This window comes from Asticcacaulis machinosus (assembly GCF_028550435.1).
GTDB lineage: Bacteria > Pseudomonadota > Alphaproteobacteria > Caulobacterales > Caulobacteraceae > Asticcacaulis > Asticcacaulis machinosus.
Map to the genome: position 1 here is coordinate 575,611 of NZ_JAQQKV010000002.1, position 57,671 is coordinate 633,281.

A 57,671-nucleotide genomic window follows, 5' to 3' on the forward strand; every position below is an offset into this window, starting at 1 on the left:
CGTGGGCGCCATCGGTGTAATCGGCCCGGCACGGTTGAATTACGCGCGGATCATCCCACTTGTTGACTACACCGCCAAAATTTTAGGCCGCCTGCTGGACTAAAGGTGGATGGCTTAATTTGTTTAACGCGCATTTGATTCCGAAAACCGCTTACACTTTTCGGAATGCGCTCTGTGATTGATCAAGGGACAGATATGACTGACGAGCATTTGGAAGAGGGCGGCGCGGATCTGGAGCAGGACGCCACCGAAATCCTGCTGGCCGAACTTGAGGCGCTCAAAGCTGAGAACGCGGCCCTGAAGGAACAGGCTCTGCGCTATGCCGCCGAGGTTGAGAACGTCAAGCGCCGCACTGAGCGGGAAATGAACGACGCCCGCGCCTTCGCCATTCAGCGTTTCTCACGCGATCTGCTCGGCGTGGCCGATATCCTGACACGGGCCCTGCAATCGGCGCCCAAGGCTATTGAAGACGCGGCGTTCAAGAACTTCGTGCTCGGCATCGACATGACCGAAAAAGAACTGGCGCAGGCGTTTGAGAAAAATGGCGTCAAGAAGGTCAATCCGCTCAGGGGCGATAAGTTTGATCCGAACCTGCACCAGGCCGTGATGGAAGTTCCCGCCGATGACGTAGCCGGCGGCACCGTCGTCAATGTCATGCAGACCGGCTATGAACTGTTTGGGCGTATCATTCGCCCGGCCATGGTGGCAACCGCAGCTAAAACGGCTACCAATTCAGCCGCAGCCTCTGCCGCCACCAGCGCCTATGCCCATGAGACTGACACCGGCGAAGACCCGGCGGTCGACACAAAAGCGTAAAGGTTTGGGGCTTAATGCTTTAAAATTTCGCAATTTAAGGGTGGGCTTTGCGGCTCACCCTTTTATTTTGTGAAAGGCCGCCTGCATCATTCCGGTGTCTGAGCGTCCTTGACAACCGGCGTCAGGGAAACTGCCTTTTTAACCCTCATCATGACTTTCAGGATCAAATAGCCCAGCCCATAGAGCACCACCATCTGAAGCTGAACCTCAAGCTGGGTGATGGCCGGAATAACCATGTCCCCGCCAAAGGTCAGCGGCCACAGGGCATCGATCAGAATCGCCAGCCCCAGACATATCAAAGCTTTAACGGCATAGTGTGCGGGTTTAGACTGGAAAAGGCCAATAAGTCCCGCCACCATGACCATAGGCACAATATTGAGCGACATGAGGGCGGCCCACACCCCGTCCATGATCAGCCAGAGATATTCCACCATCTGCGGCATTGCCAACGCTCCGTACCAAGCGGCGACTCAAATATAACATCGTTTTCAGAGTGTCGCGTTTGAACGCCGCCGTAAAGACCGTAAACGTGGCGAATGCGTAACAGGGTGAGGAATTCTTAGCGCCCGGTCGAACCAAACCCGCCCGCACCGCGCGCCGTATCATCCAGCACCTCAACCACGTCCCAGCCGATGCGGGCGTGCTGAGCCACGATCATCTGGGCGATGCGGTCGCCGCGGTTGATCACGAAATCTTCCGAACCGAGATTGACCAGAATAACGCCGACTTCACCGCGATAATCGCTGTCGACCGTCCCCGGAGAATTAAGGCAGGTAATGCCGAACTTGAGCGCCAAGCCCGAACGCGGGCGCACCTGAACCTCATAGCCCAGCGGCACCGACATCTTAAGCCCGGTCGGGATCAGCGCCCGCTGCAGGGGTTTCAGAGTTACGGGTTCGCCTTCCGGCACGGCAGCGCGCAGGTCGAGACCCGCCGAACCGTCGGTTTCATAGGCGGGCACCGGCAAACCGGCGGAATGGGGAAGCTGTACGATCTGGGCGGTGATGGTCATTAATATCTCAAGTCAGTCGGTTAATTACATAGTGGGTGATGTCCTGCGCCACCTCGGCCTTGGTCAGGCGCTTGACTGCCGTAGGGCCGTGGGCGTCGATCAGCATCATATTGGTAGTGTCCTGATCAAAAACCTTATCGTCACCGACCTCATTGGCAAAGATGGCGTCCGCCCCCTTGGTGCGCAGCTTGGTCTTGCCATAGACCTCAAGGTTCTGCGTCTCTGCGGCAAACCCGATCACCAGGGTTGGACGCATCGTCGTATGCAGCCCGATCGAAGCCAGAATGTCAGGGTTCTTGATCAGGGTGACGGTCAGTTCGTCGCTGTTTGCCGACTTTTTTTGCTTATCTGTCGCCACGGCTTGCGCGCGCCAATCAGAGACGGCGGCGACCCCGATAAACGCATCGGCAGGCAAATGGGCATGGGCGGCATCAAACATCTCTAACGCGGTGCGGACATCAATGCGCTCAACACCTTCGGGCGTGGGCAGGGACACCGGCCCGGAAATGAGGGTGACTTTCGCGCCTTCGACCGCCAAGGCTTCGGCAATGGCAAAGCCCTGCTTACCCGAAGACCGGTTAGTGATGCCGCGCACGGGATCGAGCGGCTCAAAGGTCGGGCCTGCCGTCATCAGAACATGCTTGCCATTCAGCGCGCCAGTACGCGGGTTAAGCTGCGCCATTATGGCCTTGAAGATCACCTCCGGCTCAGCCATCCGCCCCAGACCAAATTCGCCGCAAGCCATGTCGCCCTCTTCGGGGCCAACCATCAGAACGCCATCGCTGCTGAGGGTCACAAGATTACGTTGGGTGGCGGCATGGTGCCACATGCGCACATTCATGGCCGGCGCCATCAGCACACGCTTATCGGTGGCAAGCATTAGGGTCGAGGCCAGATCATCGGCCAGACCGCCCGCCAGTTTAGCCATCATATTGGCGGTCGCAGGTGCCGCGACGACCAGATCAGCCGAGCGTGACAAGGCGATATGCCCCATCTCGGCTTCGTCATTGAGGTCAAACAGGTCGGTATAGACCTTATCATTGCTCAGCGCGCCCGCGCTCAGAGGCGTGACAAATTCTTTGGCGGCCTCAGTCAGCACGACGCGCACGCCCACACCGGCTGTCCGCAGCAACCGGATCAGGCTCAAGGATTTATAGGCCGCAATCCCGCCGCCGATAATCAGCAGAACGCGCTTTTGAGCCGGTGCGGCCATGCCGTAATTCCCTTTGTTTCTGTGAGAAGTTCATGCCATATCTGGCCCCCTACATGGCCTGACGGGGGAGGAAAAGCAAGGTGCGTGGATTTAAAGCATCTTGGTTTATTGGGGTTTTATCGCTGTTTATCGCCGCTTGTGATGCCGGGCCGTCAGCGGTACTGCCGGATGGTCAGGGCACCTCGCCGTCCGAGCAGATCGCCCCGCCATCCAAACCACCCGTCTGGGCCGAGCCGGAGGCGGCACCGCAAGCCCCGCCGCCACCCGATACCGCCCCACGTCCCACTCCCGCCTTTGACAGTCCGGCGCTTAAGGTCAAGGTGCCAAAACCGGCCGGTGAGATCACGAAGACCCGCTATGCCGACTGGCCACTCTGGTCGACCAACCGCAAATATTCGGCCTATGAAAACGCCACCTATCACTTCGAAAAGCACGGTCCGACTTTTGGCATCAAAACCTATGAGGACTATGTCGTCTTTGTGCATGGCTTTGTGCACACGCCGCCCAAGGGCACCCAGACGATCACCCGCAATAATGGCGACACGCTGTTCTATGATCCGGAGCAAAACATCTTTGCCGTTATGACCAAAAAGGGTGCACCGCGCACCCTGTTTCAGCCCTATGAAGGGGCCGCCTACTGGCAGAAACAGAAAGAGATCGAAGCCGGACGACGTACCTTGCGCGAGGACTAAACGCATTACAAAAAGTAGGCTGTGGTAACGATTTAAGATTTGAATGGATTGAATTTCTCCTCCCTACGCTTGCGTGGGGAGGTGGCAGCCCGATAGGACTGACGGAGGGGTACAACCGCCCGTAAAGATACCCCTCCGCCTCGTAAACTCGGCACCTCCCCACGATGTGGGGAGGAGAAATGTCGTGAAATTAAATTGTCACCATAGATTAAAAATCTAAGCGGCGATCGTGGCCACGATATCGTCGACCACCGATCTGACCAGCTTTTCATCATCCCCTTCGGCCATCACGCGGATGAGCGGCTCGGTTCCGCTTGGGCGCACCAGAACACGACCGGCCCCTTTGAGGGCCTCTTCACCGGCGGCAATGGCTTTTTTGACCGCGTCTTTTTCCATCGGGTTGTCACCGGAAAAACGGACATTTTTCAGCAATTGCGGCACCGTATCGAACTGCTTGCCCAGTTCACTCATCGGCTTACCGGATTCGACCAGCACCGCCAGAATTTGCAGGGCTGCCATCAGGCCATCACCGGTCGTGGCGTAGTCGCTCATGATGATGTGGCCGGACTGTTCGCCGCCCAGATTAAAGCCGCCTTCACGCATCCGCTCCATGACATAGCGGTCACCGACCTTGGTGCGCTCTAAGCTCTGGCCATTTGACTGCATCAGGCGCTCTAAGCCGAGGTTCGACATGACGGTCGCCACCAGACCGCCGCCGCGCAGCAGACCCTTTTTCGCCCAGGCGGCGGCAATGATGGCCATGATCTGATCGCCGTCAATGACCTGGCCCTTTTCATCGCAGATCACCAGCCGATCAGCATCACCATCGAGCGCAATCCCGATATCGGCACGGTAGGTCTTAACGGCCTCCGCCATAGTCTGCGGATAGGTTGAGCCGCACTTGTTGTTGATGTTCAGACCATCCGGCGACACCCCGATCGGAAACACCTCGGCGCCCAGTTCATAGAGCGCGAGCGGGGCCACCTTATAGGCCGCGCCATTGGCACAATCGATGACGATGCGCATCCCCTTGAGGCGCAAATGACGTGGAAACGACGCCTTGGTGATTTCAACATAGCGCGACTGGGCATCATCTACGCGCACCACCCGCCCAAGCTGATGGGGTTCGGCGACACCATCAAGGATATTGCCATCCATGCGCGCTTCGATGGCCAGTTCGACCTCATCCGACAGTTTGTAACCATCGGGCCCGAACAGCTTGATGCCATTATCGGCAAAGGCATTGTGGGATGCTGAAATCATTACCCCCAGATCGGCGCGCATCGAGCGGGTCATCATGGCCACCCCCGGCGTCGGCAGCGGCCCGAACAGGCGCACATCCATGCCGACCGAGGTAAAACCTGCCACCAGCGCGGGTTCGATCATATAGCCCGACAGGCGCGTGTCTTTACCGATAACCACCAGATGGCGGCGATCATCGGATGACATGAACATCTTGCCCGCCGCCATGCCGACGCGGTAAGCGACTTCGGCGGTCATAGGGAAGGTGTTGGCGCGGCCACGGATGCCATCGGTGCCGAAATATTTGCGGGTCTTGTTCAGGCTGGTCATGTGCGTGGCCAATTCTTCGTTTTTGGATTTGATCGGGTTAAAACCGTAGAGCGTGAGAGCCGAGCGATAGTCGTTGATCTTAGCGGTCGCCAACGACACAAACGCCGCTTCCATCTTATCGACCGTTTCAGGGCGCGGGGACTTGGTCTGACCGTTCAGGGCGCGAAAGATGCTCGATTGCGCCACACCGGCGGCATCGGCCACATCTTTGATCGAGATGCCGGACGCGCCTAAAGCACTTAGCAATCTTTCCCATTTAGGTTCGCTCATCTAAGGCTCCGACACGAATATGCACGCAATTTACAGCGCACCCCAAATGATTGCAACAAAATCCAAATATTTTGCAAATTATTCATTGCGTCATATATATTTAATCGCACAAAAATATAAGCGTTAAATAAAAAATGCTTTTTATTCAACTCAATACCGCCAAACCTAGAAACTTTCTGTCACAGGGATTTATGGCGAAGCTTATTTTTATGTGCTAATTAAAAATCGCAAATTCGCGCTACAGGCATGAAAACTTAACCCGGAGGCTCTCATATGTGCGGCATTATCGGCATTATTGGCAAATCTGAGGCCGCCCCGCGCCTGCTGGAATCCCTGCGTCGGCTGGAATATCGCGGCTATGACTCGGCAGGTATTGCTGTGGTCACCCCAAACGGAACCCAGCGCCGCCGCGCCGAAGGCAAGATCCGCAATCTTGAGACCGTGATTACCGATGAGCCCATCACCGGCACCGTCGGCATCGGCCATACCCGCTGGGCCACCCACGGCGCGCCCAGTGTGCGCAATGCCCACCCCCATACCTCCGGCGCCGTGACGCTCGTCCACAACGGCATTATCGAAAACTTTGCTGAGCTTAAGGCCGAACTGATCGCCGCAGGCCATGAATTTACGTCTGATACAGATACCGAAGTCATTGCCCACCTGCTCGATGCCACACTGAAAACGGGTGCCTCTATCAAGGACGCTTTCAAGGACGTGCTCGATCGTCTGCACGGGGCCTATGCGCTGGCGATCCTTATTGAGGGTGAAAATGAGCTGATGCTGGGTGCGCGGCGCGGCTCGCCTTTGGTCATCGGCTGGGGCGAAGGTGAGATGTTTTTAGGCTCTGACGCTCTGGCGGTCGGGCCGTTTACCAACCGCGTCTCATACTTAGAAGAAGGCGACTGGGTCATCGTCACCCGCACCGACGCCGACGTCTATGACCATAAGGGTTTCCGCGTTAACCGCCCCGCCACCACGGTGCCCACCTCCGCCGCATTGGTCGAAAAAGGCGCGTTCCGGCATTTCATGGAAAAGGAAGTCCACGAACAGCCCGAAAGCTGCCAGCGCACCCTGTCGGCCTATCTCGACCCGGTCGCCAAATCCGTGCGCGCCGATATCAAGGCCAGCATCGACTTCAAAGACATCACCCGCCTGCAGATCATTGCCTGCGGCACGGCCTATTATGCCGGATGTATTGCGAAATACGCTTTTGAAAAGATCGCGGGCCTGCCCGTCGATGTCGAGGTGGCGTCTGAGTTCCGCTACCGCACGCCGGCCATGACCGCAGGCTCTCTGGCCATGGCCGTCTCACAATCGGGGGAGACGGCGGACACTTTGGCCGCCCTGCGCTGGTGTGCCGGTGAAGGCTTGAAAACGGCGGCACTGGTCAATGTCCATACATCCACGATGGCCCGCGAAGCCGATATACTGTGGCCGACCCATGCGGGCCCCGAAATCGGCGTCGCCTCAACCAAGGCGTTTACCGCGCAGCTATCGGCCCTGCTGTCGCTGGTGGTCTGCGCCGCCGTTCAGCGCGGTAAGATCGATGCGGCTCAGGAAGCCCACTATGTGCAGTTGCTGCTGGAAACCCCCGGCCTGATTTCGCAGGCTCTGGTGATGGATTCTGAACTCTCCAAAGTTGCCGCCATCGACCTGTCGAAATCGTCCGACGTCATCTATCTGGGGCGGGGCGCCATGTTCCCGCTGGCGCTGGAAGGCGCGCTTAAGCTTAAGGAAATCTCCTACATCCATGCCGAAGGCTATGCCGCCGGTGAACTGAAACACGGCCCGATCGCCCTGATTGATGAAAAAACGCCGGTCGTGGTCATCGCCCCCGATGACGAACTGTTTGAAAAGACCGCCTCCAACGTGCAGGAAGTCGCCGCTCGCGGTGGCCGCGTCATCATGATCACCTGCGTGCCTGAGAAAGTCCCTGCCCTGTCGGGCGATGCGGCTAAGTCTTTGAAAATCATCAAGGGCCCCGCCTGCGATCCGTTCATCGCACCGATCATCTATTCGGTGCCGATCCAGCTTCTGGCCTATCACACCGCTGTCCACAAAGGCACGGATGTTGACCAACCGCGCAATCTGGCTAAGTCGGTGACGGTAGAGTAGGTTTCGCAACAAACTTTATTATCACGTGATAAAATTTCCTAAAAAGTACCCAATATCGGGATGACAATTCGCCCTGATCGGGTATATGTGCTGGCCACATTAGCCCCCGCGTTCCCCGTCTGGATAGCTCTGTCATGCGTGACTTTTACCGTATTCGCCGCCTGCCCCCCTATGTCTTCGAAGAAGTCAATAAGGTGAAGGCGCGTCTGCGCGCGGCGGGCACCGACGTGATCGACTTCGGCATGGGCAATCCGGACATGGATACCGCCCCGCACATTGTCGATAAGTTGGTCGAGACGGTCAAAAAGCCCAAGACTCACGGCTATTCAGTCTCAAAAGGCGTGCAGGGCCTGCGCAAGGCTATGGCGGGGTATTATGACCGCCGTTATGGGGTAAAGCTCAACCCTGACACCGAAGTGGTGGCCACGCTCGGCTCAAAGGAAGGCTTTGCCAACCTGGCTATGGCGATTACGGCGCCCGGCGATACGGTCATCTGCCCAAATCCGGCCTATCCGATCCATGCCTTTGGCTTCCTGATGGCAGGTGGCGTGATCCGTCACGTTCCGGCCCTGTCGCCGGAACAATATCTGTCGGGCATTGAGCGCGCCGTGAAGCATTCGGTGCCGACGCCATCGGTGCTGATCGTCTCCTATCCGTCCAACCCGACGGCGCAGTGGGTCGATCTTGATTTCTACAAGGAAATCATCCGCATTGCCGAAAAGCACGACCTGATTGTGCTGTCGGACATCGCCTATTCGGAAATCTATTTCGACAACAACCCGCCGCCGTCGATCCTTCAGGTCGAAGGCGCCATCAAGCGCTCGGTCGAGATCAACTCCCTGTCCAAGACCTATGCTATGGCCGGTTGGCGCGTCGGTATGGTCGTCGGCAATTCGGAAATCTGCGCGGCACTGGCCCGCGTGAAGTCCTATCTCGACTACGGCGGCTTCACACCGATGCAGGTGGCCGCCGCCGCGGCGCTCAATGGCCCGCAGGATAATGTCGAAGAAATTCGCAATATCTATAAGTCGCGCCGCGACGTGCTGATCGACTCGATGAAGCGCGCCGGCTGGGACATTCCACCGCCGCCCGCATCGATGTTTGCCTGGGCTGAAATCCCTGACAAGTTCAAGCATCTGGGCTCGATCGAGTTCGCCAAGCTGCTGATCGAAGAAGCCCATGTCGCGGTCGCTCCCGGTCTGGGCTTTGGGGAATATGGCGAAGGCTTTGTGCGCATCGGTCTGGTCGAAAACGAGCACCGGATTCGCCAAGCGGCGCGCAATATCAAGAAGTTGCTCCTGCCCGAAACCAAATCCTCCGCGCGCGATAAAGCAGACGTGTCCTGACAATATCCCCATCTGCGGGAATTTAAAAACGGCCGTGACCCAATATGCGACAGTTTCGCGACTTAATGGTCACAGCCGCACCCGTTTACCTTATTTTATTGGGGTTAACGGGCGAAAAGGCTGGCTCGGCCTTTGACTCCGGGTCTATATTAGGGTTCTATTAACGCATTGTGCATCGCACAAAACCGCTTCGATTATTTATGTCCAATATCGCATATTTATATCGGGTACGGCTTTAATTGTGCCGGTTAAGGAGAACACAATGGTCAGCCTTCAGTACGACTTGAGTTCAGAATCTGAGAGTGACGCTTTCTTCGGTGCGTTTTTCAAGTTTGTTGAAGCCGCCGCCGTGCAGGATGCCGATTCCATTTCGATTCATTCCGATCCGGCTGGCGACCATCAGGTCAAGGTCATTACCTTTGAAGACGCGGGTCTGGCTGATCAGTTCGAGACCTATTGGTCGCAACGCCGCCGCTGGCTTGGGCTTTAATCGCTCGTATTGAGAGCCGGTCTTTAAATATTTACCGGTCTTTGCCATAAAGGCTTATGCTTAATATCCGCAGTATTCCGCTAAAATACCGCCTGCCCCTTATTCATGGCGGCATTCTGGGACTGGCGCGCCTAAAATCCGGTGCATGGCGCAAAGCCTCCGACAGCGATACGCCCATTTCGGGCCCGCTACTGGTTTCAGGGTTCCTCACCGAATCCTCCGGCATTGCCCGCGGTGGACACCTCTCGCTGAAAGGTTTTCAGGTTGCCGGATACACGCCGGTTGTCCATGATCTGCGCCCCGGTTTCCGGCATTTCATCGACGGCAAGGCCCGCCTGCCGGAGATCGCCGACGGCGGAGTATGGTATATTCATGCCAATTCGCCGGAAGTCATGGTCGCCTTGCTGGCCCATTCGCCGGATCAGTGGGCCAGCCGCTACCGCATCGCTTACTGGGCGTGGGAAACACCCAAAGCGCCGGATTACTGGGTGTGGACAGCGGATTATCTGCATGAAATCTGGGTGCCGAGCGTCTTTGTGCGTGACGGTGTGGCGCGCGCTTTTGAGGCCGCCAACCGTCCGGATCTGACGCCGCGCCTGCGGGTCATGCCGCACCCGATGTTCGATGTTAATCAGGCGCGCCCTGATCGCACCCGTTTTGGGTTAAGCCATGACCGTGTTGAGTTTCTGTGCCTGTTTGACGCCAAATCTTCCTCGGCCCGCAAGAACCCGTGGGCAGTACTCGATGCGTGGCTCAAGGCCTTTCCAGTGTCCAGTGACAACGCCCGCCTGACCTTGAAAGTTCAAGACTTAAGCCGCGACCCCGATATTGCCGCCCGTCTTGACACCTATATGTCAGGCCGTGACGATATCCGCTTTTTCACCGAGCGCCTGAGCGATACCGATATCAATAATTTCATGGCCTCATTCGATGCCCTGATATCCCTGCATCGGGCCGAAGGGTTTGGGCTGACCTTGGCCGAGGCCATGACCTTAGGCGTCAGCGTCATCGCCACCGGCTGGTCCGGCAATGTCGATTTCATGGATGACAATTCGGCCTATATGATCCCGTCGCAACTGATCGACATCAAAGACCCGACCGGCACCTATGAGCCGTTCCGACCGTTCTGGATCGCGCGCGACCGTGAACAGATCTGGGCCGACCCGGACGTTTCCGCCGCCGCCGAGGCCATACTGAGCGTCACCAATGACCCTGAATTACGGACACGCAAAGCGGCGGCCGCCAAGGCCCGTATCACAGCCGTCAATGATGCCTGGACGGCCAAAGCCTTGGGCAGCCTGCCCTTTAATGACTGGTTAAGCCGTAAATCCTAACACGTCCTGCATGTCGTAGGCCCCGGCAGGCTTACCGACTGCCCACAAAGCGGCTTCAATAGCACCACGGGCGAACAGGGTACGGTCACGCGCAGAGTGCGACAGGGTGATGATCTCGTCTTCGGATGCGAACAGCACGCTGTGTTCCCCGATGATACCGCCGCCACGGATGACGCTGAAACCAATCGTGCCGTCTACGCGCTGACCGGTCAGGCCGTCGCGGGCGGCAACCTTGGCTTCGCCCAGATCGACCTCACGGCCAATGGCTGCCGCCTGCCCCAGCATCAGGGCGGTGCCGGACGGCGCATCGACCTTACGCTTATGGTGGGCCTCAAGGACTTCGATGTCCCAGTCTTCGGCGGGCAGCTTGGCCGCCGCCTGTTTGACCAGCCCCATCAGCATGTTGACGCCGAGCGAGAAATTACCGGCGCGCACAATGGTCACCCGATCGGTCAGGGTTTTCAGCGACTGCTCTTCGGCGGGCATCCAGCCGGTCGAACCGATGATGTGGGCCAAAGCTTTGCCGCGTTTTTCACCTTCATCGGCACAAGCATGGGCAATATCAATGCTGGCATAGGGGGTGGTGAAATCGATGACCACATCCGCACCCGACAGATCAATGACATCGCCCTTATCAAAGGCCAGCGCGACCTCAAACCCGCGCTCATTCAGCACCTTAAGCACGGCCTGCCCCATGCGCCCGCGCGCACCGGCCACAGCAAAACGAAGGGATTGGGTCATGGGAGCACCTCCAGAATTAAAGAACCTCCCCTGTTGCAGGGGAGGGTGGCAGCCCAAATTTATTTGGGATGACGGGTGGGGTAACTATACAGGTGGCAGGAAACTGTACAGGCAGTAATTTACCCCCTCTTTCATTTGATGTCATGACATCAAATGAAAGCTCCCCCTCCAAGAGGGGGAGTTCTTAAGTCTTATTGAGCCGCCGCACCCGTGATGTCTTCCCAGAAACGCTTAGCCTTTTTCATAAAGCCCTGACTTTGGGCATTTTGCTCTTCTTCGGCCAAGGTCGCAAACTCGCGCATCAGCTCCTTCTGGCGGGCATTAAGACGGGTCGGGGTCTCAACAAACAGTTCCACCAGCAGATCGCCTTTTTGACGGCCATTGAGGGCGGGCATACCCTTGCCCTTGATCTTGACCTTATGGCCGGTCTGCGCGCCTTCGGGGATAGCGACCTCAAGCTTGCACTGGCCATCGCAACCGGCCCCGCCCATCAGGCACGGTACTTCGATATTGCCGCCCAGAACCGCCGTCGCCATCGCCACCGGGATGGAACAATGCAGATCAAGGCCATCGCGTTCAAACAGGTCGTGCTCGGCCACGCTCAGGAAGATATAGAGATCGCCCTTGGGCCCACCGCGCGTCCCCGCCTGACCTTCGCCGGTAAGGCGGATACGCGCGCCATCATCAACACCGGCCGGGATGCGAACATTGAGCTTACGGTCGGCACGCACCTGACCATGACCGCGGCAGTTGGTGCAAGGGTCCTTAATGACCTGCCCCTGACCGTTACAGGTCGGGCAGGTGCGTTCCACCGCAAAGAAACCATTGGTCGAGCGCACACGGCCCTGACCACCGCAGGTATGACAGGTCTGGGGCTTTGAGCCGGCCTTGGCACCCGTACCATCGCAGACTTCACAGGTCAGCGTCGTCGGCACATTAATTTCAACATCCGCGCCAGTATAGGCTTGTTCTAATGAAATTTCGTAGTCAAAGCGTACATCGGAACCGCGCTGTGGCCCTTGGGGACGACGCCCGCCGCCACCAAAAATATCGCCGAACATTTCCGAGAAAATGTCTTCGACATTGTCAAAGCCAGCGCCTGCGCGTCCACCACCGAACCCGCCGTTTTGGCCATTTACCCCGGCATGGCCATAACGATCATAGGCCGCGCGCTTATTAGCATCCGATAGCACCGAATAGGCTTCGTTGACTTCCTTGAAGCGGCCCTCGGCATCGCCATCACCCTGATTGCGGTCAGGATGGTGCTCCATAGCCTTTTTACGAAAGGCCGATTTCAGCGCCGCTTCGTCCGCATCGCGCGCAACGCCCAGAACTTCGTAATAATCACGCGCCATGTGAGGACGTGTCCTTTGATTTCATCTTAAAAACATCTCTGCAAAAGTCGTACCCAACCGCAGACTCACAGAGAGCTTAAATCCGCACTACTCATAAAAAAGGGGAGTCTTCGGATTCCAAAGACTCCCCCTGTTTAGGTAAACGCCGGCTTAGGCGCTTTTCTTGTCGTCGCCGTCGACTTCTTCAAAGTCGGCATCGACCACACCATCATCATCCTTAGCGGCATCTTCGGCGTCTTCGCCAGAGCCTTGCGCGGCATACATGGCTTCACCCAGCTTCATGGATGCCGTCAGAAGCGCCTGATGCTTGGCCTTGATGTCTTCGACATCTTCACCGTCCTTGGCTGCCTTCAGGTCAGACAGGGCGGTTTCGATCGCCGCCTTGTCGTCGGCACCGATCTTGGTGCCGAAGTCCTTGACAGCCTTTTCGGTCGAATGGATCAGGGCATCGGCCTGATTACGGGCTTCGATCAGGGCCTTACGCTTTTCATCCTCAGCCTTGTTGGCTTCGGCATCCTTGACCATTTGTTCGATATCGGCATCCGACAGACCGCCATTGGCCTGAATACGGATCGAGTGCTCTTTGTTGGTCGCCTTGTCCTTGGCGTGAACCTGCACGATGCCGTTGGCGTCGATGTCAAAGGTCACTTCGATCTGCGGCACGCCGCGCGGTGCGGGCGGGATACCAACGAGGTCGAACTGGCCCAGCAGCTTGTTATCAGCCGCCATCGGGCGCTCGCCCTGGAAGCAGCGGATCGTCACAGCCGACTGATTGTCATCAGCGGTCGAGAAGGTCTGAGACTTCTTGGTAGGGATGGTGGTGTTGCGCTCGATCAGCGGGGTGAACACGCCACCCAAGGTCTCAATACCGAGCGTCAGCGGGGTCACATCGAGCAGCAGCACGTCCTTGACGTCGCCCTGCAGAACGCCAGCCTGAATAGCGGCACCTAGGGCCACGACTTCGTCCGGGTTCACACCCTTGTGCGGCTCACGACCGAACAGGTTTTTCACGGCCTCAGCCACTTTCGGCATACGGGTCATACCGCCGACAAGGACAACTTCGTCGATGTCAGACGCCTTAAGACCCGCATCCTTCATGGCTTGCTGGCACGGCGCGATGGTCTTCTGGATCAGATCTTCGACCAGGGATTCCAGCTTGGCGCGGGTCAGCTTGAGGTTCAGGTGCAGCGGGCCTGAGGCATTCATCGAAATGAACGGCAGGTTCAGGTCGTATTGCGCGACCGTCGACAGCTCCTTCTTAGCCTTTTCCGCCTCTTCTTTCAGGCGTTGCAGGGCCAGCTTGTCGGAGCGCAGATCGACGCCGTTTTCCTTTTTGAATTCGTCAGCCAGATAGTCAACGACACGCATGTCGAAGTCTTCACCACCGAGGAAGGTGTCGCCATTGGTCGACTTCACTTCGAACACACCGTCACCGATCTCAAGGATGGACACGTCGAAGGTGCCGCCGCCGAGGTCGTAAACTGCGATCTTCTTGTTGTGGTCTTTGTCGAGGCCGTAAGCCAGAGCGGCGGCCGTCGGCTCGTTGATGATGCGCAGAACCTCTAAGCCCGCGATCTTGCCGGCGTCCTTGGTGGCCTGACGCTGGGCGTCGTTAAAGTAAGCCGGAACCGTGATGACGGCTTGCGTCACCGTTTCACCCAGATAGGCTTCGGCATCTTCCTTAAGCTTCATCAGGGTGAAGGCGGAAATCTGCTGAGGCGAATAGTCCTTGCCGTGGGCCTTGACCCAGGCGTCGCCGCTGGGGCCCTTGGAGATTTCGTAGGGCACCATGCCCTTGTCCTTCTCGACCATAGGGTCGTTGCTCTTGCGGCCAATCAGGCGCTTAATGGCAAAGAAGGTGTTTGAAGGGTTGGTGACAGCCTGACGCTTAGCCGGCTGACCGACCAGACGCTCGCCGTCGTCCATAAGGGCAACAACGGACGGGGTCGTGCGCACACCTTCGGCGTTCTCAATAACCTTGGGATTCTTGCCATCCATTACGGCCACGCACGAATTGGTGGTGCCGAGGTCAATACCGATGATCTTGCTCATGAGGTTTAAGTCTACTCCGTTATGGCGAATGGGTTTATCGAGCCTTATGCGTTAAGCGCTGCGAATGTCCATCCCCGAAAAGCTGAAATTGAGGATTTTTTTCAAGAGGTGTCTCCTGAAAACCTAAAGCCGATATGGGAACACTCATAGGATGCGCAAGGCCTATAGTCACAAATTTCTTACGGTCTTTATCGCTGTCGATCGAGCCTAACGGCCCATAGATATGAACCCTCAGCCGTTACACAAGAGGTTGCGCTTGGGGCGCCACCACGTCAAAATAGGTTAATAAAAATATAATAAAAATATAAGACGATCAGCCTTGCGCCCGTTTACCATACCGCTTTTTTATAAAAATCGTGCCAGATCGTGCCCAAACTATTGGAGAGTCACAATGTCCCCCGTGCTTAACCTAACGCGCCCAGAGGGCTCAGAACCCGAAGATTTTCACTTAAGCCGTCGCGGTTTGGCAGGACTATTCTTTGCGGGCTATGCGCTGGCGACCGGGCCTGTGCATGCTCAGGCCATTACGACGCCCACAGAAGGTCTGTTTACCCAGAGCCTGAAAATCAAAACCCTTCGTCCCGAAGGCAAGTACGAAATCCCGCTTTATATTGCCATGCCGGAAAAGGCCAAAAACCGTCCGGTGATCATTGTCGTCTCCGAAGTGTTCGGGGTTCATGACTATATCCGCGATATCTGCCGTCGTCTGGCCCACAAAGGTTATGTGGCCGTGGCCCCTGATTTCTTTGCCCGTAAGGGTAATGCCGCGGCGGTCACGGATTTTGAAAAGATCAAGGATCTGGTTGAACCGGCCACCAACCGTCAGGTCATTGATGATATCACCGCCACCCTGAACTGGCTCAAGACCGATCCGGATCTGGGGCAAAAGCGTCCGGTCTTTGGCAAAAAGAACTTTGCCGATATGGCCCGTGTCGGCGTCACCGGCTTCTGCTGGGGTGGGGCGGTGACGTGGATGGCGGCAGCCAATATCCCCGACGTTAAGGCGGGCGTGGCCTGGTACGGCCGCCTGCAACGCCCGCCGGTCGATCAGTTCTTAGGCCGTGAAGACCGCAAATGGCCGATCGATGTCGTACCTGCCCTGACCAAGCCGGTGCTCGGGCTTTATGCGTCGGATGACGCCGGCATTCCGCAGACCGATGTCGATAAGATGAACGCCGCGCTCAAGGCGGCTGATAAACCGTCGCATATTATTGTCTACCCTAATACCAAGCACGCCTTCCATGCCGATTATCGCCCCAGCTATTCTGAGGCCGCCGCCAAACAGGGCTGGGAAGAGTTGCTAAAATGGTTCGATAAGCATCTTTGATATATTTTTGACTAAACCCCTTTACGTATAAGGGGAAATTTATTGCCGCCAGACCACCTCCCGGCTAGTCTGGCGGCAATTTTATATGTGCATTCCGTTTGGGGATTGGGGGAAGTGCATGGCCGGAGCTGTATCAGAGGCCGCGATACCAAAAACTACCGGTAACGCGCGCCTTGCGGGCATCGATCTGTTTCGATTCATCGCTTTTGTGGCCGTTCTTGTCATCCATACGGTGCCTCAAACCGCCGGCCTGATAGAGGCCAATAGTCTGGCATGGCACGCCGCCAGATTTGCCGTGCCGTTTTACTTTATCGTCAGCGGCTATTTTTTCTGCCGGTTCAGCGGCACCGCCTTTGAGGGTATCAAAAAAGTCGTCTTCAGGATTATGCCGGTCTATTTTATCTGGCTCCTGATCTACACGGTTTTTTTCCCGGAAAGCTGGGGTTGGCTTACACAAGCCTACAGGGTCGCTGAATATCTGATCAGTGGTGGCCCTGTCGGCTATCATTTGTGGTTTCTGCCAACCCTGGCTTGTGGCCTTGTGGTTTACCTCGTGCTGCGCCGTTATGGCTTCAAAGTCATGTTTGCTGTGGCTGTCGTTTTGTTTGCGTTGGGCCTGATCTTCGGGCCGTATCGGGAAATGCTGGGCCTGCCCCACATTCGTTTCAAGGGCTTTCATTGGTATACGCGCAACGGCCCTTTCTTCAGTTTCTTTTTTGTTGTGGCCGGGGCCTATATAGCAACCTTAAAATTCCGCATCACCCTTCAAGCCGCTGCGGCTCTGACCGCCCTCGGCCTCGGCCTTCAGATACTGGAAAGCTATCTTTTGTGGCGGTTCGCCGACGGTGCATTTTTATCGACAGATTTTACCGTCGGCACAGCCCTGTTTGGTCTTGGCATCTTCTTCTTGGCTCTGAACTGGCCTGGGCACCTGACTCATCCGTGGCTATTGCATATGGGTCGGCTTAACCTGTGGATGTACTGCATCCATATGGCCTTTGTCCAAATATTGCGGCTATGGTTTGACGTCAATGTTCCGGCACAAATGGCTATGGTCTTTGTTGGCGCCCTTAGCCTGACCATCGCCAGTGCTTATCTGGCCGAACGCGCGCGCGTCATACCCCGGTCGATGATATATTAGCCAAGCCCTATACTTACCAAGACTTGACTCTTCCGCTCAAAACGCGCAAAAGGCCCGTCCAATTGGCGCCCTTCGCGCTTTTGACAACAAACCTTCGCCATCATGACCCCGGCATTGTGACCGGACAGGGATGGGAGGGATCCCCGACAACGCGTGGCGTTCTCGGGGTCTTTTTGTTGTTCAAAATCGCGGGCTCCAGATATGAGGATTTTTGATGTTCGACTCGCTAAATGAGCGCCTATCGGGACTATTTGACCGACTGAGTGGCCGTGGCGTCCTTTCGGAAAAGGACGTTGACGAAGCCCTGCGCGAAGTGCGGGTCGCCCTGCTTGAGGCCGACGTCGCCTTGCCGGTCGTGCGCAAGTTCATGGACAAGGCCCGCGAACTGGCGACCGGCGAAGCCATCATCAAGGCCGTTAAGCCCGCCGATCAGGTGGTCAAGATCGTCTATGACGGCCTGATCGACATGCTGGGCGGCGAAGAACCGGAACCGCTTAATCTGGCTGCCGTGCCGCCGGTCGTGATCCTGATGGCCGGTCTGCAAGGGTCGGGTAAGACCACCACCTCGGCCAAGCTGGCGCTGCGTCTGTCCAAATTTGATCGCAAAAAGGTCATGATGGCTTCGCTCGATACCCGCAGACCGGCGGCTATGGAGCAATTGAAACTGCTGGGCGATCAGGTCGGCGTTGAGGTTCTGCCAATCGTGGCCGGACAATCCGCCGTTGAGATCACCCGCCGCGCCCTGCAATCGGCCAAGCTTCAGGGCTTTGATGTCCTGATCCTCGATACCGCCGGTCGCACAACGCTGGATGAAACCCTGATGAATGAGGCGGCTGAGATTGCCAAAATCTCATCGCCGACGGAAACCTTTCTGGTGGCCGACAGCCTGACCGGTCAGGACGCCGTGCGCACCGCCGAAGCCTTCCATGCCCGTCTGCCGCTGACCGGCCTGATCCTGACCCGCGCCGATGGTGATGCGCGTGGCGGGGCCATGCTCAGCATGCGTGCCACCACGGGCCTGCCGATCAAGTTCCTCGGTGCCGGTGAAAAGATCGAAGCGCTCGATGTCTTTGATGCCAAACGGATCGCGGGCCGCATCCTGGGTCAGGGCGATGTGGTCGCACTCGTTGAAAAGGCCGCCCAGGAACTGGATGCCGCCAAGGCCGAGCAAATGGCCAAGAAGCTGTCCAAGGGGCAGTTTGATCTCAACGATCTGGCCGATCAGCTTACCCAGATGCAAAAAATGGGCGGCATGTCGGGTATCATGGGCCTCCTGCCCGGTGTGCAGAAGATCAAAAAGCAGATCAGCGATCTGGATATGTCCGACAAGATGTTCGCCCGTCAGGTGGCGATTATCTCGTCCATGACCAAGCTGGAGCGCAAAAAGCCCGACCTGCTTAATGCCTCGCGCAAGCGCCGCGTGGCTGCCGGCGCCGGTGTCGATGTGGCTGAAATCAATCGCCTTTTGAAACAGCATCGCCAGATGGCCGACGCCTTCAAGATGATGGCGCGCAACACAGGCGGGCGCGGCGGCGGTATGGGCGCTATGGCCAAGATGCTCGGTATGGGCGGCGGTATGCCGAACATGGCCCAGATGCAGCAAATGGGGAAGGCGCTGAAAGCCGATCCCAATATGGCCATTGGTGAAAATGCCGCCGTTGATATGGAACGCCTCAAACAACTGGGCGCTGGCAAATTACCCAATCTCCCTTCCGGCGGACTTCCGGGGTTACCCGGCCTCGGCGGCGGCGGACTTCCCGGTTTACCGGGCCTTGGGGGCGGATCAAATCCGTTCGACCCGAAAAAGAAATAACTGAAACTCTGAAATCTATCTCTCTAAAGGATCTTATATCATGTTGAAAATTCGTCTGTCGCGCGGTGGTTCCAAGAAGCGCCCGTACTACCACATCGTCATCGCTGACGCCGCCGCCCCGCGCGACGGTAAGTTCATCGCCAAGGTCGGTTCTTATAACCCGATGCTGGCCAAGGACAATGCTGCCCGCGTTACGCTTAAGGTCGAAGCCATCGCTGACTGGCTGAAAAAAGGCGCCCAACCGACTGACCGTGTCGCACGCTTTTTGGCCAAAGAAGGTCTGGTGAAGTGGGAGCATGGCAACAACCCGCAAAAGGGCACCCCTGGCAAGAAGGCTCAGGAACGCGCCGCTGAACGTGCGCAACGTGAGCAGGACCGTCTGGACGCCGAAGCCGCTGCCAAGGCAGAAGCGGCTGCCGCTGCGGCCGCTCCGGTTGTTGAAGAAGCCCCTGCTGAAGAAGCTCCGGCTTCCGAAGAGTCGACCGAAGCTTAATGGCTTCCCAAAGCGACTAAATCGTTATAAGGCCGGAACCCGCAGGTTCCGGCCTTTTACGTGGTGAGCATATGTCCGAAAAATCCGATCTTGTCTTTGTCGCTCAGGTGGCCGCCTCATTCGGCGTCAAGGGTGAGTTCAAACTGCTGAGCTACACCGCCGATCCTTTAAGCGTCCTTGAATATAACCCGCTGTTTAACGATAAGGGCGAGCCCGCTTTAAGTCTCACGGGGGCTCGCGCCCACAAAGGCGCTCTGGTCGTGCGCGCTGATGGGATCGATGATAAGGATAAGGCAGATAAGCTCAAAGGGCTTAAGCTCTATGTGCCGCGCTCAGATTTTGCCGAACCCGAAGACGAAGACGATTTTTACATCACTGACCTGATCGGCTTAGAAGCGCGCAACGTCAGTGGCGAGGTGGTTGGGCGCATCAAAAACGTCGATAATTTCGGTGCGGGCGACCTGCTCGACATTCAGCCGAAATCAGGCGCCAGCTTCTATCTGGCCTTCACGCGCGAGAATGTGCCCGAAGTCTCGGTTACCGGTGGCTATGTCGTGATCGACCTGCCCCCAGAAGTACAGGCCGAGCCATCTAAAGCAGAATAAAACATTCCGTTAAGGCCACCAAGGCAGCGGCCAAGGCAGAAAAGCCATCGCCCGGCGAGGGACTAAACATAATCAAACGCCGTAAGCCGCGTAAAACACCTTAACTGCCGAGGTCACCTCAGCATCAATCTGCGCCTCGCTCGGCGGTTCGCCGTAATTCATAAACCGCGCCTTCAAATGCCGGTTCTGGCATAGGGCTATGAACTGATGCGCCGCCAGTTCAACATCATCGAACCTGAATTCACCGGCGGCTTCGGCCTTTTTCAAAAACTCCATCATCCGTTCGGCCCCCCTGAGGGCACCGGCCTGATAAAACAGACGGGCGACATCGGGCCAGCGCTCGGCGATTGAGGTGATCAGGCGGAAATTGCGCTGGGTCTTTTCGCGGGTCGTGATGCGGGCATACTTACGCCCCCATGACAAAAGCGAGTCGCGGTAATGGCCCTTGTCGGCCAGCAGTAAACCCTCGACCTCGCTCTGGTGCATGGCGCAGTGACGCTGGACAAAGGCCTCGACCAGATCTTCCTTGCTCTTGAAGTAATTATAAAGCGTGCCTTTAGAGCCGCCAAGACGTTGCGCGATGGTGGACATCGAGGCGGCATCGAAGCCTTCCTCATAAAAGACTTCGCTGGCCACATCGAGAATGGCCTCACGGCGGGTGTCTTTGTCCAGTTTTACCTTTTGATCCAGCATGATCCTGTTTTCTACGCTTCACGGGCCAGAGTCAAATACGCGACACCGGCATAAAATAATCGTACCGTACCGTACGGTCATTGACAAACTATCATGACGGGTATAAATGCGCAAGAAAAATGACCGTACCGTACGGTTGTTTTAAGGATAATGAATATGGATAGTCTTCCTCTTAAGCGCCGGTTTAAACCCGTCCTCGCTTTGTGTGTAAGCCTTTTGGCTTTGACCGGGGGCGTCAATATCGCCCACTCGGCACCTAAATCCGAAGCACTCGATGTCGCCACAACGTTTAAATTGCCCGCCGCTCCGTTCTGGATGCGCTATGGCGACCCGCAGCTTGATCGCCTCATGGCCGACGCCATCAATACTTCACCATCCTTAGCCGTCGCTGAGGCCCGCCTGCGCAAGGCCAAGGCCAGTTTCGACGGCTCAAAAGGCGCCGATGTGCCCACCCTGTCGTTTCTGGGCACGGCGCAGAAATTAGGTTCCTCCGGTGGCCCCGACGGCGAAGAAGCTCTTAATCTCGATGAACTGGGTGTCGCTGGTCTGAATTTTGGCTGGGAACTGGATTTTTGGGGTAAGAACCGCGCCGCGGTGGCCGCCGCATCCTCGCAGGCGCGCGCGTCCGAAGCCGACATGATGCAGGCCGGGCTGATCCTGACCACATCGATTGCCACCGCCTATATTGATCTGGCCCGCCTCTATGATGAACGCGATCTGGCCGTGCGCGCGGTGGAGGTCCGTGGCGACAGCGCCGATCTGGTGCAGCAAAAATTCGATAACGGCCTGACCAATCGCGCCGAACTGCAATTGGCCAATGCCGGTTCCGCCACCGCCCGCGCCGAGGTTGCCGCCATTGATGAGCAAATCGCCGCGACCCGCAATCTGATCGCCGCTCTGGCTGGCCGCGATCCCGTCTACGGGCAATCTTTGGCCCGTCCGGCGCTTAAGGCCTCCGCCACATTTGCCCTGCCGGAACGGATCGATCTTGACCTGATTGGCCGCCGCCCGGATGTGGTCGCCGCCAAATGGCGCGCCGAAGCCTCAACCCAAGGCGTTAAACGTGCCAAGGCCGCCTTTTATCCCAATGTCAATCTGATGGCGTTTGTGGGCAAGGTCTGGCTGGGCGACCTGAGCGTAGAGGGCACCACCAATTCCAATTTCGGCCCGGCGATCACCCTGCCCCTGTTCGACGGCGGCAAACGCAAATCCGACCTGCGCGGTGCCAAGGCCGATAAGGACGCCGCCGTGGCCGATTATAACGCGGCCATCGTCAATGCTATGCACGGCGTGGCGGATGTGGTGGCGTCTGAGCGGGCTTTAGAGGGCCGCCTGAAGGACTCGCAAGCCGCACTTGATGGCTATGAAGAGGCCTACCGCCTGACCAAGCTGCGCTATGATGGCGGGCTTAGCAACTACACCACACTGCTTCAGGCCGAACAAAGCCTGCTGACCCAGCGTAAAACCGTCACCGATTTGAAATCCCGTGCCCTTAGCCTTGATGTCGCGCTGGTACGCGCGCTCGGTGGCGATTACTGATTATTACAGAAAGCGATATTCCCATGTCCACTTCCGCATCTCCCGCCGCTGATGCCCCGCTGAGCCCGCAGGCTCAGGTTGCCGTTGGTGCCAATCGCCGCAAGCGCCTTTTGACATACCTTGCCGCCGGTGTCGCCGCTGCGGCTGTCCTATGGGGCGGCTATTATATCTTAGTCGGGTCGCACTATGTTGAGACCGACAACGCCTATGTTGGCGCCGAAACCGCGCAGGTCAATGCCCTGGTCCCCGGCCCGATCGCCAAGATCCACGTCTCGGATACGCAAACGGTCAAAGCGGGCGATATTCTGGTCGAGCTTGATAATGCCGATGCCCGCATAGCCCTGGCCGAAGCGCAAGCCGATCTGGCTCTGGCCGCCCGCCGAGTACAGGGATATTACGCCTCTGATGATGCCTTGCAGGCCCAGATGAGCGCCCGTCAGGCAGAGATCACCGCCACTGACACGCAGATCAAATCGGCCCAGTCCGACTATGAGCGCGCCCAGATCGACCTGAACCGCCGCAAGGCCCTGATCGCATCGGGTGCCGTATCGCAAGAAGAACTGTCCACCGCCCAGAACCAGTATGCCCGCGCTGCCGCCGCTCTGGCGGCCGCCCAGTCGGTCAGGGCTCAGGCTCAGGCCACCTATCAGGCCGCCATCGGGTCGCGCGAAAACAACAATGTCCGCATCGCCGGTTTCACTCCCTCCGGCAACCCCGAAGTTCTGGCCGCGCAAGCCAAGGTCGATGCCGCCAAACTGGCCTTTGAACGCACGGTGGTGCGCGCTCCGATGGATGGCGTGGTCGCCCGCAAGTCGGTTCAGGTCGGTCAGCAAGTGACTGCGGGGACACCGCTGATGGCTGTGGTGCCGATTTCCAAGGCCTATGTCGATGCCAACTTCAAAGAAGTGCAGCTCAAAAACGTTGTGCCGGGCCAGACAGTTGAGCTGACCTCCGACCTCTACGGCGACAGCGTCAAATTCCACGGCACCGTGCGCGGCATTTCCGGCGGCACGGGCTCGGCCTTTTCGCTGATCCCGGCCCAGAACGCGTCGGGCAACTGGATCAAGGTGGTTCAGCGCCTGCCGGTGCGCATCGATCTCGACCCTAAGGAACTGAGCGCCCATCCGCTGCGGGTTGGTCTGTCGATGAAGGCGAAGATCGACATCGCCGATGCCCCGAAAGCCGTGAAGTAATTTATTATAAGGGAGCGCCATCATGGCCTCACCCGCAACGACTGCCGGTGCTGAACCGGCCTCGCCACCGCCTTTGACCGGTGGCACCCTGACCATAACCGCGATTGCGCTGGCGCTTGGCACCTTTATGCAGGTGCTCGATTCCACCATCGCCAACGTATCGCTTCCGACCATTGCCGGTAACCTTGGGGTATCCTCATCGCAAGGCACATGGGTCATTACCTCCTTTGCCGTCGCCAACGGCATTTCCGTGCCCCTGACTGGCTGGCTGATGGGCCGGTTCGGCGTGGTGCGCGTCTTTACCTTCTCGGTGCTGTTGTTCACCTTCGCGTCGTTCCTGTGCGGCATTGCCTGGAACATCGAAGGTCTGATCGGGTTTCGTATCCTGCAAGGGCTGGTGTCCGGGCCGATGATCCCCGGCTCTCAGGCCCTGCTGATCATGATTTTCCCGCCCGAAAAACGGGCAACGGGTCTGGCCATGTGGTCGATGACGACGCTGGTCGGGCCGATCTGTGGCCCCATACTTGGCGGCTATATTTCCGATAACTATGCGTGGGAATGGATATTCCTGATCAACGTCCCGATTGGCCTGTTCTGCGCGTTTATTTGCTGGCAGAACATGAAATCGCGTGAGACCCCGACACGCAAAGTGCCGGTCGATACCACCGGCTTTGCTTTATTGGTTATCTGGGTTGGCGCGCTTCAGGTCATGCTCGACACGGGTAAAGAAGCCGACTGGTTCTCATCGCCGGCTATTGTGGTCGAACTGATCGTCGCCATCGTGTTCTTCATCGCCTGGGTGATCTGGGAACTGAATGAGAAAAACCCGATTGTCGATTTGTCGATGTTTAAGAACCGTAACTTTACGCTGGGGACGATTGCGCTCTGTATCGCCTACGCCATCTTCTTCGGGAATGGCCTGTTGCTGCCGGTATGGCTGCAATCGAACATGGGCTATGTCGCCACCTGGGCAGGCCTTGTGGCCGCACCCTCAGGGGTCGTCGCCGTCATTCTGACCCCGTTTGCAGCCCGCCTTCTGGGTAAGACCGACGCGCGGATCCTTGCGACCTTTTCGATCCTGATGTTTGCCCTGTCGTTCTTCATGCGCTCAGGCTACACGCCTGATGCGGATTTCACCGCGCTGGTCCTGCCGCTGCTGGTGCAGGGCGTGGCCATGTCGACCTTCTTCATTTCGATGATCACCATCGCTATGGCGGACATCCCGGCGCATCAAACCCCCGCAGCCTCCGGCCTGTCGAACTTTGCCCGCATCACCGCCGGTAGTTTTGCGGCCTCATTAGCCACCACCATCTGGGATCGCATGGAGGCCGTTCATCAGACCCGCCTGTCCGAGACCATGAGTTCAGGATCGCCTTTGTGGATCGAGACGATCCAAAAGCTTCAGGCGGCGGGTCTTTCACTGCAGCAGGCGGTGGGCGTGATTACCTCACAGGTCATGTCGCAAGCCTATCTTCAGGCCGCGCTCGATTTCTTCCGGATTTCGGGCTGGCTGACCCTGTTGCTGATCCCGCTCATCTGGTTTGCCAAAAAGTCGATGAGCAATGGCGCCGTTCACGCGGCCGACTAACCCGCTAAGTTAGTCGTTCGTATGACTGAGGCCGCCCGCTCCCCCCTCGTTGGGCGGCCTCAACCCCTAAAAAGCCCCCGGATCACACCGGGGGCTTTCATTCCATACTCACCGTCTAAATCGCCTGACCGCCGGAAACCTCGATACGCTGAGCATTGATCCAGTTACTGTCGGGCGCCAGCAGGTTCGAGATGGCCCCGCCAATATCATCGGGCAGGCCAACCCGGCCTAGTGCCGTCATTTCAGCGATATGTCTATTGATCTCTTCATTATCGCGCACCCGCCCGCCACCAAAATCGGTTTCAATCGCACCGGGAGCGATAGTATTGACCGAGATACCGCGTGGCCCCAGTTCCTTAGCCATATAGCGGGTCAGCACCTCAACCCCGCCCTTCATCGCCGCATAGGCTGACGCCCCCGGATAGGCAAAGCGCGTCAGACCGGTGGAGATATTGACGATGCGGCCACCGTCTTTGATCAGCGGCAGCAGCTTTTGCGTCAGGAAAAACGTCCCCTTGAGGTGAATATTCATCAGAGTGTCGAACTGCTCTTCGGTCGTTTCCGCAAAGGGGGCGTGGCCACCAATGCCGGCATTATTGACCAGATAATCGAACGTGTCGCGGCCCCAGACACGGTTCAGAAGCTTGCCCACCTCAGCCGTAAAATCTGCGAAACCGGCCGATTTGCCGACATCAAGTTGGATCGCCACCGCCTTGCGGCCCAGAGCCTCTATCTCGGCCACAGCCTGATCGGCTTCGAACCTGTTAGAATTATAGGTCAGAATGATGTCGGTGCCCTTGCGCGCCAGATGAACGGCGGTGTTACGGCCTAAGCCTCGGCTGGCTCCGGTGATGAGTGCGATGGTCATGAGGATATCTCCAATGGTTTTTCACTGAAGACCACCATACTGTTTGTCAAAATCATGATAAATATCGTAAATATGATATAACTGATCGTAATTTACGAACAATATGAGGCTATATGGACCGTCTCGACGCCATGAAAATTTTCACCCGCGTGGCGGAGCTGTCCAGCTTCAGCGGTGCGGCCCTTGATCTTGATCTGCCGCGCGCAACCGTCTCGACCCAGGTGCAGGCGCTTGAGGCCCATCTCGGCACCCAGCTCTTGTACCGCACGACACGCAAAGTACATCTTACCCATGATGGCGAAGTGTTTTATGCCCGCGCCCGTGAAGTGCTGGCCGATATGGATGAAATGGAAACCCTGTTCCAGCAAACCCCGGCGTCCCTCAAAGGCCGACTTCGGATCGATATGCCGCAGGGACTGGCCCAAACCCTGTTCATGCGCCATTTGCCCGAATTTATGGCCCAGCATCCGGAACTGGAGATCGACCTGTCGTGCACTGACCGGCGGGTGGATATCATTGCCGAAGGCTTTGATTGCGTACTGCGCGTCGGCACGCTTAACGATTCAGCCTTGATGGCCCGGCCTCTGGGGCACATGGAGCTGGTCAATGTCGCCAGTCCGGACTATCTCAAAACCTATGGCACGCCGCAGACTCTGGAAGACCTAAGCGGTCACCGGCTGATCCATTATGTCGCCAACATCTCCGCCCGCACTGAGAGTGGCGAGGCCGGATTTGAGTATTTCGACGGCAGCACATACCAGACTCTGCCGATGCCGGGCGCTATCACCGTCAACAATACCGCCGTCTATAGTCAGGCCGCCCTGATGGGACTTGGGATCATTCAGGTGCCGCGCATAGGGGCCGCCGTTCATCTTAAGTCCGGCGCATTGGTTGAGGTTTTACCCGACCATAAGGCCGCTCCCATGCCGGTCAATCTGATCTACCCCAGACGCCGCCATCTGGCGCGACGGGTGCAGGTGTTCATGACCTGGGCCACGGCGCTGGTGAAGCACCATATTGAGACGTGACGGATTTAGAACTGGTTTTTTGTGAAATTACTCGTAAACAGGGGGTACATTTCGCAGATGCACATTTGAACAGACAGTGACATGACCGCCCCCGTAGCCCCCGCGACCCCTGTGTTGAAGAATAAGGTTCTGACGATCCTGATCCTGGGGATACTCACGACCATCAGCCCGTTTACGATCGATATGTATCTGCCGGCCTTTCAGCAAATTGCCGATGATCTGGGCACCACGACCGGTCAGGTGTCATTGTCGCTGTCGAGCTATTTTGCAGGCATGGCGATCGGGCAGATCATTTACGGGCCATTATTGGATCGGTTTGGACGCAAAAAGCCGCTCTATGCGGGGCTGGCACTATACGTCGTCTGTTCACTGGGCTGTCTGTTATCGCAGAATGTCGAAACCCTGATTGGTCTGCGCTTTATTCTGGCGCTCGGCGGCTGCGTCGCGCAGGTGGCGACCATGGCTATGGTGCGTGACTTTTTTCCACCCAAGGACTCGGCCAAAATCTTCTCACTGCTGGTGCTGATTTTAAGCGTATCGCCGCTGCTGGCCCCGACCGCAGGCGGGTTTGTGACGACTTATCTGGGCTGGCACGCCATCTTTATCTTTCTGGCGGTGATCGTGGCCCTGATCATGGTGCTGACCCACTTTTTCCTGCCAAGTGTTTATAAAGGCGATCCGACCGTGTCGCTGAAACCGGCGCCCGTCATCGCCAATTTTGCCGCAGTGATTAAGGTGCCGCAATTCTATACCTATGTCTTTTCGTCGGCCTTTGCGTTTACGACCCTGTTTATCTATGTGACCGCCTCACCGATTATCTTTCTCGATATCTTCAAGGTTACGCCGGATGTTTACGGGGCCATATTTGCCTTTATTGCGGTCGGCATTATCGGCTCCAATCAGGTCAATGTCTGGCTGACCCGCTATTACAGCAGCGAGCAGATCTTTAAATGCGCAATGATAGCTTTAGCCATCATCAGCACCGTGTTCCTGATCGGCAGCTATCTGGGCTGGTTCGGCTTGTGGCCGACGATTTTTTTCTTCTTTGCCATGTTGTCCTGCCTAGGGATGACCAACCCCAATGCCAATGCCTTAGCCCTGGCGCCCTTCACCAGCCATATCGGCAGCGCTTCAGCCCTGATTGGGTTTTTGCAGATCGCTCTGGCCACCATTGCGTCCTCGTTCGTCAGCATACTGGGCGGTGAGCATGTCTATCCCTTGCTGGGGATCATCGTTGCGGCGGTCTATACCGGCCTGATTATCCTGTGGCTGGGTAAGCGTCAGATGGCGCGTCAGGCCGCATAAGGTATCCGGGACAGGATCGGGAGAGTAGCCTGCATAAAAGGGGATAAGACTGAAAAGATATGGCTGAAAACTTAGAGCGTTTTCCCATCAAATGAATCATTGATGGATGAGAAAGAGCGACCACAAAAAATTACAGCCTTTCATCTGATGCAACCAGATGAAAGGCTGTATGTAGCCGAATATCATCCCGCCCCGGATAGTTAATAGCACCACGCGGAAATGCGTTTGTCACCTACAATCCGGTGCATACAGGTGCCACATAGTGAAATTTACGTTACGGAAAGTTACAGCCTTGGGTAGTCTCACGCCCTGACTACACCCAGTTTATTCGACAAAATATCGGGCAGGATGGGCTTTGAGATATAGTCGTCCATACCGGCCTCCAGACAGCGCTCGCGGTCTCCGGCCAGAGCATGGGCGGTCACGCCGATGATGCGCTGCGGCGGCAAACCGCGCTCAGATTCCAATTCACGTATACGCCTTGTCGTTTCAAGGCCATCAAGACCGTGCATCTGCACGTCCATGAGAATGGTGTAATAAGGCTTATCGGCTGCGGTAATGACTTCGAGCGCCTCGAGACCGGATTCCACGGCCACGGCCTTAAAGCCCATATCCTCCAGCATCAGGGTCGCCACCATGATATTCGGGGCATAGTCTTCAACAATCAGCACCGTCGGCATGGTATCGGCATTGACGCTGCGGGCCACCGGCACAGGGGCAACCGGACGCACCGGTGCTGCGGGAGCTGCGCGTTTCAGCTTGAGCCGGACATGAAACACCGACCCGCGGCCTTCGTGACTGTCGACCTTGATCGTGCCGCCCATAAGCTCGATCAGCGACTTGGCGATCGACAGGCCAAGCCCTGAGCCACCAAAGCGGCGGGTAATGGTTTCATCGGCCTGGGTAAAGGTATCGAAAATCAGCGGCAGCTTAGAGGCTTCGATCCCGATGCCGGTATCGCGCACACTGATGCTCAGCTCCGCCAGATCGCCATAGACACTGCGCAGATCGGTTGTAACTTCGATTTCGCCCTGATCGGTAAATTTCAGGGCATTGGACACCAGGTTCATGATGATCTGCTGCAAGCGGGTGCGGTCGCCCAGCAAGGCGGCACCCTCCGTGCGATCCGTCATGACCAGCTTCAGGCCTTTGCGGGCGATGTCAGACTCAAACATCACCCGGATATCATTCAGGATCTCACCGGGCACAAAGGCGATGGTTTCAAGATCGATACGCCCGTCCTCAATCCGGCTGATATCCAAAAGGTCGTTGATTAGCTTCAGCAGCAAATCGGCATTGGTGCGCAGTGTATCGACCATCTTTTGCTGATCACCGTTGAGCGGCGATTTGGCCAGCAAGGTCGCCAGACCATTGACCACGTTCATCGGTGTGCGGATTTCATGGCTCATGGTCGCCAGAAAGCGGCTCTTGGCCTCAGACGCAGCTTCGGCCTTTTCCTTGGCAGCCTTCAGTTCCTCCTGCTGGTGAGCGTTTTCGCGCAGCAACCGTTCCTTGGTATAGGCCGCCAGCATGATCGCCGGCAACAGGTCGAGATAGGTCTGGTTGACATCCTTAACCGCATAGTCAGCAGCACCATTTTCCAGCGCCTGCAAAGCGATGCGCTCATCCCCCCCGGCGGTCAGGATCACGGCTGGCGGCACGGGGTCGAGATCGGTGATGTGCGACAGCAACTCAAGCCCGCTCATGCCCGGCAGATTATAATCGATCAGCAACAGGTCGTAGTCGGTCTTCTGGATCAGGGCCAGCGCCTCTTCGGCGGTTTCGACCGTCTCGACGATCAGGCCATTGCGGGCCATACGTTTTTGCAGCAGACGCGCCAGAGCGGCATCATCCTCCACGTACAGCACATGCTCAAGCGTCGCCGGCACCGCCGATCGGCTTGGGCGTCGGCCATCAGCCGATATCGTCGCGGACACTGGTTTCATTCTTTCATCCCTGATTATGGGGAACCTTGACGACATTGAGCATGAGACCCAGTTTGCGGATGGCATCGGCAAAGGCTTCATAACCCACAGGCTTGGTCATATAGGCATTGCAGCCCAAAGCGTAACATTCGTCTATGTCTTTAGGGTTATCAGTCGTGGTTAAGACAATGACCGGAATATTTTTCGTGTGCTCATCGGCCTTAAGGCGGCGCAAGATCTCAAACCCGTCGATTTCCGGTAAGTTAAGATCGAGCAGGATCACGGTTTTATCGTGCTGATCCAGGGTGCGTTTGTCATTAAAGAAATAATCGAGGGCTGCCGCCCCGTTCGGCACATGGACAATCTGATTGGCCACCCCGGCGCGCTCAAGGTTCTTGATGATCAAGCGGGCATGGCCTTCATCGTCTTCGATCATCACCAGCTTGAAAGGTTCATTGAACAACTTGATCATGCCTGTTGCGCCTTTCTGGCCGGCAGGACTTGAGTGCCTGCAGCCAGGACCGCTTGCGACTCATCAGCCATATCATTGACCCCGCCACGACGCGGCAGGCGTACAAAAAAGGTAGTGCCCACACCAACGGCGGATTCAAACCAGATCGCGCCGTCCATCTTGCGCAGGGTGGTTTTGACAAAGCTCATGCCGATACCCAAGCCCCGCACATCCGACGTGTTGCGGGCGCGGCGGAATATCTCGAAAATCTTACCGGAATCCGCCGCATCGATCCCGCGGCCATTGTCACGGATGTAAAAGACAAAATCGCGGGCCGTTTGCTGACTGCCGATTTCGATGCGGCCCTTGCGCTCAACCGTGAGATATTTGACCGCATTATCGAGCAGGTTGGAGAACACCTGCTCCAACGCCAGGGCATCGGTCACCAGTTCCGGCAGATCATGAATGATGACCTCGGCGCCCTTGTTCTGGATTTCAAAGCTCTGCGCCCCGATACACTTATCGATAATAGCGCGGGAATCGACCCGTTCATAGCGATGCACATAGCGGCCGATCCGCGACAGGTCGAGAATGGCAGTAGTTAAGGTATCCATGCGCTCTACCCCCTTGCCGATAAAGGTCAGGGCTTCGGGGATGTCGCGGTGCAGGTTGAGGTCGATCTTTGACCAGTCTTCGGGTTTGATCTTGTCCTGATAGGGCGTCAGGGTGTCTGAGACTTCGGCGATCGCCATGTCCAGTTCGCGCGAGAAGCCTTTGAGGTTGACCAGCGGCGAGCGCAGATCGTGCGAGGTAATATAGGTGAAGGTTTCCATGTCGGCATGAAGCTGACGCAGTTCTTCCTCACGGTTTTTCTGATCGGTAATGTCAGTATGGGCGCCGACCATAGACCTCATCCGGCCATCGTCACCGCGCTGCGCCACCGCCCGCGACATGATCCAGCGCCATGTACCGTCTTTGTGGTGCATGCGAAAGACATTGGTATAGAGCGCCGACGGCCCTTCACGGAAGGCCTTAAGCGTCGCCAGAGCCGCATCCTTATCGTCAGGGTGGATCAGGTCGATGGTGGCTTTGAAATCATCCTTGATATCGGCCTCATCATAGCCCAGCATCGACTTATATTCCGGCGACATATACATGGAATCATTGATGAAATTATATTCGAACACGCCATCATTGATGCCGTTCAGCACGGTTTTAAACCGCTCCTCTGAACGCCTGTGGGCGTCTTCAAACCGCTGATTGGCGACTTCCAGATTGATGATAGTCACCGTACCTACCAGCAGAATACCGATCATCAGAACATTACCGAGCACGATGACGGTCAGAAAATTGTTCTTTTGCGACTGGGCGGCCTTGGATTGCAGCCGCAACGTCACCCCGCGACGGGCAATGCTCTGATCGAGCATCTGACGCAGTTCATCCATTTGCGCTTTTTGAGCATTCAGTGCCGCACTTGACGGCGATCCGGCACCACGGGTGCGCACATCGGTAATTTGATCCGACAAAAGCTTTTGATAATTATCAATAACCTTAAGCCAGCTATTGACCTCTTCGCGGGCAGCCACTTCGGGATAGGTGGTATTGCGAAGGTTCACAATTCCGCTTTGCAGCCGGGCATAGGCCGTGAAATAGGGATCCAGAAAGGCCTCATCGCCCGTCACCATAAAGCCACGCACGCTGGTTTCCATATCGACCAGATCGATAACAATCAGGCGGCTCTGATCAATGACCTGAGATTGATACAGCGAAAAGTCGTTGTGGGTCTGAACCTTGTTGTACTGCTTATAGAGCACGTAGCTGAAGGTGACGAACGCCAGGGAAATCAGGCAGAACACCGCTATATAATAGTGTTTTCGCGCGATCGCCCACGGCAGTTTCATAGGGTAAAACCAGTCTGTGCGGGTGCAGGTCATCTGCCCCCGCACGTGTTATCTCAATTTATTGCTTACCGGCATCCTGAATGACTTCGCCGGTGGCTTCGACGTCCTTGCCGACACCCTGAACCGTATTGCAAGCCGCCAGAACCGGCAGAGAGGCTACAAATAACATAATGGCCAAGCGTTTCATATTTGCTCCGATACTTAAGATCGATGGGTTGATTGCCAAACCCGTAACCCCGCAACTGAGACAGTAGAGACTCGGAACGTAATGTAACAATAGGCGCACTTACGCGAAAAATAAGGAACCCATAAATATGGTTAATATTATTTTAAGCTGTGCTCCAGGAGATACAATGCGTCTACAGCTTGCGGCCAGCCTTAAAGCCCTCAGTAAAGGCGTGGATGACGCCTTCGGGTTTATGGTCATCGGATTTGGAACTGATGCGTTCATCGTGCCGGTCGCGGCCGTCATTGGCGATCAGATCAATATTGTGACGCACATTGCGCCACAGCCTGCGGGCCGCATAGAGGCCTAATCCCACTACTGCTGCCACTGCGATTATGGCCACAAGCGACGCCGCCAAGGGCCCGTTATCAGGGGCAATCCAGATATAAAGTCCAACAATAAGGCCGCAAAAGGCAACCCCCGCAATCAGCATCAGAAATATACCGATCATGACCAAGCCGGTGAGCGAGGCCAGCAGTTTTTCAACAAACGGTGAGGCCGTTTTCAGGCGCCGGCTGACGCCAAAAACATCAATCAGTTTGCTGGCCAAAGGCGCCACCACCGGCGCCAGTAACGATAATCCAGCCAGATTCCAGGCCATTGAATAGTCCCCCAAAGAATAAAAAAACCGGTAATGTCACTTAAAAATAAGCGCCATCACCGGTTTTTTAAGGAAAAACAGTCTTGGCTTAACGACGTGTCAAAAGCGCGCCCAGTATAAAGCCAACGCCCAGAGCGACCATGCTGGCACGCACAGGGTTAGACTTGATCTCAGATTCGACATTGTGCGAAACATGGCTGACTTCATCGACCGCCTGATCATAGAGATGGCGCACTTTCTGGCCTGCGTCCGAAGCATAGTGTGAGACATCATCCAGTACATGCTTGGCTTCGCGCTCAACCGTCTTGATAGCCTCACGGGCGGACGTCTTCACATCATTTTCTGCCAGACCTTTGGTAACACCGGCGGCGGTTTTGGTGGCTGCGGACAACATGGGTTGTGCCTCCTGAGGATGTTGAGGGAAAAGAAAGGGTTTCACGTTCACGAGCCATTAAGAACCGGCTATGCAGCAAACCGTAAGGTCGGGAAACCCTATGGCTTAAGAGTTCGGGGCAAGGGGGGCTGGGGTCGGGGTGAACCCTTAAGGGGTCTGCCTTTCGCCCGTTCCTGAAACCCGTGAACGTGATGAACTTAGATTATTGCGCCGGCATTAAGGAAGCCATGTGAGCCTACCTTACGGCATATAAAAAACCCGTAAGCCTTAGGTCGGCTCAATTCCGTTATCTCATTTTTACGAAGCCCACCCATAGCGGGTGCGTCATACTTATACGCAGCGCCTTATAGTGAACGTCACGCGGTCATCCTTTGTGACCGCTAAACGATTTCATTCCTTAAAGGAGATATCATTATGTCTATCAAAGGTAAGATCAAGGAAACCGCCGGTGCTGCTGAAGAAGAACTGGGCGAAGCCATACACAATGAAAAAATGGCCAATGATGGCCGCCGCCTGCGCAACGAAGGCCGCCTCGAAGACGGCAAACTGCCCAAGGTCACCAAGGTCGGCTCTGAAAAGTAAGCCGCCCCAAGCATTTCCTCAGAACTCACAAAGCCCGCATGTGATGCGGGCTTTTCTTTTACTCAAAACCTAAAAAAAACCGCCCCGGCCATGCGCAGCCGAAGCGGTTTGAAAGTAGCAGGGAGGAAACCCATGAATGGGTAATTCCTTTATGATCCCACAGTTGAGCGATTGTGAGGCGCGTACATGTCCAGAATGGGGCCATTTGGCACAATGCCCGTCGGGTTGATGTTCAGGTGGCTCTGGTAATAGTGGCCCTTGATGTGCTCAAAATTGACGGTTGCGGCTATACCCGCCGTCTGAAAGATATCGCGCACATAGGCCGACAGGTTAGGATAGTCGGCAATCCGGCGCAGATTGCATTTGAAATGGCCGACATAGACCGGATCAAACCGGATCAGGGTCGTAAACAGGCGGATATCGGCCTCGGTCAGAACATTGCCAATCAGATAACGCGTGCGCGACAAACGATCTTCCAGCCAATTCAGACTGTCAAACAGTGGCCCGACCGCATCGTCATAGGCATCCTGCGTCGTCGCAAAACCGGCTTTATAGACCCCGTTATTGACCGTATCGTAGACGCGGGCATTGACCGCATCGATCTCAGCGCGCAGATCATCCGGATAATAGTGGCCCACTTTGGCCCCCAGATCATCGAAAGCCTCATTGAACATGCGGATGATCTCAGAACTTTCGTTACTGACGATGCGGTTTTGGTGCGTGTCCCACAGAACCGGCACCGTCACCCGACCGCTATAGGCCGGATTATCGCGGGTATAGACTTCATACATGAATTTCGCGCCCAACGGATCCGGCACGACCGCGGGACCATCAGCAAACGTCCAGCCGTCTTCGCGCATCAGCCAGTGGACCACACTGACCGAAATCAGATCTTCCAGCCCTTTGAGGTGGCGCACAATCAGGGTGCGGTGCGCCCACGGACAGGCCAAGCTGACATAGAGATGATAGCGGCCCGCCTCGGCCTTAAACCCGCCCTCACCCGAAGGCCCCGGCGTGCCGTCTGCCGTCACCCAGTTGCGATACTGCGCCTCCGAGCGAATGAACCGTCCGCCGGATGATTTGGTGTCGTACCACTGATCGTGCCATTTACCGTCAACCAACAGGCCCATCGGAAATTCCTTTTACAGTATGATAGCCTCCCCTGATCACAGGGGAGGCTTAGTTGTTTAGGCCGCCAGTTTTAACAACTCAGCCGTCGCCGCTTCGATCGCTTCGGCCTTAAACTCCGGCCCGAACGCGATTTTCTCAGCGCGCACCACGGTCACATCGGTGATGCCGATAAAACCCAGCATAGTCTTGATGTGGCCTTCCTGAAAGTCGATCGCGGCCAGAGGGCCTTCGGAATAGAGACCACCGCGGGCCAGAACGATAATCGCCTTCTTGCCCTTCAGCAGACCTTCGGGGCCCGACTCCGTATAACGGAAAGTGCGGCCGGCGCGCAGGACATAGTCAAACCAGGTCTTGAGCAAGGCCGAAATACCGAAATTATACATCGGTGATCCGATAACCAGAAGGTCAGCCGCTTCCAGTTCGGCGATCAACGCATCAGACGTTTGCGACAGTTCGATCTCGGCAGGATTTTCACCGGCAGCACCGGCAAAACCGGCGATATTCAGGCTCGACAACGGGGCCAGAGGCGTCTTGCCGAAATCGTGCTCGGTGAAGGTTGCCGCCGGATTAGCCACAGCATATTTGGCCTTGAACGCATCGGTCAGATGAGCCGAAACCGAACCGTCGCCCGTGGCGGCAGAATTGATGATCAGGACTTTGGACATAATAAAATCTCCTTAAGCGTTGGAAACCGTAATGGTTACTGTTATCTATTTGGATCTGATACGGGCATGAAATTGCGCGTCATCAGAGAGGTTGTGAGGGCCTCAAACCCCTCCCGCACAGTTAGCGGCTCTGCGGGAGGGGCATTTGCCTCAGGGCGCACGATTTGTTGTTACGCCCTGCATTTTTAGAACTTGCCGCTTTGATAATCGGCAAAGGCCTGGTGGATTTCCTGCGGCGTGTTCATGACGAACGGGCCGTGGCGAGCAATAGGCTCTTTCAGCGGGACACCGGTCACCACCAGAGCGCGGGCCCCCTCAGAGCCGGCGGTCAGAACCAAAGACTGACCGGCCGTCAAAACCGCCGCCTGCCCCTTGGTAACAACCGTATGGTCGATCTCAACCGAGCCGTCGAAGACATAGACAAAGCCGTCATGATCTGTCGGCACCGGCAGGCCGATATCACCATCAGCCTTCAGCGTGACATCAACGATAAACGGCTGCGTCGTCGGCGAGGCAATCGGGCCTTTCAGGTGGCGATACTCACCGGCAATGACCTTGAGATGGGCATCGTCATAGGTGATTTCAGGGATCGTCGCGGCCGGAATATCCTGATATTTAGGATCAAGCATCTTTTCCTTGGCGGGCAGGTTGAGCCAGAGCTGAAAGCCCTGCATCAGGCCATCTTGCTGCTCAGGCATTTCCGAATGGACCAGACCGCGGGCGGTCGTCATCCATTGCACATCGCCCGGCCCTAACAGGCCTTCGTTGCCCTTTGAGTCCTTATGGCGCATCCGGCCAGCCAGCATGTAGGTGATGGTCTCAAAGCCACGATGGGGATGATCCGGGAAACCGGCAATATAGGCCGACGGATCATCGGAGCGAAACTCATCCAGCATCAGGAACGGATCAACAGCGGGCAGGGCCTGAGTGCCGAGCACACGGTTAAGCTTGACACCGGCACCATCGGTGGCCGGAATACCGCGCACCAGACGGGCCACTGAGCGGGTCTTATCAGTGCTGCTGTCACGAATGACGGAGTTGGTAACGGACATTTTCTTTACCCCTCCTTTCGGGGAAATTGATCTTGTGACAAGGTATATAGGCCGCTATGGTCGTTGCCAGAAGATACTAAATCGGAACACTGGTGTTGCGCTAAATGGAACAGCTCAAAGTCGATATTGACGACCTGTCGGCCTTTTTCCTGGTGATTGAGACCGGCAGTTTTGCGCGCGCGGCTGATCGCTTAGGCACCTCAAAATCGATCATCAGCCGTCGGGTAATGCGGCTGGAGGAAACTCTGGCGGCGCGCTTGCTGACGCGCGGGGCCAAGGGCACGCAGGCCACTGATGTCGGTCAAAACTATTATGAACGCGCCCGCGAAGCTCTGGCTCAGCTTGAGGCCGCCGGTGAAGCGGTGGCCGAAGCGGTATCAGACGTAGCGGGCCCCATCCGCATGTCCGGCCCCTTGAGTTTTGGCGTCACTCATCTGGCGCGCGCCCTGTCAGAATTTGCGGCGGCCTATCCGCGGGTCGAGCTTGATATCTCGTTCGACGATCATTCGGTCGATCTGGTCGGTGGGGGCTATGATCTGGCGGTACGTATTGGCGAACTGGCCGACTCGTCGCTGGTCGCCAAACGCATTGGCAAGGTGCACACGGTCACGGTGGCAAGTCCCGCCTATCTGGACTCCTTTGGCCGGCCCGAACATCCCGATGACCTCAGTAACCATCGCGGCATCCACTATACCAATGTCGCCCCGACCGTGAACTGGCGTTATGCCGACGGTGACGGCTTCAAAAGCTACCGGATCAACGGGGTCATGCGCTCCGATAATGGCGACATGATGCTGGAAGCCGCGAAATCAGGCTTAGGCATCGCGCGTTTGCCAACCTTTATCGCCAGCCGCGCCATCCAATCCGGCGAGATCGAGGTCATACTGAAAGCCTATGAACGGCCGCCGGTGCCGATGCACGCCGTCATGCCGCCGGGCCGGGCCACCACCGCCCGTGTGCGCGCTCTGGTCAGTTTTCTGAACCTGAAGTTCGGTACCGAACTGCTTTAGCTAGATTAGCCCCATAGTCCGCAGACGCTCCTGCAAAGGCGCCAGTTGAGCCTCATATTTTTTCCACGCCCCAACGCCTTCGCGGTTGATGGGCTTGCGCACCTGCGCGGAACTGGCGGTCGCCACCGCCCCGTTCGCTTCGTGGGGCGACAGGCAAGCCTCCTCAAACGGTAGTTCGCAGGCCTTAAGCAACCGCCGGATTTCAAATTCGGGACACTGGATCAGGGTTTCAAGCTTTACGTCGATCACCCCAAACGCCGCCCAATGATCCATCAGCGCACGATAGTGACCATAGTGGGCGGCCAGATCATCTAAGTTGTAGGACCAGCGGTGGGCATGGGCGAACAGCAGCTTATAGGCCCCGAATAACGAATCCATCGCATCACGCCGGACATGGATGATCAGGGCATCAGGGTAGGCCCGCCGGATCAGGCCGACATAGTCATGATTGTGCGGCAGCTTATCGATGGTATGGCCGGCACCGTTGTGCAGATAGGCGACTTCGCGGTCATAATATTGCGCAAAAATTTGGGGATCGGTTTTTGCGGCCTCGGCAATGGTCGCAGCATCCAAAAGGTTGCGCCCTCCTGCGCCGGAGCCATGTTTGACGCCCAGTCCAAAAGTTTGCAATTCGCCCAAAGCCTGCACATCGGAATGGGCCGTCAGGATGCGCTCCACCAAGGTCGTGCCTGAGCGCGGCAGGCCGACAATAAAAATCCGGCGGGGCTTATTGAACGTTTTTGCCGCGACGGGCGGGTGCGGCATATGCGTCCGCCAGGCATCCACGATCGCGGTTTCCTCAGTGGCCCGCCACGGATAAGCCTGCCGTGCGGCTTGCGCCCCCGATTGCAGATATTCCCATGCCTGAGACGTATCGCCCAGATCATCATGTTCCTTAAACAGGGCATAGTTTAGCCGCGCGGTATCGATAATGGTTGTCGGTTTCAAGGCTTTCAGCCGGTCGATGTGGTGGCTATCCGCCGACCATTTTTTCAACCGTGCCAGCGCCAAATGGGCCGAAAAATGATCGCCCAAAGCTATGGCGCGTTCGTAGCCATACTCGGCAGCATCCATAGCCCCCAGAAACTGCTGTACGCCACCGAGATTGTACCAGTAATCGGCCACTTTGGGGTCAGCGCGCACTGCGATCTCCAGCAGCGGCACGGCATCTTCGGGCCGTCCCGCCTGCGATAAGGCCGTGCCCAGACTGTTCAGACTGGCCCCATCGGTCAGGCCGCAGTTCAGGGCATCCCTCACCACCTCACAGGTTTCACGGCCGCGGCCCAAGGTGACCAGCGCCCGTGCCCGTTGCACCAGAAACCGGCCCTGCGCCGGGGTCTGAGGCGGTGCGCGACGTGCCCCCTCGGCCAGCACCTGCTCGGCCTCATTAAACACCCGCGCCATCATGGCCGTGGTGCCCCATATGTACCAGCCATCCAGCCGGTCAGTCGCCAGCTCAGTCGCCTGACGCGCCGCTGCCATAGCGGTTTTCAGATCGCCCCGCCGTCGTGCGGCGGTCGCCTGCGCGATCAGATTATCGGCGTGAGCATTAAGCGTCGTCATAAGCATCCATAGAAAAACCTCCCGCCATCATAAGCGGGAGGTTTGGTTACGCAATCGAGTTTTGATCAGAACTTTTTGTTAATCGATACGCCGATGACACGCGGGCGGATCGGGATGAAGAACTTACCCTGAAGGCCGTAGGTGGCTTCACCCTGCTGAGCGACATAGGCATATTCATCAAAGACGTTGTTGACGAACAGCTTGACACCGACCGTATCCATAGGCTCCCAACCGAACGACAGATTGGTCTGGCTGAAGCCCTTCAGTTCGGCATAGTCGAGGTTGGCGTTCTGATTTGCTGAAGCACAGGGCTGAACTGGTTCCTGATAAACAGCGCATCTATATGGCTCGGCTGAAGTCGTGATACCCGAAGAGTAAGAATAATCAGCATGTAAGGTCATAAGGCCATAGTCGGTAAAGGGCAGAGTATAGTCTGCGGCCAGTGAAATCTGCTGCTCTGGTGTTCCAGGCAATGACGTACCGTCACGGAAATCCGAGATCACGGTATCGTCTGTAAAGTCAGCGGGGGTGCCATTATCATCAGCTTTGACATAGTCTTCGCTGATCTCGGCATTGGTATAGGCATAGCCAAAGCTTAAGGTCAGGGCATCGGTCGCTTTCCAAAGGGTTTCCAGTTCAACGCCCTTGGAATTGGCCTCACCGGCATTGGCGATGATCGGCAGATTGCCGGGCGCCAGTGACGACAACTGCACGTCCTGCCAGTTGATATTGAACAGGGCGGCATTGACGGTCAGCTTACGATCAAACCATTGTGAGCGCACGCCGACTTCATAGTTATCGACGGTGTCAGGTGCATACTGACGTTGCGATTCGACGATGCCGACAAACTGGCCGCCGCTCGGCAGCAGGTTGACCCCGCCGCGGCGGAAGCCTTGCGAGAAGGTGCCGTAGACCATCACATCCGGCGTCCATTGGTAGGACGTGTTCAGCTTATAGATGGTGTCTTCGACTTCGGTTTTACCGACTGAATCCGGGCAGTTGACCACCGAAGAGTTCGGGTCTTCGTACAGAGGCAGGGCGGTGCATTCGGTCGATTTTTCAATCAGCTTAAACGCCCGTGCCCCACCGGTAATTTGCCACTGGTCATTGATATGCCAGGTCAGTTCACCAAACGCCGCCCATTCGCTGTAGAGTACATCGGACTTGGCGAAATATTCCAGGTCATCCGTGCGGGTAGCGCCGATAAACTGGGTGAAGCCCGGCGTATATTCCGACGACGTACCCCAGGTGCCCTCATTAGCGTAGTAAAGGCCAGCGACATAATCAAAGCTGCCGCCGTCACTGGACACCAGCCGCAGTTCCTGCACGGCCGCTTCGAAATCATCGACTTCGGTCGTAAACGCGCGGAAATCCGGATAGTTCTCATAGCCAAAGCCAAGGCCCAGCAGAAGGTCAGTCTGGTCGCGGTGGCCAAGGCCGGTTTTCTTGGTGTAAGATGTTGACGAAATCAGATCGGCAAAACCGAGATCATATTTCATCTCCAGCGCCGTCAACTGATAGTGCATCGAATAGGGCTCTTCGAAGCGCAGACCGATATCATAATCGCCCAACACCTTGCCCGCGTTGGCCGGATAGCTAAAGGCCGGATAGGATGCACCGGGCGGAAGTGAGAAGCCCGGATTGCCGCCGGTGCGGCCGCCCGATTTAGAATTGTCGGTATAATAGCTTAAGGTCGCCTCGAAAGTCTCAGTCGGCGTCCATAATAGTGATGCCCGCGCCGTAGTGCGCTGCTCGAAATCGAGATCGGTCTTCGGGCCGGTGATGACAAACGGATAGTCGGTAAAGCCGGAATCATCCAGATACTGCGCCGCGACGCGCACCGCCAGCTTGTCCTCGACCAGCGGCATATTGATCATGCCGTTGACCTCATAAGAGACGTCGTCGGCCTCATTGATCTGGTAAACCTTGCCGCCGGCAGAGGCTTCATACTTCATCTTGGGGTCAGCGACGATATAGCGGATCGCCCCGCCCAGAGAGCCGGAACCATATAGCGTACCCTGCGGCCCGCGCAGCACTTCGACGCGCTCAATATCGAAAATCTTGGGCTGGTTGGTGACCGGCGTGTCGTTGATATAGGTTGCCACCGAGCCATTATCGCCCAAGGTCGACGCCCGCAGCGGATCAACCGACAGGCCGCGTAAGATTATCGAAGCATCATCGCGGGAACCAACATCGCGCACCGACAGGCCGGGCATGGCGCGGCCCAGTTCCGCAATTTCAGTAATGCCCTTGGTGCTGAGGTCAGACGCCCCGATTACCGAGATATTATAAGGTACTTTTTGCACGCTGGTGGCGCGGCGGGTCGCGGTGACAATCACCTCGGTCACATCGGTCGCCGGTTCTTCCTGTGCCATAGCGGGCAAGGCCGCCCCTATGTTAAGGGCCACGACCGAAGCCGTCGCCAATAAAGCCAGATGAATTCCGGCTTTCCCTGTCACTCTTTTCTGTGTCGTCATAATCTATCCCCTGAACACAACAAGCCAGCAGCAAACCCAGCCCGATTTCGGACACACAACCTCGCGCACACAAAAGGTTGCGCGGGATCGCAGACCGCTTACGCAGCCTTGGGTTCAGCTCTTGGAGAACCTAAGGCTCACACATGTTTTTTGGCAGCGCAATATAAATATTGTTAATAAAACAATTATCAGTATACGGATTATATTTCATAAAATTTATATATTTCAGTCTTTTAGCAAAACCTGCCGTGTGGCTTTTATGACGCGCTTTTGAAGTATCGAATTTTTCAACAGCGATGTGATCACAGTGACGCACACAGAGATTTAGGTTAAAATACCACCTGACCCCGTCTCAGGCCCACTCACAAGGAGGCGCATACCATGACAACCCATCTTAAAATCCTATCGGAAGGCTCCTATGCCGGGAACCCCCGCAATGAAGATCGTCTGGGCTATGTCGGCGATGCCGCCTGGCTAATGGATGGCGCAACCGGTCTGGGCCCTTCTAAATTTAGCGATAAGACCGACGCCGAATGGCTGGTCGGGGCGGTGTCCGGCTTCCTGACTGAAACCTTTACCAACGACCCGGAAGTGGACACCCTTGATGCCTTAGGCCACGCCATCGAAGCGGTCGGCGAAGGCTATAGCCGCGCCACCAACAATGCCGAACTTGAGCCCTTTGCCCGCCCGTCGGCCGGTCTGTCGCTGGTGAGGGTTAATGGTGAGGAGGTTGAATTGTCCCACCTGGCCGATGTGAAGGCCTATGTGTTCGACAGGGCTGGTGGCTATAAGGTTTATGGCGGCGGCCCGCTGGAAGCCCTCGACAACAGCGCGTTAGAGGCTCTGCGTAAGGTGCAGGCTCAGCAGGCCGAACCTGACCTTAAGGCGGCTCGCGAAGAGATCAATCCGGTCCTGCGCCAGAACCGGGCCCTGATGAATACGCCCGATGGGTACTGGGTACTGACGCTCGATCCGGTCTGCCTTGAGGGGCTGAAAACCGAATATCTCAAGGCCGCCGATATCAGCTATATTTTACTGGCGACCGACGGGTTTTACGACCTTTGGGAAAACTATGTCATCGGCGGTTTGCACGACATTAAGCGCCGCCTGATTGCCGGAGAGGACGACAGTATCATAACTGAACTTCGCCGTATCGAGACCGATGACCCGCATGGGATCAAGCATACGCGCTTTAAACTGCATGATGACGCCTCCTGGGTTCTGATGTCGATCGAGGGCTTTGGCGAAAAGGCCAGATCCCGCACCGGCCCCGAACGGCGCGAATAACCAGAATACTATGTGTTTTTAATCAGAGTGCGGATAGGCTGATGCCGATGAAGGTTTATCCCCTATGAAATTTCACCTGAAAAGCGCTGATGCCTGGGCCGCGATGGCGCAGGCTTGTGAGCAGGCCACGACCTGCATTGATTTCGAGCAGTATATTGTCCGCGATGATGAGGTCGGTCAGCGGTTTCTTGGTCTTCTGGCCCGCAAGGCCCGCGAAGGCGTGCGGGTGCGTATTGTGCTGGATGCCTTTGGCAGCCGCACACTTCTGACCAGTAAGGTGCTGGAAGAGACCCGCAAATCCGGCGCGAAAGTCATTTTCTATCACATGCAGAAACCGCGCCGATTTGTGCGTATCGGCGGCCTGTTTCCCAGAACCCACGCCAAATTGCTGCATGTCGATGACACCGCCACCTATCTCGGCAGTATGTGCATGGCCGAATATATGCGCGATTGGCGCGACACTATGGTCGCCCTGGAAGGGCCCGCCGCCACCGCCGCCCGGCGCGATTTCGATGTGCTGTGGCGCGATCTGGATGACGGGCAACTGGACGGCGATCCCGGCATTATCGGCGGCAATCGCGGCGGGGTCTATCTGGCGCAAAACCCTAAGGGTGGACAGCGACCGCTTTATGAAGCGCTTTTGGCCGCGGTCATGACCGCCCGTCATTCGATCCGGCTGGCGACCCCCTATTTCTTTCCGCCCAAGCGTCTGCGCCGCGCTTTGAAAGAAGCGCAAGGCCGCGGGGTCAAGATCAGCCTGCTCCTGTCGCAACATACTGATGTCGCCATAGCCGATCTGATCACCCATGCCCTGCTGGGGCAGTGGCGGCGGCTGGACTATGAGGTGCGTCTTTATCAGCCGACCGTTCTGCATGCCAAATATGCGGTGATCGACGACGATTGGGCGACGCTGGGCAGTTGTAATTTCGATCACTTAAGCCTGATGCTGAACCGCGAATGTAATCTGGTGATGCGTGATGCAGATGATGTGGCTTTACTGGCCGCGCAGTTCGACGAAGATTGCCGCCATGCCCTGCCCGCCAGTGCCGCCAAGGCCATGAAATTACGTTGGCACAACCGGTTGATCGGGCACCTTGGCGCCATGATTTCTCAGGCCCTGTAGATGAAGATACTGTTCAGCAATCTCGGCTATGCCACCGGCATCAGCGGCAGTCTGTATCACCATGTCACGCGCGCCTATCGCCACCTGTATCAACCGCCCGCCCAGCAACGCCGGGTTCTGGCGCAGTTCCGCCAGATCATGGACATTCACACGCCCGATCTGTGTTGTCTGGTCGAGGTCGATCGCGGCTCACTGCATTCGGGCTTTTTCAACCAGATTAAAGCCCTGCAATGTGGGCGTTACGAAACCTTCGATATCGCTGACAAATATGGCGAGACGAGCGCCGTTTCACGCCTGCCCTTTCATGATGGCAAGAGCAACGGCTTTCTGGCGAACGCACCGCTTGCGTTTTCACGGCTTTATTTCCGCAATGGCACCAAACGCCTGATCTACCGTATTGAGGCCATTAATGGTGTTACGGTTCTGTTCGCCCATTTTTCACTAAAAGCCGCCGTCCGGCAGAACCAGTTCGATGAGATTACCGAACTGGTGGATGACATCGGTGGCGAGGTTATCGTGCTGGGCGATTTCAACACACTTAACGGACTGGGCGAACTCGACAGCCTGTTGGCACGCGACAGATTACGGCTGCTGAACCGGCGTGATGAAGCCACCTTCACCTTCCATCAGTGGCGGCATACGCTCGATCTGTGCCTGTATACGCCGGGGCTGGAAAACCGTCTGGCGCTTGAAATTATCCCACAGCCCTTTTCCGATCACGCCGGTCTTCTGGTCAGTCTTGATCAGGCGGCCGCCTTGTGACCTTCGATACCGATTCCGCCCTGCCAGGAGGCTTTGAGGTTGAGTTCATGGTCCAGCCAGACGAGGTTGGCGTTGTGGCCGGGGGCGATAGTGCCGTAGTGGGCGTCAAGGCCGAGGAAGCGGGCGGGGGCGGTTGAGGCCATTACAGCGGCTTCTTCAAGCGTCAAGCCAACCATCTCCACGGCGTTTTTGACGGCGGTGGCCATGTCAAGGTCAGAGCCCGCCAGCGTACCGTCGGGGCCGACACAGACGCCGTTCTCGACGCGGATCAGCTTATCCTGCAGCATAAAGGTCTTGGTCTTTGAACCGACGGTGGGCATGGCGTCTGTGACGATCATGAACCGGTCGTGAGGGCGGCAGCGCACGGCGATTTTGAGTGCTACCGGATCGACATGGCGGCCATCAATGATCAGGCCGCAATAGACGCTCTGGTTCTCAAGGGCGGCCCCGACCACGCCGGGGGCACGGTGCGTGAACGGCGACATGGCGTTAAACAGGTGGGTGATGCCGGTGACGCCTTCGTCAAAGGCCCGCGCCATGCGGCCATAGCTGGCATCGGTGTGACCGCCCGCCAGTATAACACCGGCAGATACCAGCGCGCGGATATCGTCCGACGTCGCGGTTTCCGGCGCCAGCGTCACCAGCGTCTTGCCGTGTTTCAGGCTGGAGAGCAGCTTCAGGCTCTGGTCGGTCAGGGTGCGGAACTTGGCCGGATCGTGGGTGCCTTTGCGGGCCTCATTGATAAACGGGCCTTCGATATGAATGCCGAGAACCCCCGGCACACCGTCCTCGATCGCCCGCTCAGTGGCGCGCATGGCCGCATCAATGACCTCAAGCTCATCGGAGATCAGGGTCGGCAAAAAGCCTGTCGTGCCATAGTGTCTGTGGGCGGCACCAATGGCGGCAATGGCCTCAGACGAGGTGTCGTCATTGAACAAAACCCCGCCCCCGCCATTGACCTGAGTGTCGATAAAGCCCGGCAGCAGGTAGCCGCCGTCAAGGTCGATCACCTCACCGGCAGACGCGGTTTCAGAGGCGTCAAGGCTGACGATGCGCTCGCCCTCGATCGTCAGGCTGTGGCCGGTGACAAACCCCTTAGGCGTAAGGATCGATCCGTTGCGGAAGGTGGTCTTGAGGCTCATACGGTCTTGGTCACTTTGTTAAGGTGCGGCGGCGCGTCGGGATTGAGACCCCGCCGCAGCGACAGGGCGTTGGCAAAGCGGTAAAAGCTCTGGATCATCAGGATCGGCTCTAACGCAGGCTCAAAGCGTGCAGTGGGCAGGGTCGATGTATCGCCGCCGCCAGCATCGACCAGTTCGACCTTCGCTCCCCGTGACAGGAACTCGGCAGCGACCTCACGCACACCATCACCGGCAGTATCGGAGGTGGCAAAGGCCAGAATGGGAAAACCTTCGCGCACAATGGCCATCGGGCCGTGCTTGACCTCAGCCGAGGAAAACGCCTCGGCATGGAGAGCGCAGGTTTCCTTGAGTTTGAGCGCGGCTTCCTGGGCGATGCCGAAGCCATAGCCGCGCCCGATGACAAACAGGTTAGTGGCGGCCTCAAGCGTCGGCAGGGCGTGGGACCAGTCGCGGGCAAAGGCTGAGCGCAACTGATCGGGCAAGGCGTGGACGCTGGCTTTCAGGGCCTCATCCCCGGCCCATTCGGCGACAAGTGCTGCCAGACCCGCCAGCGAGACGATATAGGACTTGGTCGCCGCCACCGACAATTCCGGCCCCGCGCACAGCGGTAAGGCTTCATCGGCTAGTTCTGCCAGCGGTGACGTGAAGTCATTGACCAGAGCGACCACAAATGCGCCGGAATCTTTGTGAGCTTTGACCGAGGTCAGGAGGTCAGGGCTGCGGCCGGACTGGGAGATAGCGATACACAGGGTATCAGCGGCTAATACGGGGGCGTCATAGATCGAGGCCACCGACAAAGCCGCCGTCGAGGTCGGCACCCCGATCAGGGTCTCGATCAAGTACTTGCCATAGGTTGCCGCATGGTCGGATGATCCGCGCGCGCAGGTCGTCACGGCCTTCGGCGGATCAGCCCGTAGGCGCTCGGCAATGCGTGTCAGGGTAGCGGCGTTCGTGTCCAGAAACCGCGCCACAGCATCTCCGCCCTCAGCCGCCTCACGGTGCATCAGGGTGGTTTCAGGGTTGATAATTGCAGGCGCCATCTGATCTATGGCCATAATGAAATTCCTTTGTTGGGTACGGCTCAGGCCGCCACACGCGCGCGGTCGGTCACGATCTGGCGCAGGCGCATGACGGTCTGGATATCCGTAGTTTTGATATGGGACGGCACGAACCCAAGGGCAACCGCCTTCATGTCCTGAGCCGGGATGTTCACTGTGGCGGACGCATGAATGGCCCGCACACCGGTGGTGGTAATGATTTCGGCGGCATTATCCGGCGTTATGCCGCTGCCCGCCATGACCTCAATGCGCCCTGCGGCACGCTCAACCATAGCCGAGATTACTGACTGACCATCAACGGCGGATACGCCACCGCCGGAGGTCAGGATCGAGTTAAAGCCCAACTCCACAGCTATATCAACCGCCGCCACCGGATCAGGTGTCAGGTCTATGGCACGGTGAAGGGCGATCTCCAGCCCGCTGGCATGATGACGCAGTTGCATCAGGGTGGCTTCATCCAGATGGCCATCAGGCCGGTTGGCCCCAATCACAATGCCAGCCAGACCCGCCTGATGTACCGCATCAATGTCGCGCCGCATGGCATCAAGATCATGGCGCCCGTAAACGAAATCACCGGCGCGGGGACGGATCATAGCCCGTGTCGGCACGGGGCTCAGACGGGCCAGTTCGATAAGCCCCGGCGACGGGGTCAACCCGCCCACACCCAGAGCCAGACACAGCTCTATCCGGTCAGCACCACCTTCGACCGCCGCTATAAATCCGGCGGGGCTATCGACACAGATTTCGAGCCGGATCGTCGTCATGACATCACCGCCTCAACAGCCATGCCGTTGGATGCGCCGTGGGCCAGCAGGATCGCCCCTTCGATGGCATCATGTTCCGGCACCGCTAAAACTGACCGCGTCCAGGGTGCCAGCCACGGTGTCAGGACATCAGCCATACCCCCGACCAGACAGATTTGCGGCGCCCCCAACTCATTCAGACGTGCCAGATATTTGCCCAGATCCTGCGCGGCGCGCTCAACTATGCCGACCGCAATCAGATCGCCATCCGCCGCATGGGACATGATCATAGGGGCCAGCGTTCCGTAATCGCCGGGGCGGGCACTGGTCACCCATTTGACGACATCCGACGGATGGCCCCCAAAATGCGCCATGACCGCGCGGGTAAAGGCGGTGTGCGGGGCCAGCCCGTCAAAGCCATGCAGGGCCGCGCGGATCGCTTCGCGCCCCAGCACTGCTGCCGAGGCATCGTCATTGACCTCAAAGCCCCAGCCGCCGACCGCATACCCCCTGCCCCCAACCCAGGCATAGCCCGCCGAACCGGTACCAGTGATCATGATCGCGCCATCACGGCCCGAAAACGCGCCAAGGCAGGCGGCATGGGCATCGGTCGCCGCATTCGCAAAGGCAAACCGCGGGCCCGCCGCGATGGTGCGCTCACAGTCCGCCGCTGTCGTAATCCCCGCCAGGCCCAGACCAATACTGGTGTCACTGAAAATGGCGCGTGTCAGGTGAGCCTGCGCCAAGGCCCCGTCGATGGCATCCAGAATATGCGTCCAGATCAGATCCAGCCCCAGCCGGATATTGGCCGATCCACCAACCCCTTCGCCCAAGAGCGGCCCGTCACCGGTCACGCCTGATGCAGAGGCTGCGCGCAAACGGGCCCGGCACTTGGTGCCGCCACCATCAATGCCAATATAGAATGTAGTCGGCTTCATTGTCCGGCGACCTTTCGGGTGCCTGCTTTTGAACCTATGATAGCAAAGAACAGTATATAGAGATAGGCTGGAACCATTAACGCCAGAAAGACCAACTGAAAGTCATAGGTTTCTTTGAGCACTACAAAGGCCTGCGGTATTATAGCGCCGCCACAGATACCCATAATCATGATCGCCGAGCCGGTTTCGGTGTGACGACCCAGCCCGCGGATCGCCAACGGGAAAATCGCCGGCCACATCATGGCATTAGCAAAACCAAGCGCTGCCACAAAACCCACCGACACATAATCGCGTGTGAAATAGGCTCCGATGACAAAGGCCACACCCAGCATAGCGGAAAAACCCAGATAGCGCTCCTGAGAGGCAAATTTCGGAATAACAATCAAGCCGACAATATAGCCCACCAACATGCCAACCAGCGTGAACGATGTGAAATAGGCCGTCTGCTCGATCGGCAAACCAAAGGCGTGGCCATAGGTGCCAATAGCGTCTCCCGCCATGACCTCCACACCGACATAAAGGAACAGACACACCACGCCAAGCCACAGATGCGGATAGGAAAACAGGCTTTTGCCGCCATTGGCACCGGAGTCTGCCACCTTCGATTCGCCCTTGATTTCCGGCAAAGGCGACTTGAGCACAAACAGAGCCAGCAAGGCCAGAAACCCGGCCATGGCCAGATAGGGGTATTGAATCTTCGCGGCAAACGCATTCAGAAGGGCGTCTTTGGCCTCTGGCGTCGTGGCGGCGGCCACCTGCGCGTCCAGCTCTCCCACACCTTGCAGCACCAAGGCTCCGATAACGATAGGCGCCAGAATCCCGGCGAACTTGTTGAAAAAACCCATGACCGCGATGCGTTGCGCGGCACTTTCAATCGGGCCGACAATCGAAATATAGGGATTGGCCGCCGTTTGTAGCACGGCAAGCCCGGCCCCAATAATGAACAGGCCCGTCAGCGCGCCCTCAAAGATACGCATGGTCGCGAGCTGACCGAAAATCGCGGCCCCAATCGCCATGACCAGAAGCCCCAACGCCATGCCTTTTTTCATGCCGGTGCGCTTTAAGATAAACGCCGACGGCAGGGCCAGAAAGAAATAGGACATGTAGAAAACCATAGGCACCAGAAAGGCTTCGACGTCTGACAGGGTAAATGCCAGCTTGACGAAGGTAATTAACGGCCCGTTCAACCAGGTTACAAACCCGAAGATGAAGAACATGACGCCGATAATCCCGATCGTCACAAACTGGGAGGCGCCCTTAAGCGGCTGGGCCGGGACTGATGTGGTTTCCATGCGCTGCACAATACCTTTTATAAGGGCCTTTATATGACCTATTTGCCATTTTGGTATTGTTTAGTAAAATTATAAAATGATCGCCTTGTCCAGAAAAATATCAGCAACTTAAGGTGAAAGACATAATTAAGGGCGCAAAACCCTTTACAGGAGAAAATTTGTAGTGATTTAAGCGCCTTTCATGAACCTTACACCAACTCATGGAGCCAAAACGATCAGAACGATTGGTTCTGTATTGGACATGCCATTTGAGGCCATCCACGGAACCTAAATATCATTCAACTCCGCGACGACATCGTAAGCGTCACCACGATAATAGGACTGCGTAAATTCCGCCGCCCGGCCATCGCTGAGAAACCCGCGACGTTCGATAAATAAACCCGGATCTCCGGCGCGAATATTGAGTGTGTCGGCCTGATCCGCATTGAACGATATAGCGCGCAACCGTTGCAAAGCCCGAACCGGACGATTTCCGGCCCGTTCCAGCGCTTCGTACAATGAATTATGAACCGCATCGACGGACGGCAGGCAGTAGCCGGGAATAGTTGAATATTCGAGCGCCATGGTCGCATCATCGGCATAGCGTATCCGGTGGAAACGATAAACCAGCGATCCTGGCGATAAGCCCAGTGACAGAGCTTCTTCGGGCGTCACAGCACCTGCGGATTTAGACACCCACACACTGTGGGGTTTACGACCGCGTGAAATCATATCTTCCGAAAAGGACGACAATTTTGAAAAGCTTTTTTCGACCCGGGTCGCCACAAAAGTCCCTGCCCCCCGCCGGCGGGTCAGCAGCCCCTCAGAGACAAGACCGTCTATGGCTTTGCGCACGGTGATGCGTGAAACTTCAAAATCTTCAGCCAGATCGCGCTCCGGCGGAATGGCATCTTCGGCCAGAATAATCCGGTTTTTGATAGCCTCGCGCAGCACTTTTTGCAGTTGCAGGTAAAGTGGTGCCGGATCTTCTTTTTGCAGACGTCCGACCGCCTCAATAAACGACATTAATGTGCTCCGCGGCTATGGCAGTCTTTTTGATGCTGCTGTTTTTACCACATCTATTATATTGGTATGCACCCGTCAAACCGAAACCCCTGACGTTCGTCGTCCTTCGCTTTATAGCTTTTTATGTCTGCAGAGTTCAAAAAAAGCCTTATAATCCGGTTACATTTACAATTATCGCCCTGTATCCCGCAAAACTCAAATCAAAACAATGTCCTGAGACATTTTATATAACGACCCTGGTTGGAACGATATTGGTACTGTTATGCCTCAAACATCTGAACCATGACATAACGCTGGGTAAAAAATTCTTTTCCAATCGCGAAATCCACGTCTAAAAGTTCATATTCATAATGATCAGGGAAGTGTTATGACCTTCAAATTCATCGCCACCATAGTCGCCAGCACCGCCCTCTACCTGCTGCCGGTCAGCGCACAGGGCGAGACGCAGCTTCTGACCGGCGCCTATAGCGATGGTGCGCTCAAAGGCATGAAGCTGTTGAGGTTTGATGCTGCCCGCGACGAATTCACCATCGTCAAATCATTCGAGGCCATCGAAAACGCGTCCTTTGCCCTTTACGATAGCGACAATGGCCGCGTCTATGTGACAGGTGAGGCGGATACCGGTCAGGTCGGGGCTTTTAGACTGTCCGAAGATCATCTGACGCTAACACCGCTCGGTTATGTGTCATCTCTGGCTGGCTCACCGTGCTATCTGGCGCTCAGCCCGGACAAAAGCCGACTGGCGGTTGCTAATTATCACGGTGATATCGTGGCGGTATTTAAGATTGATGCGGCCAGTGGCGCCCTTCAGAGCAACCCAGACATTCTTAAAGGCACCGACACCACAAAGACGGGACACGCTCACTGGGTGCAATGGTCACCCGAAGGCGACAAAATCTATATGGTTGATCTGGGCCATGACGAAGTACGAGCCTATCCCTACGATGCCAAGACCGGGGCGATCGGGGCGGCGACCAGCGCCTTTAAAACACCGGTGGGCTCTGGCCCGCGGCATATGGCCTTTTCACCGGACGGCAGATTTGCGTATGTGGTGACCGAATATGCCAATACTGTCATCGCTTTGAAGCGTGAAGCGGGCGGCAGCCTGAGCGAATTACAGACAATTTCCACCCTTCCTGCCGATTATAAGGACAAATCGTTCGCCGCTCATATTCAGATAAATAAGGCAGGCGACACGCTTTATATGACCAATCGCGGCCATAACAGCCTGGGCGTATTTCGCATCCAGGCCGACGGGCAGCTTAAGCCGCTTCAGACCATCTCCACAGGCGGCGACTGGCCACGCTTTTTCCTATTGCTTGAGGATGAAAAACGACTTCTGGTCGCCCACCAGAGGAGCAACGACATCCGAACGTTCCACATCAATAATGACGGATCATTGGCCGAGACGCCTGTTAAGTTTGCCTTGCCCAAACCGGTGATGATCCTGCCGTTGAAATAGTCACAGACTCAAATCTGCATCCGCCGCGCGGATTTCGTCGATGTCTTCAGGGCTGTAACCCGCGGCCACCAGACTGCTCATCAGATATCCGCGCACCGCAGGCGTTGGCTCCACCCCGTCAACGCAAATAAGAGTGATCTTACCGCCCGCATCCACCACAAAGGCGGCAATTTCAGGCAGCGCGGGCACTGGAGCCGTTTTCTGATCAGAAATTAATCGCCTGTAGGCATGGGCGACCTCTGCCTGATGGGCACTACCCGTAACGAAGCCCTTATAGAGCGCAGTTACCCGTGCCTGTCCAATCATGACTGTTTGATAACCGGTCACGCGGGTAGGTTCTTCCGCCTGAGCCGGCAAGGCCGCACCCGCTATAAGGCCTGCAACGATAATGGATTTAAACATTCTGGACATGGCCACAACCACACTAAAAACCAAAGCCAAATGCCTTGGTATTCTGCCATATGGTTTGGCTCTGACTTTTTACCAGAGCGCCTCTCACAGAAATGTAACCCGCACGCGCACACACAGCCAAGATGTGGCATTTATGCCTCTGCCGCAGAGTCCCACCCATAAAAACGGCTCACAAGGAAAGCGCGATTAAACGAATTAATGGCTAAGGTCGGAGTTATAATCGGGCCTGATACCGGCTTCCCGCATGGCTTGCAGACTAAGAATGCCCAAAATCTTTGGTGCACCTTCTGAAGTTTTCGAGGCGGTGGCGTCCACATCATAGCGGTGGTCACCGACATGGAATATAGCCGGATTTTGCCGATCCTTGCGCGCCTGAAGCGGTTGATCGGAACCTTCTACGCGCACCCAGGCGCTGTCATATAATCTGATACTCATAAAATAATACTCATAGACATAAATGGCTAAAAAAAGTCTCACCGACGGTGAACCGGAGTTTCATAGCACACCGATCAGACCAAAGGGATAAAATTTGCGTCGGGAGTAGCATGACCTGTTTAAAACAGAGTTGACAGGCCCGTAATTTCCATCTGCCGGGCGGTCGTGCGAAACACCGGAATATCGCGCACATAGTCACTCAGCGCACCCTTATCCAAATAACCAGCACAAAAACGGTGCGCATCAAACATATCACCGACCATGTCCAGCAAGGCCCCGGTGAGGTAAATGCCACCACGCGCACCCATGATCATGGCGACATCAGACGCCATGCCGGCCAGCCAGTCTGTAACCAGACTAACCGCTTCCTGCGCTCTGGCGTCACCACGTCTCGCCATATTAACTATGGTCTGCGCGTCGGCACCTTGCGGATCGGCACCGTCGATGACGCCTATGGCGCGCCAGACCTCACACAGTCCGCTCAGGGACACAGTCATTTCACGTGAGACATGACCATGACGAGCTTTTAGCGACTTCATTACGGCCCATTGACGATCGGTCTTGACCGGCAGATCAGAATGACCACCTTCTCCCGGAAGTGCGGTCCAGCCGCCCGCGCCATCGGCCACAAGTGCTGCCAGACCCAAACCATAATGGGGCCCAAGCACCGCAATCACCGTTTCTTCGGCATTGTCGCCGCCACAGATTTTTGAGCGCTCATTGCGCCTCAGAGACGGTATAGCCAGCGCGCGTGCGACGAAGTTATTGACCAGATTAACTCTCTGCACATCCAGAAGTTCTCTCAGCTCCGTACGCGATATCGTCAGGTTTCCATCCGGCAGGTGAATGATACCGCCGTCTTCCCAGCCTCGCGAGGATATTGCCGCACCCTTCAGGCGTGGATTGTCTTTGCGTTTCAGGAAATCGAGGATGGCCCCATCCAGAGCATCCCGCCCTGTGCATTCATATTGCGCAGCATCCTCGGGCCGTTGCCCGGCTTCGGCCAGCGCCAGATTAACGTGCGACCCGATCGACAGATCGCACAGAAGAACCGGATCGCCCATCTGTTACTCCTAGGTATTACTATCCCTGCACAGGCGTCTGATGCGCCCTATATCTGTGCCCGGAGTATCGGCACCAATTCATAAGAAAGAAATAACAATTATTCAGCGTCAGATTATGCCGCTTTCGGTTCAGGTTTATCGCTGCCGAACGCGCCTAAGATGTGGTGAATCATACCCTTGGCCAGTTCTTCCTCACCAAAGAAGACCGTGCCGAGCTTTTCTTCACGAATGAAGTTCATCTCATCTTCACTGTGAGTGCGGATCACCAGTTTTATACCGGGATTGAGCCTTTGGGCGATCTCGCTCATCCGGCGGACATTCAGCGAATCCGGCGTGGCAATGACCAGCATGGCGGCGTGTTGAATATGGGCCTGGATCAGAACTTCGGGTTCGGTGGCATCGCCCGATACCGCAACCTTGCCCATCTGACGCAGGTCTTCGACCCGTTCGCGGTTTTGGTCAGCCACTACATAGGCGATGTTTTGGGATTCCAGGGCATCGGCAATGCGCTTACCGACCCGGCCAAAGCCCACCAGAACCACCTGTCCCTTGAGGTATTTTTCCTCGGTCGTGGCGGGCAGTTCGGCGTAAGGGTCTTCGCGACGATCCAGCTTGCGCCCCAGATCCGAATGTTTGACGAACCAGTTTGAAAACGGCTTGATAGCCGCAAACACAAACGGATTAAGCGCGATGGAAATAATGGCACCCGCCAGCACCAGCGACATCCCTTCGGGCGGCAGCAGGTTCAGCGACATGCCAAGCCCGGCCAGAATGAATGAAAACTCTCCGATCTGCGCCAGACTGGCCGATACGGTCAGCGCCGTCTTTAGCGGATAGCGGAAGAACAGCACCAGTCCCGCCGCGGCAATGGACTTGCCGACAACTATGATGGCCACAACCCCGAGCACCTGCAGCGGCTGCTCCATGATGATCTTCGGATCAAACAGCATGCCGACCGAAACGAAGAACAACACCGAAAAGGCATCACGCAGTGGCAGGGTTTCTTCGGCGGCGCGGTGGCTGAATTGGGATTCGCGCATCACCATGCCCGCGAAAAAGGCTCCCAAGGCAAACGAGACCGAAAACAGTTCTGCCGCCCCGAACGCAATCCCGATCGCGACCGCCACCACCGACAAGGTAAACAGCTCACGCGATCCGGTGCGCGCTACCTGCCACAAAATCCACGGCAGGACGCGTTTTCCCACAATCAGCATCAGAGCAATGAACGCCCCGACCTGTAGCAAGGTCTGGCCGATCGTGACCCAGATTCCGGCCGAGACCGTCGCCTCCTTACCCGACAACAGGCCCGACAGAGGCGGCAACAGCACCAGCACCAGAACGGTCACCAGATCTTCGACCACCAGCCAGCCGACGGCGATCTTACCGTTCATGGTGTCGATCAGATTACGGGCCTCCAGCGCCTTTAGAAGAACCACGGTCGAGGCACACGACAGACACAGGCCAAACACAATCGCTGGCCCCACGGCCCAGCCCCACATCATCGCCATACCGGCACCTAAGGCCGTGGCCAGCCCCATCTGCACAATGGCGCCCGGAAGGGCAATACGCCGCACCGACATCAGATCATTGAGCGAAAAGTGCAGACCCACCCCGAACATCAGCAGCATGACGCCAATCTCAGAAAGCTGCGAGGCTATACCCGCATCGGCGACAAAGCCGGGGGTTGCCGGGCCGATCAGAAAGCCCGCCACCAGATAGCCGACCAGAGCCGGCAACTTGATACGCTCGGCGATAAAGCCAAACACCAGCGCCAGCCCAAAGCCCCAGGCAATCGTCGTAATCAGCGAGATATTGTGATGGTCCATGCGGCAGAGGCCCTTTCAGTTTGAATGAGTATACCACGCCAGAAGGCGCACCCGTACGACGCCGCAAGCCTAGGGCTCGCAGATCATTTAAGCTCAATATAAGTCCCGAAAGACCTGACTTTGAGCGTATTTGGGGAGCAGGCATTATGAAAATATGCCTATGAGGCTTAATTTCAGGTCTGGGGTGCCAAAGGTCAAGACTTAATACGTATATTTCAGAGTTATTTTCTCAATAAATCTGAAATTCTGTCTTTTATACAGACCCGCCTTTAAACTAATCTCGATTATGCCGTGGCGTGATGGATGTTATCTGACGGTATTGTGCGCATAGCGCGGAAAATAGAACGCCGCCTCCGGTCGCCACAGCCCTTTGAGATCGGCATAGGGTACGACATAGTAATCGCCCATGCACGCCCCGATGACATGGGGCAGATCGGTCAGGGAAAACACCAGCCCCTTATCATTGAACGACAGGCTGTAGTCACGGTCAAAGCCCGCACCCATGCAGTCCTCCGGTGACTGCATTTTGAGATCATAGGCCGAA

54 protein-coding genes (2 of these 54 only partly in view) are annotated in these 57,671 nt (G+C 56.6%); 23 read left to right on the forward strand and 31 right to left on the reverse strand.

The genetic code is table 11. The features are described 5' to 3' along the window. A protein-coding gene (gene hrcA / locus PQU98_RS11045; RefSeq protein ID WP_272744999.1) for a heat-inducible transcriptional repressor HrcA crosses the window boundary here: on the forward strand, positions 1-103 show its 3' portion. The gene continues 980 nt to the left of window position 1, outside the view; the window shows 103 of its 1,083 coding nt (coding positions 981-1,083); the start codon falls outside the window, past its left edge; it ends in the stop codon at positions 101-103. 92 nt (positions 104-195) lie between these two features. Next, a complete protein-coding gene (grpE, locus tag PQU98_RS11050) occupies positions 196-816 on the forward strand; it encodes a nucleotide exchange factor GrpE (RefSeq protein ID WP_272745000.1) in 621 nt (206 codons plus the stop codon). Between the two features lie 86 nt (positions 817-902). On the opposite strand, the gene PQU98_RS11055 is transcribed toward grpE, so the two are convergent. From PQU98_RS11055 to coaBC, 3 genes are all read right to left on the reverse strand, one after another. Beyond that, positions 903-1,259, reverse strand: a complete 357-nt coding sequence (locus tag PQU98_RS11055) for a hypothetical protein (RefSeq protein ID WP_272745001.1) — start codon at positions 1,257-1,259, stop codon at positions 903-905. Positions 1,260-1,375: 116 nt separating this feature from the next. Next, positions 1,376-1,828, reverse strand: coding sequence for a dUTP diphosphatase (gene dut, locus PQU98_RS11060; RefSeq protein WP_272745002.1), 453 nt, complete (start codon positions 1,826-1,828; stop codon positions 1,376-1,378). Between the two features lie 7 nt (positions 1,829-1,835). Continuing rightward, positions 1,836-3,041, reverse strand: coding sequence for a bifunctional phosphopantothenoylcysteine decarboxylase/phosphopantothenate--cysteine ligase CoaBC (gene coaBC / locus PQU98_RS11065; RefSeq protein WP_272745003.1), 1,206 nt, complete (start codon positions 3,039-3,041; stop codon positions 1,836-1,838). An 80-nt stretch (positions 3,042-3,121) separates the two neighbouring features. Between coaBC and PQU98_RS11070 the strand changes: the two genes are divergently transcribed. Continuing rightward, positions 3,122-3,733, forward strand: coding sequence for a hypothetical protein (locus PQU98_RS11070; RefSeq protein WP_272745004.1), 612 nt, complete (start codon positions 3,122-3,124; stop codon positions 3,731-3,733). A gap of 216 nt (positions 3,734-3,949) precedes the next feature. Here PQU98_RS11070 and glmM read toward each other — a convergent pair whose 3' ends face one another. Continuing rightward, a complete protein-coding gene (glmM, locus tag PQU98_RS11075) occupies positions 3,950-5,575 on the reverse strand; it encodes a phosphoglucosamine mutase (RefSeq protein WP_272745005.1) in 1,626 nt (541 codons plus the stop codon). A gap of 273 nt (positions 5,576-5,848) precedes the next feature. On the opposite strand from glmM, the gene glmS reads away from it, so the two are divergent. The 4 genes from glmS (at position 5,849) to PQU98_RS11095 (ending at position 10,860) form a co-directional block, all read left to right on the forward strand. Beyond that, positions 5,849-7,690, forward strand: coding sequence for a glutamine--fructose-6-phosphate transaminase (isomerizing) (gene glmS / locus PQU98_RS11080; protein WP_272745006.1), 1,842 nt, complete (start codon positions 5,849-5,851; stop codon positions 7,688-7,690). 134 nt (positions 7,691-7,824) lie between these two features. After that, positions 7,825-9,036 (forward strand): LL-diaminopimelate aminotransferase, encoded by a 1,212-nt coding sequence (locus PQU98_RS11085; protein WP_272745007.1) that lies wholly within the window; start codon positions 7,825-7,827, stop codon positions 9,034-9,036. A gap of 262 nt (positions 9,037-9,298) precedes the next feature. Continuing rightward, on the forward strand, positions 9,299-9,526 hold the full coding sequence (locus PQU98_RS11090; protein WP_189485076.1) for a hypothetical protein: 228 nt from the start codon (positions 9,299-9,301) through the stop codon (positions 9,524-9,526). A 56-nt stretch (positions 9,527-9,582) separates the two neighbouring features. Further along, on the forward strand, positions 9,583-10,860 hold the full coding sequence (locus tag PQU98_RS11095; RefSeq protein WP_272745008.1) for a glycosyltransferase: 1,278 nt from the start codon (positions 9,583-9,585) through the stop codon (positions 10,858-10,860). Here PQU98_RS11095 and dapB read toward each other — a convergent pair. The 3 genes from dapB to dnaK all read right to left on the reverse strand — a co-directional run bounded on the left by dapB (position 10,843) and on the right by dnaK (position 15,008). Beyond that, on the reverse strand, positions 10,843-11,601 hold the full coding sequence (dapB, locus tag PQU98_RS11100) for a 4-hydroxy-tetrahydrodipicolinate reductase (RefSeq protein WP_272745009.1): 759 nt from the start codon (positions 11,599-11,601) through the stop codon (positions 10,843-10,845). The genes PQU98_RS11095 and dapB overlap by 18 nt on opposite strands. A gap of 191 nt (positions 11,602-11,792) precedes the next feature. Next, complete coding sequence (gene dnaJ / locus PQU98_RS11105) at positions 11,793-12,956, reverse strand: molecular chaperone DnaJ (protein ID WP_272745010.1); 1,164 nt, start codon at positions 12,954-12,956, stop codon at positions 11,793-11,795. Positions 12,957-13,106: 150 nt separating this feature from the next. Next, positions 13,107-15,008: a molecular chaperone DnaK gene (dnaK, locus tag PQU98_RS11110; RefSeq protein WP_272745011.1), complete on the reverse strand. Its 1,902-nt coding sequence runs from the start codon at positions 15,006-15,008 to the stop codon at positions 13,107-13,109. A gap of 391 nt (positions 15,009-15,399) precedes the next feature. On the opposite strand from dnaK, the gene PQU98_RS11115 reads away from it, so the two are divergent. From PQU98_RS11115 to rimM, 5 genes are all read left to right on the forward strand, one after another. Next, a complete protein-coding gene (locus PQU98_RS11115) occupies positions 15,400-16,335 on the forward strand; it encodes a dienelactone hydrolase family protein (protein WP_272745012.1) in 936 nt (311 codons plus the stop codon). Positions 16,336-16,453: 118 nt separating this feature from the next. Continuing rightward, positions 16,454-17,476 (forward strand): acyltransferase family protein, encoded by a 1,023-nt coding sequence (locus tag PQU98_RS11120; protein ID WP_272745013.1) that lies wholly within the window; start codon positions 16,454-16,456, stop codon positions 17,474-17,476. A 214-nt stretch (positions 17,477-17,690) separates the two neighbouring features. Then, positions 17,691-19,289, forward strand: coding sequence for a signal recognition particle protein (gene ffh, locus PQU98_RS11125; RefSeq protein WP_272745014.1), 1,599 nt, complete (start codon positions 17,691-17,693; stop codon positions 19,287-19,289). Between the two features lie 40 nt (positions 19,290-19,329). Then, positions 19,330-19,782 carry a 30S ribosomal protein S16 gene (gene rpsP / locus PQU98_RS11130; RefSeq protein WP_272745015.1) on the forward strand — a complete coding sequence of 151 codons (453 nt, stop codon included), beginning with the start codon at positions 19,330-19,332 and terminating at the stop codon, positions 19,780-19,782. A 71-nt stretch (positions 19,783-19,853) separates the two neighbouring features. Continuing rightward, entirely contained in the window at positions 19,854-20,387 is a 534-nt protein-coding gene (gene rimM / locus PQU98_RS11135; RefSeq protein ID WP_272745016.1) for a ribosome maturation factor RimM, read from the forward strand. A gap of 72 nt (positions 20,388-20,459) precedes the next feature. Here the strand turns inward: rimM and PQU98_RS11140 are convergent, their stop codons facing one another. After that, positions 20,460-21,080, reverse strand: a complete 621-nt coding sequence (locus PQU98_RS11140) for a TetR/AcrR family transcriptional regulator (RefSeq protein WP_272745017.1) — start codon at positions 21,078-21,080, stop codon at positions 20,460-20,462. 156 nt (positions 21,081-21,236) lie between these two features. Here PQU98_RS11140 and PQU98_RS11145 point away from each other — a divergent pair, with 156 nt between their 5' ends. The 3 genes from PQU98_RS11145 to PQU98_RS11155 are packed head-to-tail and all read left to right on the forward strand — an operon-like array spanning position 21,237 to position 25,400. Further along, positions 21,237-22,619, forward strand: a complete 1,383-nt coding sequence (locus tag PQU98_RS11145; RefSeq protein WP_272745018.1) for an efflux transporter outer membrane subunit — start codon at positions 21,237-21,239, stop codon at positions 22,617-22,619. 23 nt (positions 22,620-22,642) lie between these two features. Next, positions 22,643-23,812, forward strand: a complete 1,170-nt coding sequence (locus tag PQU98_RS11150) for an HlyD family secretion protein (RefSeq protein WP_272745019.1) — start codon at positions 22,643-22,645, stop codon at positions 23,810-23,812. A 22-nt stretch (positions 23,813-23,834) separates the two neighbouring features. Beyond that, positions 23,835-25,400 (forward strand): DHA2 family efflux MFS transporter permease subunit, encoded by a 1,566-nt coding sequence (locus PQU98_RS11155; RefSeq protein WP_272745020.1) that lies wholly within the window; start codon positions 23,835-23,837, stop codon positions 25,398-25,400. Positions 25,401-25,515: 115 nt separating this feature from the next. Here PQU98_RS11155 and PQU98_RS11160 read toward each other — a convergent pair whose 3' ends face one another. Next, a complete protein-coding gene (locus PQU98_RS11160; protein WP_272745021.1) occupies positions 25,516-26,268 on the reverse strand; it encodes an SDR family NAD(P)-dependent oxidoreductase in 753 nt (250 codons plus the stop codon). Positions 26,269-26,381: 113 nt separating this feature from the next. Here PQU98_RS11160 and PQU98_RS11165 point away from each other — a divergent pair, with 113 nt between their 5' ends. Both PQU98_RS11165 and PQU98_RS11170 read left to right on the forward strand, forming a co-directional pair. Further along, positions 26,382-27,296 (forward strand): LysR family transcriptional regulator, encoded by a 915-nt coding sequence (locus PQU98_RS11165; protein ID WP_272745022.1) that lies wholly within the window; start codon positions 26,382-26,384, stop codon positions 27,294-27,296. Between the two features lie 81 nt (positions 27,297-27,377). Then, positions 27,378-28,601, forward strand: a complete 1,224-nt coding sequence (locus tag PQU98_RS11170) for a multidrug effflux MFS transporter (RefSeq protein ID WP_272745023.1) — start codon at positions 27,378-27,380, stop codon at positions 28,599-28,601. Positions 28,602-28,903: 302 nt separating this feature from the next. Here the strand turns inward: PQU98_RS11170 and PQU98_RS11175 are convergent, their stop codons facing one another. The 6 genes from PQU98_RS11175 to PQU98_RS11200 all read right to left on the reverse strand — a co-directional run bounded on the left by PQU98_RS11175 (position 28,904) and on the right by PQU98_RS11200 (position 34,099). After that, positions 28,904-30,547: a hybrid sensor histidine kinase/response regulator gene (locus PQU98_RS11175; protein WP_272745024.1), complete on the reverse strand. Its 1,644-nt coding sequence runs from the start codon at positions 30,545-30,547 to the stop codon at positions 28,904-28,906. Between the two features lie 4 nt (positions 30,548-30,551). Further along, positions 30,552-30,998 (reverse strand): response regulator, encoded by a 447-nt coding sequence (locus tag PQU98_RS11180; protein WP_272745025.1) that lies wholly within the window; start codon positions 30,996-30,998, stop codon positions 30,552-30,554. After that, a complete protein-coding gene (locus tag PQU98_RS11185) occupies positions 30,995-32,911 on the reverse strand; it encodes an ATP-binding protein (protein WP_272745026.1) in 1,917 nt (638 codons plus the stop codon). Before PQU98_RS11185 ends, PQU98_RS11180 begins: the two co-directional genes overlap by 4 nt. 25 nt (positions 32,912-32,936) lie before the next feature. Then, positions 32,937-33,065 carry an entericidin A/B family lipoprotein gene (locus tag PQU98_RS11190; protein WP_272745027.1) on the reverse strand — a complete coding sequence of 43 codons (129 nt, stop codon included), beginning with the start codon at positions 33,063-33,065 and terminating at the stop codon, positions 32,937-32,939. 172 nt (positions 33,066-33,237) lie between these two features. Further along, positions 33,238-33,705, reverse strand: coding sequence for a hypothetical protein (locus PQU98_RS11195; RefSeq protein ID WP_272745028.1), 468 nt, complete (start codon positions 33,703-33,705; stop codon positions 33,238-33,240). Between the two features lie 88 nt (positions 33,706-33,793). After that, complete coding sequence (locus tag PQU98_RS11200) at positions 33,794-34,099, reverse strand: hypothetical protein (protein WP_272745029.1); 306 nt, start codon at positions 34,097-34,099, stop codon at positions 33,794-33,796. Between the two features lie 414 nt (positions 34,100-34,513). Here PQU98_RS11200 and PQU98_RS11205 point away from each other — a divergent pair, with 414 nt between their 5' ends. Then, positions 34,514-34,681 (forward strand): hypothetical protein, encoded by a 168-nt coding sequence (locus PQU98_RS11205; protein WP_272745030.1) that lies wholly within the window; start codon positions 34,514-34,516, stop codon positions 34,679-34,681. Positions 34,682-34,830: 149 nt separating this feature from the next. Here PQU98_RS11205 and PQU98_RS11210 read toward each other — a convergent pair whose 3' ends face one another. From PQU98_RS11210 to PQU98_RS11220, 3 genes are all read right to left on the reverse strand, one after another. Beyond that, entirely contained in the window at positions 34,831-35,811 is a 981-nt protein-coding gene (locus PQU98_RS11210) for a glutathione S-transferase family protein (RefSeq protein ID WP_272745031.1), read from the reverse strand. Between the two features lie 57 nt (positions 35,812-35,868). Further along, the gene (locus PQU98_RS11215; protein ID WP_272745032.1) at positions 35,869-36,477 is read right to left on the reverse strand and encodes an FMN-dependent NADH-azoreductase; all 609 of its coding nucleotides are present in this window, start codon (positions 36,475-36,477) and stop codon (positions 35,869-35,871) included. 185 nt (positions 36,478-36,662) lie between these two features. Further along, positions 36,663-37,529, reverse strand: coding sequence for a pirin family protein (locus PQU98_RS11220; protein ID WP_272745033.1), 867 nt, complete (start codon positions 37,527-37,529; stop codon positions 36,663-36,665). A gap of 104 nt (positions 37,530-37,633) precedes the next feature. On the opposite strand from PQU98_RS11220, the gene PQU98_RS11225 reads away from it, so the two are divergent. Continuing rightward, complete coding sequence (locus PQU98_RS11225; protein WP_272745034.1) at positions 37,634-38,539, forward strand: LysR family transcriptional regulator; 906 nt, start codon at positions 37,634-37,636, stop codon at positions 38,537-38,539. Here the strand turns inward: PQU98_RS11225 and PQU98_RS11230 are convergent, their stop codons facing one another. After that, positions 38,540-40,102: a tetratricopeptide repeat-containing sulfotransferase family protein gene (locus tag PQU98_RS11230; protein WP_272745035.1), complete on the reverse strand. Its 1,563-nt coding sequence runs from the start codon at positions 40,100-40,102 to the stop codon at positions 38,540-38,542. Positions 40,103-40,167: 65 nt separating this feature from the next. Next, complete coding sequence (locus PQU98_RS11235) at positions 40,168-42,579, reverse strand: TonB-dependent receptor (protein ID WP_272745036.1); 2,412 nt, start codon at positions 42,577-42,579, stop codon at positions 40,168-40,170. A 381-nt stretch (positions 42,580-42,960) separates the two neighbouring features. Here PQU98_RS11235 and PQU98_RS11240 point away from each other — a divergent pair, with 381 nt between their 5' ends. From PQU98_RS11240 to PQU98_RS11250, 3 genes are all read left to right on the forward strand, one after another. After that, positions 42,961-43,866, forward strand: coding sequence for a protein phosphatase 2C domain-containing protein (locus tag PQU98_RS11240; protein WP_272745037.1), 906 nt, complete (start codon positions 42,961-42,963; stop codon positions 43,864-43,866). A 64-nt stretch (positions 43,867-43,930) separates the two neighbouring features. Then, complete coding sequence (locus tag PQU98_RS11245) at positions 43,931-44,989, forward strand: phospholipase D-like domain-containing protein (RefSeq protein ID WP_272745038.1); 1,059 nt, start codon at positions 43,931-43,933, stop codon at positions 44,987-44,989. Continuing rightward, the gene (locus PQU98_RS11250) at positions 44,990-45,751 is read left to right on the forward strand and encodes an endonuclease/exonuclease/phosphatase family protein (protein ID WP_272745039.1); all 762 of its coding nucleotides are present in this window, start codon (positions 44,990-44,992) and stop codon (positions 45,749-45,751) included. It begins immediately after the preceding gene. Here the strand turns inward: PQU98_RS11250 and nagA are convergent. From nagA to PQU98_RS11280, 6 genes are all read right to left on the reverse strand, one after another. After that, on the reverse strand, positions 45,733-46,893 hold the full coding sequence (nagA, locus tag PQU98_RS11255) for an N-acetylglucosamine-6-phosphate deacetylase (protein WP_272745040.1): 1,161 nt from the start codon (positions 46,891-46,893) through the stop codon (positions 45,733-45,735). The two genes, PQU98_RS11250 and nagA, sit on opposite strands and share 19 nt — an antisense overlap. Then, the gene (locus PQU98_RS11260; RefSeq protein WP_272745041.1) at positions 46,890-47,948 is read right to left on the reverse strand and encodes an SIS domain-containing protein; all 1,059 of its coding nucleotides are present in this window, start codon (positions 47,946-47,948) and stop codon (positions 46,890-46,892) included. The genes nagA and PQU98_RS11260 overlap by 4 nt, the downstream gene beginning before the upstream one ends. 26 nt (positions 47,949-47,974) lie before the next feature. Beyond that, the gene (locus tag PQU98_RS11265) at positions 47,975-48,715 is read right to left on the reverse strand and encodes a copper homeostasis protein CutC (protein WP_272745042.1); all 741 of its coding nucleotides are present in this window, start codon (positions 48,713-48,715) and stop codon (positions 47,975-47,977) included. Next, positions 48,712-49,632, reverse strand: a complete 921-nt coding sequence (locus PQU98_RS11270; RefSeq protein ID WP_272745043.1) for a glucosamine kinase nucleotide-binding domain-containing protein — start codon at positions 49,630-49,632, stop codon at positions 48,712-48,714. The genes PQU98_RS11265 and PQU98_RS11270 overlap by 4 nt, the downstream gene beginning before the upstream one ends. After that, positions 49,629-50,924 (reverse strand): sugar MFS transporter, encoded by a 1,296-nt coding sequence (locus PQU98_RS11275; protein ID WP_272745044.1) that lies wholly within the window; start codon positions 50,922-50,924, stop codon positions 49,629-49,631. The genes PQU98_RS11270 and PQU98_RS11275 overlap by 4 nt, the downstream gene beginning before the upstream one ends. A 267-nt stretch (positions 50,925-51,191) precedes the next feature. Further along, complete coding sequence (locus tag PQU98_RS11280) at positions 51,192-51,929, reverse strand: GntR family transcriptional regulator (protein ID WP_272745045.1); 738 nt, start codon at positions 51,927-51,929, stop codon at positions 51,192-51,194. Between the two features lie 367 nt (positions 51,930-52,296). Here PQU98_RS11280 and PQU98_RS11285 point away from each other — a divergent pair, with 367 nt between their 5' ends. Beyond that, positions 52,297-53,391, forward strand: coding sequence for a lactonase family protein (locus PQU98_RS11285; protein WP_272745046.1), 1,095 nt, complete (start codon positions 52,297-52,299; stop codon positions 53,389-53,391). On the opposite strand, the gene PQU98_RS11290 is transcribed toward PQU98_RS11285, so the two are convergent. The 5 genes from PQU98_RS11290 to PQU98_RS11310 all read right to left on the reverse strand — a co-directional run. Then, positions 53,392-53,802, reverse strand: a complete 411-nt coding sequence (locus tag PQU98_RS11290; RefSeq protein WP_272745047.1) for an MBL fold metallo-hydrolase — start codon at positions 53,800-53,802, stop codon at positions 53,392-53,394. Positions 53,803-53,997: 195 nt separating this feature from the next. Continuing rightward, a complete protein-coding gene (locus PQU98_RS11295; protein ID WP_272745048.1) occupies positions 53,998-54,237 on the reverse strand; it encodes a hypothetical protein in 240 nt (79 codons plus the stop codon). Positions 54,238-54,356: 119 nt separating this feature from the next. Continuing rightward, positions 54,357-55,301: a glucokinase gene (locus tag PQU98_RS11300; RefSeq protein ID WP_272745049.1), complete on the reverse strand. Its 945-nt coding sequence runs from the start codon at positions 55,299-55,301 to the stop codon at positions 54,357-54,359. A gap of 113 nt (positions 55,302-55,414) precedes the next feature. Beyond that, complete coding sequence (locus PQU98_RS11305; RefSeq protein ID WP_272745050.1) at positions 55,415-57,127, reverse strand: cation:proton antiporter domain-containing protein; 1,713 nt, start codon at positions 57,125-57,127, stop codon at positions 55,415-55,417. Positions 57,128-57,433: 306 nt separating this feature from the next. Next, positions 57,434-57,671, reverse strand: partial view of a hypothetical protein gene (locus PQU98_RS11310; protein WP_272745051.1) — the final stretch only. It continues 965 nt past the right edge of the window; only the last 238 of its 1,203 coding nucleotides appear in the window; its start codon lies off the right edge, out of view — the gene reads right to left on this strand; the stop codon is at positions 57,434-57,436.

Bases quoted from the DNA above. Each gene is read 5' to 3' on its own strand.
- grpE (WP_272745000.1), top strand. From the start codon at position 196: ATGACTGACGAGCATTTGGAAGAGGGCGGCGCGGATCTGGAGCAGGAC.
- PQU98_RS11055 (WP_272745001.1), bottom strand. From the start codon at position 1,259: ATGCCGCAGATGGTGGAATATCTCTGGCTGATCATGGACGGGGTGTGG.
- dut (WP_272745002.1), bottom strand. From the start codon at position 1,828: ATGACCATCACCGCCCAGATCGTACAGCTTCCCCATTCCGCCGGTTTG.
- coaBC (WP_272745003.1), bottom strand. From the start codon at position 3,041: ATGGCCGCACCGGCTCAAAAGCGCGTTCTGCTGATTATCGGCGGCGGG.
- glmM (WP_272745005.1), bottom strand. From the start codon at position 5,575: ATGAGCGAACCTAAATGGGAAAGATTGCTAAGTGCTTTAGGCGCGTCC.
- glmS (WP_272745006.1), top strand. From the start codon at position 5,849: ATGTGCGGCATTATCGGCATTATTGGCAAATCTGAGGCCGCCCCGCGC.
- PQU98_RS11085 (WP_272745007.1), top strand. From the start codon at position 7,825: ATGCGTGACTTTTACCGTATTCGCCGCCTGCCCCCCTATGTCTTCGAA.
- PQU98_RS11090 (WP_189485076.1), top strand. From the start codon at position 9,299: ATGGTCAGCCTTCAGTACGACTTGAGTTCAGAATCTGAGAGTGACGCT.
- PQU98_RS11095 (WP_272745008.1), top strand. From the start codon at position 9,583: ATGCTTAATATCCGCAGTATTCCGCTAAAATACCGCCTGCCCCTTATT.
- dapB (WP_272745009.1), bottom strand. From the start codon at position 11,601: ATGACCCAATCCCTTCGTTTTGCTGTGGCCGGTGCGCGCGGGCGCATG.
- dnaJ (WP_272745010.1), bottom strand. From the start codon at position 12,956: ATGGCGCGTGATTATTACGAAGTTCTGGGCGTTGCGCGCGATGCGGAC.
- dnaK (WP_272745011.1), bottom strand. From the start codon at position 15,008: ATGAGCAAGATCATCGGTATTGACCTCGGCACCACCAATTCGTGCGTG.
- PQU98_RS11115 (WP_272745012.1), top strand. From the start codon at position 15,400: ATGTCCCCCGTGCTTAACCTAACGCGCCCAGAGGGCTCAGAACCCGAA.
- PQU98_RS11120 (WP_272745013.1), top strand. From the start codon at position 16,454: ATGGCCGGAGCTGTATCAGAGGCCGCGATACCAAAAACTACCGGTAAC.
- ffh (WP_272745014.1), top strand. From the start codon at position 17,691: ATGTTCGACTCGCTAAATGAGCGCCTATCGGGACTATTTGACCGACTG.
- rpsP (WP_272745015.1), top strand. From the start codon at position 19,330: ATGTTGAAAATTCGTCTGTCGCGCGGTGGTTCCAAGAAGCGCCCGTAC.
- rimM (WP_272745016.1), top strand. From the start codon at position 19,854: ATGTCCGAAAAATCCGATCTTGTCTTTGTCGCTCAGGTGGCCGCCTCA.
- PQU98_RS11140 (WP_272745017.1), bottom strand. From the start codon at position 21,080: ATGCTGGATCAAAAGGTAAAACTGGACAAAGACACCCGCCGTGAGGCC.
- PQU98_RS11145 (WP_272745018.1), top strand. From the start codon at position 21,237: ATGGATAGTCTTCCTCTTAAGCGCCGGTTTAAACCCGTCCTCGCTTTG.
- PQU98_RS11150 (WP_272745019.1), top strand. From the start codon at position 22,643: ATGTCCACTTCCGCATCTCCCGCCGCTGATGCCCCGCTGAGCCCGCAG.
- PQU98_RS11155 (WP_272745020.1), top strand. From the start codon at position 23,835: ATGGCCTCACCCGCAACGACTGCCGGTGCTGAACCGGCCTCGCCACCG.
- PQU98_RS11160 (WP_272745021.1), bottom strand. From the start codon at position 26,268: ATGACCATCGCACTCATCACCGGAGCCAGCCGAGGCTTAGGCCGTAAC.
- PQU98_RS11165 (WP_272745022.1), top strand. From the start codon at position 26,382: ATGGACCGTCTCGACGCCATGAAAATTTTCACCCGCGTGGCGGAGCTG.
- PQU98_RS11170 (WP_272745023.1), top strand. From the start codon at position 27,378: ATGACCGCCCCCGTAGCCCCCGCGACCCCTGTGTTGAAGAATAAGGTT.
- PQU98_RS11175 (WP_272745024.1), bottom strand. From the start codon at position 30,547: ATGAAACCAGTGTCCGCGACGATATCGGCTGATGGCCGACGCCCAAGC.
- PQU98_RS11180 (WP_272745025.1), bottom strand. From the start codon at position 30,998: ATGATCAAGTTGTTCAATGAACCTTTCAAGCTGGTGATGATCGAAGAC.
- PQU98_RS11185 (WP_272745026.1), bottom strand. From the start codon at position 32,911: ATGACCTGCACCCGCACAGACTGGTTTTACCCTATGAAACTGCCGTGG.
- PQU98_RS11190 (WP_272745027.1), bottom strand. From the start codon at position 33,065: ATGAAACGCTTGGCCATTATGTTATTTGTAGCCTCTCTGCCGGTTCTG.
- PQU98_RS11195 (WP_272745028.1), bottom strand. From the start codon at position 33,705: ATGGCCTGGAATCTGGCTGGATTATCGTTACTGGCGCCGGTGGTGGCG.
- PQU98_RS11200 (WP_272745029.1), bottom strand. From the start codon at position 34,099: ATGTTGTCCGCAGCCACCAAAACCGCCGCCGGTGTTACCAAAGGTCTG.
- PQU98_RS11205 (WP_272745030.1), top strand. From the start codon at position 34,514: ATGTCTATCAAAGGTAAGATCAAGGAAACCGCCGGTGCTGCTGAAGAA.
- PQU98_RS11210 (WP_272745031.1), bottom strand. From the start codon at position 35,811: ATGGGCCTGTTGGTTGACGGTAAATGGCACGATCAGTGGTACGACACC.
- PQU98_RS11215 (WP_272745032.1), bottom strand. From the start codon at position 36,477: ATGTCCAAAGTCCTGATCATCAATTCTGCCGCCACGGGCGACGGTTCG.
- PQU98_RS11220 (WP_272745033.1), bottom strand. From the start codon at position 37,529: ATGTCCGTTACCAACTCCGTCATTCGTGACAGCAGCACTGATAAGACC.
- PQU98_RS11225 (WP_272745034.1), top strand. From the start codon at position 37,634: ATGGAACAGCTCAAAGTCGATATTGACGACCTGTCGGCCTTTTTCCTG.
- PQU98_RS11230 (WP_272745035.1), bottom strand. From the start codon at position 40,102: ATGACGACGCTTAATGCTCACGCCGATAATCTGATCGCGCAGGCGACC.
- PQU98_RS11235 (WP_272745036.1), bottom strand. From the start codon at position 42,579: ATGACGACACAGAAAAGAGTGACAGGGAAAGCCGGAATTCATCTGGCT.
- PQU98_RS11240 (WP_272745037.1), top strand. From the start codon at position 42,961: ATGACAACCCATCTTAAAATCCTATCGGAAGGCTCCTATGCCGGGAAC.
- PQU98_RS11245 (WP_272745038.1), top strand. From the start codon at position 43,931: ATGAAATTTCACCTGAAAAGCGCTGATGCCTGGGCCGCGATGGCGCAG.
- PQU98_RS11250 (WP_272745039.1), top strand. From the start codon at position 44,990: ATGAAGATACTGTTCAGCAATCTCGGCTATGCCACCGGCATCAGCGGC.
- nagA (WP_272745040.1), bottom strand. From the start codon at position 46,893: ATGAGCCTCAAGACCACCTTCCGCAACGGATCGATCCTTACGCCTAAG.
- PQU98_RS11260 (WP_272745041.1), bottom strand. From the start codon at position 47,948: ATGGCCATAGATCAGATGGCGCCTGCAATTATCAACCCTGAAACCACC.
- PQU98_RS11265 (WP_272745042.1), bottom strand. From the start codon at position 48,715: ATGACGACGATCCGGCTCGAAATCTGTGTCGATAGCCCCGCCGGATTT.
- PQU98_RS11270 (WP_272745043.1), bottom strand. From the start codon at position 49,632: ATGAAGCCGACTACATTCTATATTGGCATTGATGGTGGCGGCACCAAG.
- PQU98_RS11275 (WP_272745044.1), bottom strand. From the start codon at position 50,924: ATGGAAACCACATCAGTCCCGGCCCAGCCGCTTAAGGGCGCCTCCCAG.
- PQU98_RS11280 (WP_272745045.1), bottom strand. From the start codon at position 51,929: ATGTCGTTTATTGAGGCGGTCGGACGTCTGCAAAAAGAAGATCCGGCA.
- PQU98_RS11285 (WP_272745046.1), top strand. From the start codon at position 52,297: ATGACCTTCAAATTCATCGCCACCATAGTCGCCAGCACCGCCCTCTAC.
- PQU98_RS11290 (WP_272745047.1), bottom strand. From the start codon at position 53,802: ATGTCCAGAATGTTTAAATCCATTATCGTTGCAGGCCTTATAGCGGGT.
- PQU98_RS11295 (WP_272745048.1), bottom strand. From the start codon at position 54,237: ATGAGTATCAGATTATATGACAGCGCCTGGGTGCGCGTAGAAGGTTCC.
- PQU98_RS11300 (WP_272745049.1), bottom strand. From the start codon at position 55,301: ATGGGCGATCCGGTTCTTCTGTGCGATCTGTCGATCGGGTCGCACGTT.
- PQU98_RS11305 (WP_272745050.1), bottom strand. From the start codon at position 57,127: ATGGACCATCACAATATCTCGCTGATTACGACGATTGCCTGGGGCTTT.